The 56,937-nt window shown below is 61.7% G+C and carries 54 protein-coding genes (2 of these 54 only partly in view); 26 read left to right on the top strand and 28 right to left on the bottom strand.

Translation table 11 applies throughout. The annotated features are described in order from the left end of the window. Window positions 1–1,817 carry the 5' portion of a chromosome segregation protein SMC gene (gene smc / locus ABIE32_RS13530; protein ID WP_429016877.1) on the bottom strand. 1,711 nt of this gene lie to the left of the window's left edge, so 1,817 of the gene's 3,528 nt are visible here — the first part of the coding sequence; its start codon is at window positions 1,815–1,817; its stop codon lies off the left edge, out of view. 291 nt (window positions 1,818–2,108) lie between these two features. On the opposite strand from smc, the gene ABIE32_RS13525 reads away from it, so the two are divergent. From ABIE32_RS13525 to gloA, 6 genes are all read left to right on the top strand, one after another. Beyond that, the gene (locus ABIE32_RS13525) at window positions 2,109–3,605 is read left to right on the top strand and encodes a protein adenylyltransferase SelO (RefSeq protein WP_429016954.1); all 1,497 of its coding nucleotides are present in this window, start codon (window positions 2,109–2,111) and stop codon (window positions 3,603–3,605) included. Then, on the top strand, window positions 3,602–4,012 hold the full coding sequence (msrB, locus tag ABIE32_RS13520; protein ID WP_224152363.1) for a peptide-methionine (R)-S-oxide reductase MsrB: 411 nt from the start codon (window positions 3,602–3,604) through the stop codon (window positions 4,010–4,012). Before ABIE32_RS13525 ends, msrB begins: the two co-directional genes overlap by 4 nt. A 228-nt stretch (window positions 4,013–4,240) precedes the next feature. Then, the gene (locus ABIE32_RS13515; RefSeq protein WP_429016873.1) at window positions 4,241–4,807 is read left to right on the top strand and encodes a septation protein A; all 567 of its coding nucleotides are present in this window, start codon (window positions 4,241–4,243) and stop codon (window positions 4,805–4,807) included. 72 nt (window positions 4,808–4,879) lie between these two features. Further along, complete coding sequence (locus ABIE32_RS13510) at window positions 4,880–5,164, top strand: BolA family protein (RefSeq protein WP_429016872.1); 285 nt, start codon at window positions 4,880–4,882, stop codon at window positions 5,162–5,164. Between the two features lie 48 nt (window positions 5,165–5,212). Further along, the gene (locus ABIE32_RS13505; RefSeq protein ID WP_429016870.1) at window positions 5,213–5,998 is read left to right on the top strand and encodes a peptidylprolyl isomerase; all 786 of its coding nucleotides are present in this window, start codon (window positions 5,213–5,215) and stop codon (window positions 5,996–5,998) included. Window positions 5,999–6,241: 243 nt separating this feature from the next. After that, window positions 6,242–6,694, top strand: a complete 453-nt coding sequence (gloA, locus tag ABIE32_RS13500; RefSeq protein WP_429016869.1) for a lactoylglutathione lyase — start codon at window positions 6,242–6,244, stop codon at window positions 6,692–6,694. 868 nt (window positions 6,695–7,562) lie between these two features. On the opposite strand, the gene ABIE32_RS13495 is transcribed toward gloA, so the two are convergent. Then, a complete protein-coding gene (locus ABIE32_RS13495) occupies window positions 7,563–8,525 on the bottom strand; it encodes a midcut-by-XrtH protein (protein WP_429016866.1) in 963 nt (320 codons plus the stop codon). 883 nt (window positions 8,526–9,408) lie between these two features. Between ABIE32_RS13495 and ABIE32_RS13490 the strand changes: the two genes are divergently transcribed. Next, entirely contained in the window at window positions 9,409–9,591 is a 183-nt protein-coding gene (locus tag ABIE32_RS13490; RefSeq protein WP_429016864.1) for a hypothetical protein, read from the top strand. Between the two features lie 284 nt (window positions 9,592–9,875). Next, window positions 9,876–11,795 carry an Ig-like domain-containing protein gene (locus ABIE32_RS13485; RefSeq protein ID WP_429016862.1) on the top strand — a complete coding sequence of 640 codons (1,920 nt, stop codon included), beginning with the start codon at window positions 9,876–9,878 and terminating at the stop codon, window positions 11,793–11,795. Between the two features lie 127 nt (window positions 11,796–11,922). Here the strand turns inward: ABIE32_RS13485 and ABIE32_RS13480 are convergent, their stop codons facing one another. The 7 genes from ABIE32_RS13480 to ABIE32_RS13450 all read right to left on the bottom strand — a co-directional run bounded on the left by ABIE32_RS13480 (window position 11,923) and on the right by ABIE32_RS13450 (window position 20,110). Continuing rightward, entirely contained in the window at window positions 11,923–13,656 is a 1,734-nt protein-coding gene (locus ABIE32_RS13480; RefSeq protein ID WP_429016859.1) for a diguanylate cyclase domain-containing protein, read from the bottom strand. A 260-nt stretch (window positions 13,657–13,916) separates the two neighbouring features. Continuing rightward, the gene (gene eda, locus ABIE32_RS13475; RefSeq protein ID WP_224152355.1) at window positions 13,917–14,558 is read right to left on the bottom strand and encodes a bifunctional 4-hydroxy-2-oxoglutarate aldolase/2-dehydro-3-deoxy-phosphogluconate aldolase; all 642 of its coding nucleotides are present in this window, start codon (window positions 14,556–14,558) and stop codon (window positions 13,917–13,919) included. Then, window positions 14,543–16,393 (bottom strand): phosphogluconate dehydratase, encoded by a 1,851-nt coding sequence (gene edd / locus ABIE32_RS13470; protein WP_429016856.1) that lies wholly within the window; start codon window positions 16,391–16,393, stop codon window positions 14,543–14,545. Before edd ends, eda begins: the two co-directional genes overlap by 16 nt. A 181-nt stretch (window positions 16,394–16,574) precedes the next feature. Continuing rightward, on the bottom strand, window positions 16,575–17,603 hold the full coding sequence (locus ABIE32_RS13465) for a TRAP transporter substrate-binding protein (protein WP_429016853.1): 1,029 nt from the start codon (window positions 17,601–17,603) through the stop codon (window positions 16,575–16,577). 119 nt (window positions 17,604–17,722) lie between these two features. Next, window positions 17,723–19,003: a TRAP transporter large permease gene (locus tag ABIE32_RS13460; protein ID WP_429016851.1), complete on the bottom strand. Its 1,281-nt coding sequence runs from the start codon at window positions 19,001–19,003 to the stop codon at window positions 17,723–17,725. 11 nt (window positions 19,004–19,014) lie between these two features. After that, the gene (locus ABIE32_RS13455; protein WP_429016849.1) at window positions 19,015–19,521 is read right to left on the bottom strand and encodes a TRAP transporter small permease subunit; all 507 of its coding nucleotides are present in this window, start codon (window positions 19,519–19,521) and stop codon (window positions 19,015–19,017) included. Window positions 19,522–19,564: 43 nt separating this feature from the next. Next, window positions 19,565–20,110 (bottom strand): gluconokinase, encoded by a 546-nt coding sequence (locus tag ABIE32_RS13450; protein WP_429016846.1) that lies wholly within the window; start codon window positions 20,108–20,110, stop codon window positions 19,565–19,567. A gap of 177 nt (window positions 20,111–20,287) precedes the next feature. Here ABIE32_RS13450 and ABIE32_RS13445 point away from each other — a divergent pair, with 177 nt between their 5' ends. From ABIE32_RS13445 to ABIE32_RS13435, 3 genes are read left to right on the top strand one after another with little or no spacing between them, the layout of a single operon-like run. Further along, on the top strand, window positions 20,288–21,418 hold the full coding sequence (locus ABIE32_RS13445; RefSeq protein WP_429016844.1) for a LacI family DNA-binding transcriptional regulator: 1,131 nt from the start codon (window positions 20,288–20,290) through the stop codon (window positions 21,416–21,418). Window positions 21,419–21,428: 10 nt separating this feature from the next. Beyond that, complete coding sequence (locus ABIE32_RS13440; RefSeq protein WP_429016842.1) at window positions 21,429–22,061, top strand: chromate transporter; 633 nt, start codon at window positions 21,429–21,431, stop codon at window positions 22,059–22,061. Beyond that, window positions 22,058–22,660, top strand: coding sequence for a chromate transporter (locus ABIE32_RS13435; RefSeq protein WP_429016841.1), 603 nt, complete (start codon window positions 22,058–22,060; stop codon window positions 22,658–22,660). Before ABIE32_RS13440 ends, ABIE32_RS13435 begins: the two co-directional genes overlap by 4 nt. Before the next feature lie 99 nt (window positions 22,661–22,759). Here the strand turns inward: ABIE32_RS13435 and ABIE32_RS13430 are convergent, their stop codons facing one another. The 10 genes from ABIE32_RS13430 to scpA all read right to left on the bottom strand — a co-directional run bounded on the left by ABIE32_RS13430 (window position 22,760) and on the right by scpA (window position 33,720). Further along, a complete protein-coding gene (locus ABIE32_RS13430; protein WP_429016839.1) occupies window positions 22,760–23,539 on the bottom strand; it encodes a YdcF family protein in 780 nt (259 codons plus the stop codon). Between the two features lie 140 nt (window positions 23,540–23,679). Further along, window positions 23,680–25,728 carry an acetyl-CoA carboxylase biotin carboxylase subunit gene (locus tag ABIE32_RS13425; protein ID WP_429016836.1) on the bottom strand — a complete coding sequence of 683 codons (2,049 nt, stop codon included), beginning with the start codon at window positions 25,726–25,728 and terminating at the stop codon, window positions 23,680–23,682. 203 nt (window positions 25,729–25,931) lie between these two features. After that, window positions 25,932–26,906, bottom strand: coding sequence for a hypothetical protein (locus ABIE32_RS13420; RefSeq protein WP_429016833.1), 975 nt, complete (start codon window positions 26,904–26,906; stop codon window positions 25,932–25,934). 7 nt (window positions 26,907–26,913) lie between these two features. Beyond that, the gene (locus ABIE32_RS13415) at window positions 26,914–27,570 is read right to left on the bottom strand and encodes a hypothetical protein (protein WP_429016831.1); all 657 of its coding nucleotides are present in this window, start codon (window positions 27,568–27,570) and stop codon (window positions 26,914–26,916) included. Window positions 27,571–27,588: 18 nt separating this feature from the next. Next, on the bottom strand, window positions 27,589–29,121 hold the full coding sequence (locus ABIE32_RS13410) for an acyl-CoA carboxylase subunit beta (RefSeq protein WP_429016830.1): 1,533 nt from the start codon (window positions 29,119–29,121) through the stop codon (window positions 27,589–27,591). A 94-nt stretch (window positions 29,122–29,215) separates the two neighbouring features. Next, entirely contained in the window at window positions 29,216–30,253 is a 1,038-nt protein-coding gene (gene meaB / locus ABIE32_RS13405) for a methylmalonyl Co-A mutase-associated GTPase MeaB (protein WP_429016828.1), read from the bottom strand. Window positions 30,254–30,345: 92 nt separating this feature from the next. Then, a complete protein-coding gene (locus tag ABIE32_RS13400) occupies window positions 30,346–30,804 on the bottom strand; it encodes a GNAT family N-acetyltransferase (protein WP_429016826.1) in 459 nt (152 codons plus the stop codon). Next, window positions 30,801–31,217, bottom strand: coding sequence for a PIN domain-containing protein (locus ABIE32_RS13395; protein ID WP_429016825.1), 417 nt, complete (start codon window positions 31,215–31,217; stop codon window positions 30,801–30,803). The genes ABIE32_RS13400 and ABIE32_RS13395 overlap by 4 nt, the downstream gene beginning before the upstream one ends. 23 nt (window positions 31,218–31,240) lie before the next feature. Next, the gene (locus tag ABIE32_RS13390; protein ID WP_224152341.1) at window positions 31,241–31,498 is read right to left on the bottom strand and encodes an antitoxin; all 258 of its coding nucleotides are present in this window, start codon (window positions 31,496–31,498) and stop codon (window positions 31,241–31,243) included. Between the two features lie 47 nt (window positions 31,499–31,545). Then, the gene (gene scpA, locus ABIE32_RS13385) at window positions 31,546–33,720 is read right to left on the bottom strand and encodes a methylmalonyl-CoA mutase (protein ID WP_429016822.1); all 2,175 of its coding nucleotides are present in this window, start codon (window positions 33,718–33,720) and stop codon (window positions 31,546–31,548) included. A 204-nt stretch (window positions 33,721–33,924) separates the two neighbouring features. On the opposite strand from scpA, the gene ABIE32_RS13380 reads away from it, so the two are divergent. Further along, a complete protein-coding gene (locus ABIE32_RS13380; protein ID WP_429016820.1) occupies window positions 33,925–34,560 on the top strand; it encodes a GntR family transcriptional regulator in 636 nt (211 codons plus the stop codon). A 130-nt stretch (window positions 34,561–34,690) separates the two neighbouring features. On the opposite strand, the gene ABIE32_RS13375 is transcribed toward ABIE32_RS13380, so the two are convergent. From ABIE32_RS13375 to ABIE32_RS13360, 4 genes are all read right to left on the bottom strand, one after another. Beyond that, window positions 34,691–35,155 (bottom strand): acetyltransferase, encoded by a 465-nt coding sequence (locus ABIE32_RS13375; RefSeq protein WP_429016818.1) that lies wholly within the window; start codon window positions 35,153–35,155, stop codon window positions 34,691–34,693. Window positions 35,156–35,157: 2 nt separating this feature from the next. Continuing rightward, entirely contained in the window at window positions 35,158–36,444 is a 1,287-nt protein-coding gene (locus ABIE32_RS13370) for a TIGR03862 family flavoprotein (protein WP_429016816.1), read from the bottom strand. Between the two features lie 129 nt (window positions 36,445–36,573). Continuing rightward, on the bottom strand, window positions 36,574–36,975 hold the full coding sequence (locus tag ABIE32_RS13365; RefSeq protein WP_224152336.1) for a GlcG/HbpS family heme-binding protein: 402 nt from the start codon (window positions 36,973–36,975) through the stop codon (window positions 36,574–36,576). Continuing rightward, the gene (locus ABIE32_RS13360) at window positions 36,968–37,744 is read right to left on the bottom strand and encodes an SDR family oxidoreductase (RefSeq protein WP_429016814.1); all 777 of its coding nucleotides are present in this window, start codon (window positions 37,742–37,744) and stop codon (window positions 36,968–36,970) included. Before ABIE32_RS13360 ends, ABIE32_RS13365 begins: the two co-directional genes overlap by 8 nt. Before the next feature lie 79 nt (window positions 37,745–37,823). On the opposite strand from ABIE32_RS13360, the gene ABIE32_RS13355 reads away from it, so the two are divergent. Then, a complete protein-coding gene (locus ABIE32_RS13355) occupies window positions 37,824–38,750 on the top strand; it encodes a LysR family transcriptional regulator (RefSeq protein WP_429016813.1) in 927 nt (308 codons plus the stop codon). 421 nt (window positions 38,751–39,171) lie between these two features. On the opposite strand, the gene ABIE32_RS13350 is transcribed toward ABIE32_RS13355, so the two are convergent. Both ABIE32_RS13350 and ABIE32_RS13345 read right to left on the bottom strand, forming a co-directional pair. Then, a complete protein-coding gene (locus ABIE32_RS13350; protein ID WP_429016811.1) occupies window positions 39,172–39,468 on the bottom strand; it encodes a hypothetical protein in 297 nt (98 codons plus the stop codon). Window positions 39,469–39,731: 263 nt separating this feature from the next. Then, complete coding sequence (locus ABIE32_RS13345; RefSeq protein ID WP_224152331.1) at window positions 39,732–40,235, bottom strand: MgtC/SapB family protein; 504 nt, start codon at window positions 40,233–40,235, stop codon at window positions 39,732–39,734. 428 nt (window positions 40,236–40,663) lie between these two features. Between ABIE32_RS13345 and ABIE32_RS13340 the strand changes: the two genes are divergently transcribed. Continuing rightward, window positions 40,664–41,836 (top strand): IPTL-CTERM sorting domain-containing protein, encoded by a 1,173-nt coding sequence (locus ABIE32_RS13340; protein WP_429016809.1) that lies wholly within the window; start codon window positions 40,664–40,666, stop codon window positions 41,834–41,836. A gap of 195 nt (window positions 41,837–42,031) precedes the next feature. After that, on the top strand, window positions 42,032–42,724 hold the full coding sequence (locus tag ABIE32_RS13335) for an alpha/beta hydrolase (RefSeq protein ID WP_429016806.1): 693 nt from the start codon (window positions 42,032–42,034) through the stop codon (window positions 42,722–42,724). 33 nt (window positions 42,725–42,757) lie between these two features. Here the strand turns inward: ABIE32_RS13335 and ABIE32_RS13330 are convergent, their stop codons facing one another. Next, complete coding sequence (locus ABIE32_RS13330; RefSeq protein ID WP_429016804.1) at window positions 42,758–43,849, bottom strand: agmatine deiminase family protein; 1,092 nt, start codon at window positions 43,847–43,849, stop codon at window positions 42,758–42,760. 24 nt (window positions 43,850–43,873) lie between these two features. Next, complete coding sequence (locus tag ABIE32_RS13325; protein WP_429016801.1) at window positions 43,874–45,040, bottom strand: agmatine deiminase family protein; 1,167 nt, start codon at window positions 45,038–45,040, stop codon at window positions 43,874–43,876. A gap of 128 nt (window positions 45,041–45,168) precedes the next feature. Here ABIE32_RS13325 and ABIE32_RS13320 point away from each other — a divergent pair, with 128 nt between their 5' ends. From ABIE32_RS13320 to ABIE32_RS13300, 5 genes are all read left to right on the top strand, one after another. Further along, on the top strand, window positions 45,169–46,065 hold the full coding sequence (locus ABIE32_RS13320) for a LysR family transcriptional regulator (protein WP_429016799.1): 897 nt from the start codon (window positions 45,169–45,171) through the stop codon (window positions 46,063–46,065). A 102-nt stretch (window positions 46,066–46,167) separates the two neighbouring features. Continuing rightward, window positions 46,168–46,542: a COG4315 family predicted lipoprotein gene (locus tag ABIE32_RS13315; protein WP_224152325.1), complete on the top strand. Its 375-nt coding sequence runs from the start codon at window positions 46,168–46,170 to the stop codon at window positions 46,540–46,542. Between the two features lie 43 nt (window positions 46,543–46,585). After that, window positions 46,586–47,122 (top strand): RNA polymerase sigma factor, encoded by a 537-nt coding sequence (locus ABIE32_RS13310; RefSeq protein WP_395025321.1) that lies wholly within the window; start codon window positions 46,586–46,588, stop codon window positions 47,120–47,122. A gap of 2 nt (window positions 47,123–47,124) precedes the next feature. Beyond that, on the top strand, window positions 47,125–47,964 hold the full coding sequence (locus tag ABIE32_RS13305) for an anti-sigma factor family protein (protein ID WP_429016797.1): 840 nt from the start codon (window positions 47,125–47,127) through the stop codon (window positions 47,962–47,964). A 246-nt stretch (window positions 47,965–48,210) separates the two neighbouring features. Continuing rightward, window positions 48,211–49,005, top strand: a complete 795-nt coding sequence (locus tag ABIE32_RS13300; RefSeq protein WP_429016796.1) for a substrate-binding domain-containing protein — start codon at window positions 48,211–48,213, stop codon at window positions 49,003–49,005. Between the two features lie 420 nt (window positions 49,006–49,425). Here the strand turns inward: ABIE32_RS13300 and ABIE32_RS13295 are convergent, their stop codons facing one another. Continuing rightward, the gene (locus ABIE32_RS13295) at window positions 49,426–49,602 is read right to left on the bottom strand and encodes a hypothetical protein (protein WP_429016793.1); all 177 of its coding nucleotides are present in this window, start codon (window positions 49,600–49,602) and stop codon (window positions 49,426–49,428) included. A 488-nt stretch (window positions 49,603–50,090) separates the two neighbouring features. Here ABIE32_RS13295 and ABIE32_RS13290 point away from each other — a divergent pair, with 488 nt between their 5' ends. The 6 genes in view from ABIE32_RS13290 to cheB are tightly spaced (at most 55 nt apart) and all read left to right on the top strand, a layout consistent with a single transcriptional unit that may run on beyond the window. Continuing rightward, entirely contained in the window at window positions 50,091–51,728 is a 1,638-nt protein-coding gene (locus tag ABIE32_RS13290; protein WP_429016790.1) for a methyl-accepting chemotaxis protein, read from the top strand. A gap of 3 nt (window positions 51,729–51,731) precedes the next feature. Further along, window positions 51,732–52,214 carry a chemotaxis protein CheW gene (locus ABIE32_RS13285; RefSeq protein WP_224152320.1) on the top strand — a complete coding sequence of 161 codons (483 nt, stop codon included), beginning with the start codon at window positions 51,732–51,734 and terminating at the stop codon, window positions 52,212–52,214. Next, entirely contained in the window at window positions 52,211–53,470 is a 1,260-nt protein-coding gene (locus ABIE32_RS13280; protein WP_429016789.1) for a CheR family methyltransferase, read from the top strand. Before ABIE32_RS13285 ends, ABIE32_RS13280 begins: the two co-directional genes overlap by 4 nt. After that, the gene (locus ABIE32_RS13275; protein ID WP_429016788.1) at window positions 53,454–54,137 is read left to right on the top strand and encodes a chemotaxis protein CheW; all 684 of its coding nucleotides are present in this window, start codon (window positions 53,454–53,456) and stop codon (window positions 54,135–54,137) included. Before ABIE32_RS13280 ends, ABIE32_RS13275 begins: the two co-directional genes overlap by 17 nt. Before the next feature lie 55 nt (window positions 54,138–54,192). After that, window positions 54,193–56,430: a hybrid sensor histidine kinase/response regulator gene (locus ABIE32_RS13270; RefSeq protein ID WP_429016786.1), complete on the top strand. Its 2,238-nt coding sequence runs from the start codon at window positions 54,193–54,195 to the stop codon at window positions 56,428–56,430. Beyond that, on the top strand, window positions 56,427–56,937 hold the 5' portion of the coding sequence (gene cheB / locus ABIE32_RS13265) for a chemotaxis-specific protein-glutamate methyltransferase CheB (RefSeq protein WP_429016784.1). Its footprint extends 497 nt past the window's final position; only the first 511 of its 1,008 coding nucleotides appear in the window; it begins with the start codon at window positions 56,427–56,429; the stop codon falls past the right edge of the window. The genes ABIE32_RS13270 and cheB overlap by 4 nt, the downstream gene beginning before the upstream one ends.

Here is a 56,937-nt window from a genome sequence, read left to right as displayed (position 1 = left end):
GCGCGCAGGCCTGCATCGTGTACGCGCAGCAGGTCGGCCAATTGGGCCATCTGCCCTTGCGGCGCGGCGCCGGGAGCCTGCGGCAGGCTGTAGAACGCCAGACGCGCAGGCGGCGCATCCTGCGCACCGGCGCCCAGAAAGCCGCGCACCATGTCGAGGCGGCTCACTTCCAGGGATGACAGGCGCTCGCGCAGCGCCGCTTCCAGCGCGTTTTCCCAGCCAGGCTCGATCTGGATGCGGCTCCACAGGCCCTGCAATCCGTCCAGGCCATGCTTGGCCAACCAGGGCTGCAGCTTGCCGTCGGTCTTTACCTTTTCCTGCAGGGCCTTGAGGGCATCGAGGCGCGCGGCCAGTTCGGCCTGGCGGGCGCCTTCACTGTTGACCTGCTGCTGTTTCTCGCGGCGCGCCTCGTCGAGCTGGGGCACGCTGTCCTGCAGCTCCAGCAGCCGCGCCTCGGCAATCTCGGCGGCCTCGGCAGCTTCATCGTTCTGCTGCTTCAGGTTGGCAAGGCGCGCCTCGTCGGGCGCTGCCATGGCATTGCGGTCGGTGCGCAGGCGCTCGCTGCGCACTTCCAGACCACGGCTTTGTTCGTTCAGGCTGCGCTGCTCGGCGGCCAGCACCTGGATCTGCTGCTGCACCTGGGTGACGGCGCCACGCTGCTCATTGGCGCGCTGCTGCGCCTGGCGGTGCGCATCTTCCATGTCAGGCAATTGCTGGCTCTGCTCTTCAAGCTGGGCAGCCAGCATTTCGGCCTTTTCCTCGGCGTCCATGCCCTGGCCGGTCAGGGTTTCGAGCTCGGCCTCGGATTCCTCCTTGCGCACCATCCACATGGCGATCTGCTCGGCCAGTTGCACCAGGCGGTTTTCGACGCGCTGACGGCCTTCCACCACGTAGCGGATTTCGGCCTCCAGCCGACCCACCTCGGCTGTCGCCTCGTAGAGCTTGCCTTGGGCCTGGTTGACGGTATCGCCCGCCGCATAGTGGGCCTGGCGGATCGATTCCAGATCGGCCTCGACATGGCGCAGGTCGGCCATGCGCGACTCCAGGTCGTTGACAGCCTTGAGTCCTTCGATCCGCACCTTTTCCTGGTCTTCTGCCGCATCGCTGCGCTTGAGGAACCACAGCTGTTGCTGCTTGAGCGTGGCGCTGGCGTTCAGCGCGTTGTATTTGGCGGCCACCTCGGCCTGCTTTTCCAGCTTTTCGAGGTTGTTGTTCAGCTCGCGCAGAATGTCTTCGACGCGGGTGAGGTTCTCGCGCGTGTCGTTGAGGCGGTTCTCGGTCTCGCGGCGGCGCTCCTTGTATTTGGAGACCCCAGCGGCTTCTTCGAGGAACAGGCGCAGCTCTTCGGGGCGCGATTCGATGATGCGGCTGATCGTGCCCTGCCCGATGATGGCGTAGGCCCGCGGGCCCAGGCCGGTGCCGAGGAACACGTCCTGCACATCGCGCCGGCGCACCGGCATGTTGTTGATGAAATAGCTGCTGGTGCCGTCACGGGTGAGCACGCGCTTGACGGCAATTTCGGTGTACTGGCTCCACTGCCCGCCTGCACGGTGATCGCTGTTGTCGAACACCAGCTCCACGCTGGAGCGGCTGGCCGGCTTGCGATGGTTGGTGCCGTTGAAGATCACGTCCTGCATCGACTCACCGCGCAGCTCGCTCGCCTTGGATTCACCCAGCACCCAGCGCACCGCATCCATGATGTTGGACTTGCCGCAGCCGTTGGGCCCCACCACGCCCACCAGTTGGCCAGGGAGCATGAAATTGGTCGGCTCCGCAAACGATTTGAAGCCAGCAAGCTTGATGGAATTGAGACGCACGGTGCTTTTTTACTTTTCTCGGTCGGGATCGATGGCGTGGAACAAACAATGAATGGCAGGCCGACATAATACCGTGCAAGCCCTGCCTGCCACGGGCAAAAGCATCCATCCCAGGCCATTTGCCTGCGCAGCGGGCTGTATCGGCGTTGAAAACTTGCGACATCGCAACAAGATTGCGCGCGCAACAAAATTCCCATCAGAGCTGACAATAAACACAGTCGCACACAGGGCAAAGCCTGCGCGGACAATGGCTGCATGGATTCCACCCTGTCCAACACCTCTTCCCCACCCATGGCCGAAGCCTTGGCTGCCCTGCAGCCCGGCGCCCGCTGGATCAACGGCTTTGCCCAGTTGCCACCCGTCTTCTACACCCGCCTGCAGCCCACGCCAATGCCACAGCTGGCCTTGAACGCAGGCAATGGCGCCCTGGCCAGCGCCATGGGCTTTGACAGCGAGTGGCTGCAGACCGAAGCGGCAGCCCAGGTGCTGGGCGGCAACGCCTTGCTGCCCGGCATGGATGCCATGGCCACCGTCTACAGCGGCCACCAGTTTGGCCAGTGGGCTGGGCAGTTGGGCGATGGCCGCGCGATCCTGCTGGGTGAGTTGGCGGCGCCAGACCAGCAGGACAGCAGACAAGGGCTGGAGCTGCAGCTCAAGGGCGCAGGCATGACGCCGTACTCGCGCATGGGCGACGGCCGCGCGGTGCTGCGCTCGTCCATCCGCGAGTACCTGTGCAGCGAAGCCATGCACGCGCTGGGCATTCCCACCACGCGGGCGCTGTCGCTGGTCACCTCGCCGCAGCCGGTGTACCGCGAGACGGTGGAAACCGCTGCCGTGGTGGCCCGCGTAGCGCCCAGCTTTGTGCGCTTTGGCCATTTTGAACACTTTGCGGCGCGCAACCAGCTGGACCACCTGCGCGCGCTGGCCGACTACGTGGTGCAGCGTTACTTTGCCAGCGCTGCCCAGCACGCGAGCGGCACCCCGGCGCGCTACGCGGCCCTGCTGGCTGATATTGCCGAACGCACTGCCCGCATGGTGGCCCAATGGCAAGCTGTGGGCTTTTGCCATGGGGTGATGAACACCGACAACATGAGTATTCTGGGCCTGACCATCGACTACGGCCCCTTCCAGTTTCTGGACCACTACGATGCAGGCCACATCTGCAACCACAGCGACAGCAGTGGCCGCTATGCCTTTTCGCGCCAGCCGCAAATCGCTTACTGGAACCTCTACTGCCTGGGCCAGGCGCTGCTGCCCCTGATTGACGACGAGGACCAGACCGTTGCCGCCATTGATGCCTACAAGCCCGCGCTGGAGAGCGCCATGCTCGCCGCCATGGCCACCAAGCTGGGGTTGCCAGGCGAGGCCGCCCGCATTGCCGACCTGGCCAACCCGCTGCTCACCCTGATGCAGCAGCACCGGGTGGACTACACCCTCTTCTGGCGCGAATTGTCGCAAGCGGTAAAAAATGACCGCCTCCCTGCCCTTACCCACTGGTTTGCAGGCGATGCGGCTTTTGACACCTGGCTGCTACAGTATCAGGAGCTTCTGGCGAACGCTGATAGTACGCAAGCAGCCGATTTGATGCTCAGCACCAACCCCCAATACGTGCTGCGCAACCACCTGGGCCAGCAGGCCATCGAGGCCGCGCAGCGCGGCGACTGGGCGCCCTTTGCACGCTTGCAAAGCGTGCTGGCAGCGCCATATCAGGAACATGCGGGCTGCGAAGACCTGGCAGCCCTCCCGCCCGACTGGGCGCAACACATTGCCATCAGTTGTTCATCATGAGCTTTCCCATCCAGAAAACCGAGGCCCAATGGCAAGCCGAGCTGGCTGCCAAACACGCCGAGCCCGCGGCCTATCAGGTCACGCGCCATGCCGCCACCGAGCGCCCCTTCACCGGCAAGTACGAGCAGCACTGGGCCGACGGCAGCTACCACTGCGTGTGCTGCGGCGCCAAGCTGTTCGACAGTGACACCAAGTTCGACGCGGGCTGCGGCTGGCCCAGCTTCTCGCAGGCCATTCCTGGCTCCATTGCCGAAAATGTGGACCGCAGCCACGGCATGGTGCGGGTGGAGACCGTCTGCGCGCAGTGCGGCGCGCACCTGGGCCATGTCTTCCCCGATGGCCCCCAGCCTACGGGCCTGCGCTATTGCATGAACTCGGCCTCGCTCGATTTCGAAGACGCGAAGTGAGGGTGAGCGCGGCGCGGCAGTGCGGCGGAACTTTTCCGCATCGCCGCGTTCTCACCCATTCGCCGCATTGCGGCAGATCAAGCAACGTCTTCAGCGCAGCTTAAGTCTGGGCAAGTGGGCTCGCGTATCATTGACAGCCTTTCAGACAAAACACTGCGCCGCAGACTGCGGGACTACAAGAACGACTCCAACACGCCACGCGCTGCGCCCTTCCAGACTGCCCTGCATATGAAATTCCTGATCGATTTTTTCCCTATCCTGCTGTTCTTTGTCGCCTTCAAGGTATGGGGCGTGTTTGTGGCAACGGGCGTGGCCATCGTTGCCACCATTGCGCAAATTGCCTACCTGCGCATGAAGACCGGCAAGGTCGAACCCATGCAATGGATCAGCCTGGGGGTGATCGTCATCTTCGGCGGGGCCACCCTCATCTCGCACAACGATACCTTCATCAAGTGGAAGCCTACCGTGCTGTACTGGGTGATGGCCGCCGTGCTGCTGGGCGCCTACTGGATCATGGGCAAGAACCTGATCCAGAAACTCATGTCTGCCCAGGTACAGCTGCCTCAGAATGTCTGGAACAAGCTGAACTACAGCTGGGCGATCTTCTTTCTCGTCATGGGCGTTATCAATATCTGGGTCGCCTACCAGTTCGATCTGGATACCTGGGTCACCTTCAAGATGTTCGGCGGCCTGGGCCTGATGCTCGCCTTCGTAGTGGCGCAAGCCTTGTACCTGAGCCGCCACATCCAGGAAGCGCCACCCGCCAGCAAGGCCCCGGATTCGCTGCCCAAATAAGAAGAACCAGACAGATTGACCTCTCCGGCGCCCTTCCACAAAGCGCCACCAGCTATCGTTTCAATAGTCACCATGCAAACCCAGGACATCACTGCCGCCGCCCTTGACGCCGTGCTGCGCAATACACTCGCGCCCACCCAGCTTGAAGTCATCGACGAGAGCTGGCAGCACGCGGGCCACGCCGGTGCCAATGGCACGGGTGTGGGTACGCATTTCCGGGTTCGCATCGCTTCACCCTTGTTTACCGGCACATCGCGCATCGGCCAGCACCGGCTTGTGTATGATGCGCTGCAAGCATTCATTGACGCGGGTTTACATGCCCTTGCCATTGAAGTCCTCAGTACACCAAAACCATGAAATCACTGGTGTATATTTCATTTCATTGATAAATATTTTGGATTTCGCATGAAAAAACAGCTCTTGTCCGGCCTGGTTGCAGCTGCTCTGCTGGGTGCTGCTGCACTGCCCGCGATGGCTCAGAACATTGGTATCGTCAATGGCAAGCCCGTACCTGCATCGCTGATGCAGACCTTCAAGGAACAAATGGAGCGCAGTGGTCGCCCCGTGACGGCTGACCAGGAAGCCCAGATCAAGGAAGCCATCATCGAGCGCGAAATCTACGCGCAGGCTGCCAAGGCCCAGGGCCTGGACGCCACCGACAGCTTCAAGGGTCAGATGGAACTGGCGCGCCAAGGCATCCTGACGCAAGAGCTGTTTGCCGCTTACGAAAAGTCGCACCCCGTCACCGATGCTGCCGCCAAGGCCGAGTACGACAAGTTTGTCGCCGCAAACCAGGGCAAGGAATACCATGCCTTCCACATCCTGGTGGACAGCGAAGACAAGGCCAAGGCCCTGATCGCCCAGATCAAGAAGGGTGCCAAGTTTGAAGACGTGGCCAAGAAGGAATCGAAGGATCCTGGATCGGGCCAGCGCGGTGGCGATCTGGACTGGGGCAATGCCGCCAACTACGTGCCCGAGTTCTCGGAAGCCATGACCAAGCTGAAGAAGGGCCAGATGACTGACACCCCGGTCAAGACCCAGTTCGGCTACCACATCATCCGTGTGGACGACATGCGTGATGCACAACTGCCCAAGTTTGACGAAGTCAAGCCACAGATCGTGCAGCAACTGCGCCAACAGCAAGTGCAGAAGTACCAGCAAGAGCTGCGTGAAAAGGCCAAGGTCGAATAATCTTCCTTGCGCCTTCAGCCTGCAACCCCTGCCCCGCGCAGGGGTTGTGCTTTTTGTGGCGCACGATGGATCGCGCCACCGATAAACTAACGTTTTCAGACCCGCGCGCAGTCCTGCTGCAGGCCTGGCCTGCGAGGTGAAGGCAATGTGCAAAGCCACCGCCTGTCTCCGAGCGCCCATGCTCCTGCAAGCACCTGCCAAACCATTGGCGACTGCTGCGCCCCAACAAGAAAGAACCACCCCATGCGTCTTCTGCACACCATGCTGCGCGTCGGCAACCTGCAACGCTCCATCGATTTCTACACCCAAGTGCTGGGCATGAGTCTGCTGCGCACCTCCGAGAACCCGGAGTACAAGTATTCGCTCGCCTTTGTGGGCTACGAGGGCGGCAATCCCGGCCAGGCGGAAATCGAGCTGACCTACAACTGGGGCACGGAATCGTACGAGCTGGGCACGGCCTACGGCCACATTGCGCTGGGCGTGCCGGACGCCTACGCCGCCTGCGAGAAGATCAAGGCCAACGGCGGCAACGTGACACGCGAGGCCGGCCCGGTCAAAGGCGGCAGCACGGTGATCGCCTTCGTGACCGACCCGGATGGCTACAAAATCGAATTGATACAAGAAAACTCAAGGACTTACATGAGCGGCCGACAAGATGCCGCCAGCGGCCCTGTTGATGCGCTGCGAAATTCTTGATCTATTGTTAGTCTGCCAAGCCACCCGCAGAGGTGGCTTTTTCATGGGTGGCCCAGTATCAGCCCGCCCATCATTGGTTCGAGCAGCAGGACCCTACGAGTTTTCCAACCCCGCTGGAGGTACGGTATCCGATACACAGGTTCCTTATGCCAATCCAGCGCCGACCCTCACCGTCTCCAACACGAGCGGCGGACGCATCAAGATTACGTCAAATGGCAATGCCTCCGAGACAGGAACCTGCGCAGTAAATGCGGAGCTAGCGCCAGGAGCTTCATGTACGACGCAAGCCTATGCGTGCACTCCTCCTGATCCTGTTGTGCAACCCATAGCAGTCCTCGCACCTCCTGATGTTGGGTGCAACTACGACACAAAAATTGGAACGTATCCCAGGATTTCGACCTCCCCAGAACTAGGTTCTTGGCATGCTTATCCACCGGTGCTAAGCACTCCACCATCATTTGACATTGCAGGTGCAACTATTACGTCGAGTTATGCAAGAAATGCGACTCAAGCCATTTACGATCAAAATGGATCTATTACCAATGTGACTGAATTAACTACAGGAATATTTACGGTAGAGGCTACCGCTCCTGCAGGGTATGGTTTTGGAGCCAACCTCTCACCCAGTATGACCTGGGATCTTCCGTATGATTGCGCTACTCAGGATCCAATAGTACTCCCGTAAAATTACGACCTAGAAAGTACCTGCTGCGCTTTCTGTTGAAAATAGGCGTAAAAATCCAAAAAGCCTCCCCAGTGTATATGACACTTGGGAGGCTCGTTCAATTTCGGCAGTGGTCGCCTAACGAATTAGTCTCGATTTAATTTAATTACCAGTAAGTTCAAATCTTGAGCAAAGTGATATCTTTCAACCTGGTTCATCTGGATATACCATGCCAAACGATCGATATGTGCAGTCCAAAGCTGTTTGCCATGTCAGAGTTGACTCCAAATTTGGACCAAATCCGTACCCGCTCGGAGCCACCGCTGTTACTGTTGCCGTCCTTGGAGCCCTGGCTTCCGCAAGATTTGTTGGCTGTCCTGCACCATCAAACAATAAGGACAGGTAAGGAGGCGGCGGAGTGAAGGTGACTACCGGACTTGGGGCTGCTGGTGAAAAAGTCGGAGGCTGGGCCATCAACATTCCTTCGCCTGCTAATTCTGAATTAGTCCCTCTCTTTGGCGGCGGAGGGCCCCATGCAGCAAGAATCACTTGATTGCCATCGCACACAACCGAAGGAGGTGTTACCACATCCATTTGGAGCAACACAGGTGTGGGCGGTGGAGTACAAGCAGGCAATGTTGTGCAGGAACCTCCTGCAGGAATAGTCGATCCAACCTGACATGTCCCGGTATCCGCCGAATTGGCATTGCTCACAATCCGCACAGCAACACCTGAAGTGTTCGTGAGAGTCTGCAGCGCAGCAGGATCGGCATAAGGCAACGCTGCGTCCGCAACCGTGCCGCCAGTCGGGCTATCGAAGACGTAAGCCACAGCGGCACGCGCTTCACGAATCAGCCCATCTCCTTGATGGATGCCAAAAGAGGCTGTAGCGATCAGCCCCGCAGTCATCAACGCCTTGCAACGCGTTGACTTGAACTTGATCAGCCCCACACAGGCCACTACGGCGGACAAGGCCACAACACCCAAGGTCGTGACGCTTGGCACTGGGGTGGCGGTGCTTGCTACGGCCAGTGGTGCGTAGCCCAGCGAGATGGCACAGCTTCCCTGTACTGCCTGAGCCAGAGTCGACAGCGGAAACCCCACACCACCTGCAAACGCTAGCCCACTAAGGACATTGCGGTTCGTTGCCAGCTTTGTCTTGAACATGTCACACCTCTAAGTTAGGGCGTGAATGCAATGTATCTTTATTTTTCCAAATTGTGAATTAATGTTACATTAATAAGGAATTAAGCTTTTCACGATAGGTAGCGGAATCTGCTACCGCCCTGCGTGAATCTGGGTGAGTGTGTTGCCGTTGGACATGAGGAAGGGTCGACGGTGACACGCTTTCCTCAACAGCCGAGAACGATGTGAATGTTCGAATCCACCTCTAGGGCAAGCTTGTATGAACTCAATGACCACCAGCGAAACCCCTTTGACCGGGAAGCTGTCCACCAGGACACTCAATGCGCTTCATCGCAACGGTTTCTTCACGGTAGAACAAGTCACGGGGCTACGTCCTGGGCACCTGAAGACGCTTCAAGGTCTTGGCCCAGCCGGACTCCGGGAGTTGACAAAAGTGTTCTTGATCAATCAAGTCAGACGCCCTAGAGGGCGACCTCCAAAACGCGATAAGTCTGCTTACTCTCAGACTTGATCCGCTATCCTCCGAGTGGTTTTTATCGCTTCTACACACCTGATCGCCTGCATCTTCGTTCAAGCTGCGCTCGGTATTCATCTGGTCGCAGAGTGCGGCCACTTCGGCGTCTCGCTGTTTTAGAACGTGTTTACGATCTCCTCGCGCCACGACAGTAATTCTGCGGGTGCCCCTAGCCGGGCGCCCCAAACCCACCGTTCCTCCGGGTTGGGGTGAAATTGGGCGATTTCTGCGACCACTCCCACGCCTTCTGCAAGTTATTGGCCGAGGGCTGCGGCATTTCCATTTCGGAAGTAGTTGGGCTCAGTTGGCCAGTGCGGCGCGCGTAGCGGGGTCTCGTAGCCCTCGCGGCGGTCGATCTCTGTCTGCGCGGCACGCAGCAGCAGCTCGAACGTGTCAGCGCCAGGAGCCAAATGCTCCGTGGGCAACCTCGGGCGCTCGGGCATGGGCCCCCTGCTCTCCACGGATACGGCGATGCTGGATGTCTGGAGTTCGACCATGGGCGATGCGGCACACCCCGCCGTTGACATCAGCCTGACACGGCCATCCAACATCCATGCGGCGGCTGATCGTTGATTCGGCATACTGCGCCGCCTGAACTGCCAGGCACACGTCGCGCAGCGATTGACGATGAAGCATGCTTGGCGGCACAAGCCTACTGCGGACTCACTGCAACTCCATCGATCATTCAGGCCGTGCCCGCTGGGGCGCAGGCGTCCGCACATCACCTTCAAAGGTCAAACTTTGTAAAAAATAGATTTTTTATATAGAATTATTTGCTAGAAATTACCCTAATTTCTATTCTCATTGATCATTCAGTTACACTTACCTTTTGGTTAAATATGTAGCAAATTGTTGTAATGTTGAGATTAGATTTTCGTTTTCGCCGTGCCCTTTCCATTGCCAGCCTTGCCGGATTCAGTGCCTGTAGCGTCCAGGCCAGCCAATTGACGCTGTATCTCTCCCAACCGTCCCTCAATGCGGCCCGGAATGCCGCCGTTCCCGATGGCGCCCTGCCGTGGTCTTCGACCTACGGACAGAATTACGCGATAGAGACCTTCAACAACGAGACCCCTGGAGCAAAGGCCTCCGGCGCCTGGGCCATCGGCACCTATGCCGTCGCACCGGGCGGGAATACCGATGTCTCGCGCGCCAACCAATATGGGGGCGCGGGCACCGATACCGCACTGGGCCAAGGCGGCTCCCATTTCCTCAACGCGGGCAACGCCGGTAGCCCCGCCGGCGTCACCATCACCCTGACAAAGCCGGCGCGGTATGTCGGCTTCTGGTGGTCGGCCGGCTCCAATGGCAACAACGTGGAATTGCTGGACGAGCATGACAACGTGCTCACGAGCATGACCACCAACGATCTGATGCGCTTCCTGAACGACCCAGCCAACACGACGATGAAGGCGCTGAACGGAACGACAACCTATACACGGACCCAGTACAACGGAAACCCATTCTTCGGCACCCCGGCCAATGCCGGGGAGCCTTATGTCTACCTGAACTATGTCTTGAACGACACAACCGGATTCGGCACCACCGTCATCCGGAAAATCCGGTTCTGGGGATCGGGCTTCGAGCTCGACAACGTGGCTGTTCGCGAAGAGGCATTGCCCGGGCTGCCAGCCGAAACGGAGTTGCCCGATTCATGGGTGCCGACGGAGATCACCAAGGATTTTGTCGATCCTCCCGTCACGGCCAACGACTCAGGGGCAACGCGCATCAATACTGCCTCGGGGCCGCTCGATCTGACTGCCAATGACCCGTTTGTACCGGCAGGCAGCTCCGTTACGCCTCAGCCTTCCTCGGCCAACGGTGGCACGGTCGCGCCGCATCCGGACTACCCGGGCCAGTTCCTCTACACGCCGGCCCCAGGCTTCCACGGCGTTGATACGTTCAGCTATCAGGTCTGCCTGCCGCCGCCCAACCAGAGCAAATGCGCAACATCGACGGTCACAATGACGGTCACCGCTCCGGACCTGGTGGTGGATTTGACGGATATCAAGCCAACCGCCACCGTGGGGGTCCCCTATGAAGGCTCCTTCACCTGCACGAACCAGGGCACTGCCGACGCATTGACAGGCACCCGTTGCACGACGGGGCCCCTGCCCGGCGGGCTGGCCGTTGGCATCTGCACGATGAGCCCTGCCGGTACGGTATGGCATGCAGGCGATGCCATACCCAAGGATGCAGTGGTCACCTGCGCGGTCACCGGCACGCCAACCAATGACAAGGGCGTGACGACCACCATTGGCACCACGGATACCGATGGGGATTCCAACCCAGGCAACAACAGCGCATCCAAACAGATCACCGTCGAGGGAGCGCCCGATCTGGTGATCGATCTGGAAGGTCTGCCGCCCACCGGCGTCATTGATCGGCCTTACCAAGGCAGCTACACCTGCAGGAACCAGGGCAGCGCCGACATCGCAGGGGCAGAATGCACCGCCACCGGCCTTCCGCCCGGAGTGAGCCAGGGGCCGCAGGCCTGCACCATGGTCACCCCATCCGGTCGCGGTGCTGTCGGTTGGGCGTCGCCCGCCGACATTCCCGAAGGGGCCGTGGTGACATGCATTGTGGAAGGAACACCCACGCAACAGGGCCCGTCCACTACCAATGGCACGGCTGGCAACAGCACGGCCACCAAAGACATCACCATCAGCGCAACGCCCGTGCCAACCGAGGTGCCCTCGCTGACCGGGTGGATCACGCTTGTGCTCTCTGTCATGATGGCTGTGCTCGGCCTGCGCAGCATCCGCAGGCACCAGCGCTGATCGGAAAGCCACCCTCGGGTGGCTTTTTCATGGGGCGGTGGCCGATTCCCGCTTGCCACGCTTCAACGGAGGGAACTCCGCACTCGGGAGCCGCTATGCGATTGAACCAGGGGCCGCGCCCGCTGCGCTACAGGGCGTCACCATGGGCCCTGGCCTTCTGGCGATACATGTCCCGGTCCGCGTGCTTGAGCAGGGTCTGCGCATCGGAGCCATCGGCGGGATAGATCGCCTGACCGATGGATGCCCCCAGGTGAACCGATTCGTGCGCAGGCACGCCTTTGAGGCTGGTGAATGCCTTGCTCAACACTTCCATGATCTTGTCACGCACCATGCTGGCCTGCTCCTGGGTTTCCACCCCCTGCAGCACCACGACGAATTCGTCGCCCCCCAGGCGCGCCAGCATGTCGTTGCCGCGCAGAATGCTGCGGATGCGCTGCACCACCTCGATGAGCGCGAGGTCGCCGTTTTCATGGCCCCAGCGGTCATTGAGCGGCTTGAACTTGTCCAGATCCATGAAAAGGACCGCAAAAGGCACCGGCAGGGCTCCGTTGGCCGGTTTTCTGGTGAGCGTGTCCAGAATATGCGTGAGCGCACTGCGGTTGGAGGCACCTGTCAGCGGATCGGTAAACAGCCGGTGGCGCATGTGGTGCACATTGCTGGCCAGCTCCCCGATCTCGTCATTGCGGGCAACCCCGATGGGTGCATCGATCTCGCCCTGCCCCACGCGGCGCACCGCGTGCGTGAGCGAACGCATGTCATGGGCAAGGCCCCCGAAGATGCGCAGGCCCAGGCCCAGGGCAGTCCCCAAGGCCAGCAGGCCCAGCGCAACCACCAGGATGACGTGCGAGCGAATGCCGGCCAGCATCTCCTGGTGCGGCACGGCCACCACGGCGAGCCAGTTCAGACCGGCATCATCGGTGATCCGGCGGTAGGCCACTTCGATGGCCTTTCCATCCGTATCGAAAATCAGCGAGGTCTCCGCCACTTCGATCGAGCCCTCAAACCGGGAACGCAGCTTTTCGTAGGCCACTTCGATCAAACGATCGCCTGACGCACCGGCATTCACACGGCTGGGCCGCGCACCGGCCGTATAGCGGATGTTCTCCAGCCCGGTGGCGGCAATCAGATCCCCATTGGGCTCCATGATGAAGGCACTGGCCCCCTTGGCCAGCGGCATGGCATCGACAAACCGGCGCAGATTGTTCAGAAGCACATCGGTGGCCACCACGCCGATGACCGCACCACCCTCGGCATGAACGCTGCGTGCGCGCGTCATCACCAGATCCCGGGCATTGAAGTCGATATACACCGGCGTCCACACATGGCCTTTTGCCGCCTGGGCCAGGGTGTACCAGGGGCGTGTGCGCGGGTCGAACAACTGCTTCTCGGTAGATAGCAGAACAGGAGCTGCCTTGATTCCCGGCACCATATAGATGTTGCGGAAATCCTCGGCGCGCAGTTTCAGCCGCAGCTCTGCCACCGTCTCGCTCTTGCGCAGCAGGCCAATGCCCTGCCCGCTCTGGTTGCCGTAGTACACGTAGTCGCCATCATTGCCGGTCAGCGAGGTTGCGGCCCACAGGCGGGTGCGCAGTGCGGGCATCTCGTCCTGCAGCCTGCCGGAGGCGTACATGCCCTCGGGAAACGAGGCCTCGATGATGGAGCGCGAGCTGAAGATATGCCGGTCGACCGCCTGGCTGATGCGCTCGGCCATCTCCACCATCAGCTGCTGCGACAGGGTCGAGACGGTCTTGCTGCCCGTCCAGTACCACAGCACGCCGAGCACGCCTGTCAGCAGCGCAATCAGCATCACGAAAGGCAGAATCAGGGAGATCGTCAGCGATGAGGCTTTACGGGTGAGCATGGCAGATCAGGCAAGGCATTCTTTGCATTACATAGGCATCCGGACATCCCGCGCATTGCGGCACGCCAAAGCCTCGCAGGATAAGTTGATAGGAATAACATATGAAACTGCGGTACTTTGATTTAACAAAACTTTGTTTGGATTCATCACAAATCCACGAAAAAAGCCCGCTGATCCTGCACGGATCCGCGGGCTTTTTGCTATTCAATCAGGAGTAATCGGCTGGCCTCAATGCACGCCAGCGCCGGATTGGCTTCCTCTCAGGCCTTGCGGGGCAAGGCTGCGGCTTCGCGCGCCAGCAGTGTGATGCGCTCCCAGTCGCCACGCTCGAGCGTGTCGGTCGGCACCAGCCAGGAGCCGCCCACGCAGACCACGTTCTTCAGCGCCAGAAACTCGGTCGCATTGGCCTGCGTGATGCCTCCGGTGGGGCAGAAGCGCACCTCGCCGAACGGGCCCTGCCAGGCCTTGAGCATGTTGATGCCACCGGCCTGCATGGCGGGGAAGAATTTCAGCTCGTTGAAGCCATCTTCCTGCGCCTGCATGATTTCGCTGCTGGTAGCCACACCGGGCAGCAGCGGGAGCTTGAGATCGCGGCAGGCCTGGCCCACGGCGTGCGTGTAACCGGGGCTCACGGCAAAGCGCGCGCCCGCAGCTGCGGCGGCCTTGGCGTCGGCACTGCTGCGCACGGTGCCAGCCCCCACGATGGCTTCGGGCACCGCCTTGGCAATGGCCTCGATGCTGGGCAGGCCTTGCGGCGTGCGCAAGGTCACCTCCAGCACGCGGATGCCGCCACCCACCAGGGCCTTGGCCATCGATACGGCGTGGTCCACATCGTGCAGCACGATCACCGGAATGACCGGTGCGTTCTGCATGATCGATAAAGCTGTCAGTTGCTCAGCCATGTGCAAGCCCCTTCTTCTGCGCTCGTCGCGTTGCGCCGGAATCCGGCAAACAGTTCACGGCCCAGCCCGCGCCCATTGGCGCGCAACTGCTCGGCCGATATTGTGGCGTTCTCGCGTGCATTCCACACGGCCGCCTCCACTTCGGCCTGCATGATACCGGTTTCAGCATTCAGCAGCACCACATCACCATCCTGAATCTTGGCCAACGGCCCCCCGGCCAGCGCCTCGGGCGATACATGGATCGCCGCCGGCACCTTGCCGGATGCACCGCTCATGCGTCCGTCCGTCACCAGCGCCACCATGTAGCCCTTGCCCTGCAGCACCGCCAGCGGCGGCGTGAGCTTGTGCAGCTCGGGCATGCCGTTGGCCTGCGGGCCCTGCCAGCGCACCACGCACACCACGCCATTGTGGCCGTTGGTCTGGCAGATACGCTCCAGTTCACCCGATTTGAAAGCGGCCTGCAAGGCGTCCTGCGAATCGAACACCTTGGCAGGCGCACGCAGCACATGGCGGTCTTGCGGCACGGCGCTGACCTTGATCACACTGCGGCCCAGGTTACCGGTGAGCAGTTTGAGGCCCCCGGTCGGGCTGAATGGAGCATCCACGGGGCGCAGCACATCGGTGTCGCCCGACACGCCCGCGTCCTTCCACGCCAGTTGGCCCGCTTCCACATGCGGAATGCGGGCAAAGGCCAACAGCCCCTCGTCACGCACGGTCAGCACATCGCCGTGCATCAGTCCGGCGGCCAGCAGCTGGCCGATCACGTAGCCCGGACCGCCTGCGGCCTGGAATTGGTTCACATCGGCTGCGCCATTGGGGTACACGCGCGCCAGCAGCGGCACCACCGACGACAGCTGTTCAAAATCGTTCCAGTCAATGACGATGCCCGCCGCGCGCGCCACCGCCACCCAGTGGATGAGGTGGTTGGTGGAGCCGCCTGTTGCCAACAGCGCCACCATGGCGTTGACGATGCAGCGCTCATCCACCACGCGGCCGATGGGCGCAAAACGCTTGCCATGGGTGATGCCCAGCACGGTACGCATGGCTTCGCGCGTGAGGAGTTCGCGTTCGCCATCCTCCGGGTTGACGAAGGCGGTACCGGGCACGTGCAGGCCCATGGCTTCGAGCAGCATCTGGTTGCTGTTGGCGGTGCCGTAGAAGGTGCAGGTGCCCGCGTCGTGGTAGGCGGCCATTTCGGCCTCCAGCAATTTTTCACGGCCCACCAGGCCCTGGGCCGCCAGTTCGCGCACCTTGGCCTTGTCGCCGTTGGACAGGCCCGATTTCATCGGCCCCGCAGGCACGAACACCATTGGCAGGTGCCCGAAATGCAGCGCGCCAATGAGCAGGCCGGGCACGATCTTGTCGCACACGCCCAGCATCAGCGCGGCATCAAAGGTGTCGTGCGTCAGCGCCACGGCGGTACCCATGGCAATGGTGTCGCGGCTGAAGAGGGACAGCTCCATGCCCGGCATGCCTTGCGTCACGCCGTCGCACATGGCTGGCACGCCACCAGCCACCTGGGCGGTAGCCCCGTGGCGGCGCGCTTCGTCCTTCAGAATGTCGGGGTAGCCGGCAAACGGCGCGTGGGCCGAGAGCACATCGTTGTATGCCGTAACGATGCCGACATTGGGCCCCTTTTCCTCGACGATGCGGATCTTGTCCTTGCCCGGCAGGCCCGCCACCGCGTGCGCCACGTTGGCGCAGCCCATGGAGCGCATCTGCGGCGGGCGCGCCGCCATCGCATCCACCTGGGCCAGATAGTCGCCGCGCGTGGCTGCGCTCTTGCTGCGAATGCGGTCGGTGACCGCTTGGAGAATCGGGTGGAGTGGCGTCATGGGGATTTCCTTTGTATGGGCGTGTCTGCGGTCTCCTCACGGGCCCTGGTGGCCTGTGCCTTGCGCGCAGACCGCCAACACACCCTCCGCGTTCAAGGCGCAGTCTGCGCTGCGCTTGGTTTTGTCTATTTTTATAGCATACGCGCCTTACACAATGTGCGCAGGCGCATATTTTTGCTACTTATTTTGCTTCGCGCGCCTGCTTGACGGCGCCTTGCACGGCGTCCCAGGTGCCCTGCCCCACGGTCTTGGCAATGCCTGCATTGACCGACGTCAATTTGTCACGCATGCGGTTGGCCTCGGCGGCAGGCAGCTCATTCACCTGCATGCCCTTGGTCTTGATGTCGGCCAGGGCCTTGGCGGCTTCTTCGCGGGTGTCCTTGCGCTCGAAATCACGGCTCTTGATGGCAGCATCCTGCAGCACCTTCTTCTCGGCGGCACTCAGGCCATCCCACCATTTCTTGCTCACCGTCACGATCCAGGGGCTGTAGACGTGGTTGGAAACGGTCAGGTACTTCTGCACTTCGTAGAACTTGCTAGACAGCACGGTGTTATACGGATTTTCCTGGCCATCCACCGCCTTGGTTTCCAGCGCGGTGAAGAGTTCGGAGAACGGCAGCGGCACGGCGTTGGCGCCCAGGGCCTTGAAGCTGTCGAGGAACACGTTGTTCTGCATCACGCGCAGCTTCACATCCTGCAGGTCTTCCAGCTTGGCGATTGGCCGCTTGTTGTTGGTCAGGTTGCGAAAGCCGTTTTCCCAGTACACGAGGCCGACCATGCCCTTGGGCTCCAGCGTCGCCTTGACCTTTTCACCCACCGGGCCGTCCAGCACGGCGTCCGCCTCCTTCACGTTGCTGAAGAGAAACGGCGTGTCCCACACCGCCATCTCGGGCGCAAGACCGACCAGGGTGGCGGTCGAGCCCACCATCATCTCCTGCGCACCGCCAATCAGCGCCTGCTGCATCTGCGTGTCCGACCCCAGCGATGCATTGCCGATGGCGCGCACCTTCATCTTGCCGCCCGATGCCTTCTCGACCTCCTGTGCAAAGAAGCGCGCCGCGCGCCCCTGGTTGGAATCCTCCACCAGGCCATAGCCAAAGCGCACGATGCGAGGCTTGAAATCCTGGGCGAGCGCCTGCGTGGCCGCGCCTGCAGCCATCAGGCCCACGAGCGCGCCCACCACGGTCAGCTTGGAAAATTGGATACGCATACCTGTCTCCTTTTGTTGGGCACGCGGCCCGGGGTTGAATCAATATCGAAACAAAACTGGTTTTCAGCGCCCAATCATCAAGCGCAACCAGCTATCAAATAGATAGTAAAAAACCGTTGTCAATGCATCCACTTGAGCGGCACGGTCACGATCTGCGGAAACACCACCAGGAGCGCCGCCAGAAACACATAGGCCAAGAGGAACGGCGTCGTGCCCTTGATGACCACCTCCATGCGCAGCCTGCCCACGCCCGCCACCACGTTCTGCACCGTGCCCACGGGCGGGGTGATGAGGCCGATGCAGCCCACATAGATGAACATGAAGCCGAAGTACACCGGATCGATACCGGCCTTGGCAGCCAGCGGCGCGCACACAGGGCCGAAGATCAGGATCGTTGGCGTCAGATCCATCGCCGTTCCCACCACCAGCAGGAAAATCATCATCACCGCCATGAACAGCATCGGCTGCCCCAGAAGGCCCGAGAAGCTGTCGGCCAGCATGTTGGGCAGATCGGCCAGCGTGATCATGTAGGCGGTGACGGTGGCTGCGCCGCACAGGAACATCACCACCGCCGTCGTCTTGGCAGCGGCCAGAAACACCTCGTACAGCTTGCACCAGCTCATCTCGCGGTACACCACCATCGATACGAACAGCGCATACACGGCGGCCACCACGGCCGCCTCGGTCGGGGTGAACACACCCCCCTTGAGCCCGCCCAGAATGATGACGGGCATCATCATGGCCCAGAAGCTCTTGGCCAGTGCCTTCATGCGCGCGCCCCACGCCACGCGCTCGCCGGAACGCAGGTCGTACTTGGCGGCAATCTTCCACCACGCGCCGATCAGGAACACGCCCATGATGAGGCCCGGCACCACGCCCGAGAGGAACAGTTTGCTGATCGAGGTGTTGGTGGTCACCCCATAGATCACGAAAGGCATGGATGGCGGAATGATGGGCGCAATGATGCCGCCCGAGGCCAGCAGGCCCGAGCTGTAGCTGTCGGGGTACTTCTGATCGCGCATCATCGGCAGCAAAATGGTGGCAAGCGCCGCAGTATCGGCAATGGCCGAGCCGCTCATCGACGCCAGGAGCACCGCCGCGCCAATGGCCACATAGCCCAGCCCGCCACGGATATGGCCCACAAAGGCCTGCGCCAGCGCAATGATGCGGCGCGACAGGCCGCCTGCATTCATCAGCTCACCGGCCAGAATGAAGAACGGCACGGCCAGCAATGGAAAGTTGTCAAACCCGGCCTGCAGGTTCTGCGCGAGCAACTGGGTATCGAAGAAATCCAGATGCCACATCAGTGCCACGCCGGTCAGCACCAGGGCGTGCGCAATCGGCATGCCGATCACCATACCGCCAATCAGCACCGAGAGAAAAATCAGGGTCACGACCATGGCTGCGCTCCTTATTCCACCATGGCGTCAGCCGATTGCGCCGGGCCGCCGCGCAGCGCATCGCGCGCCACGACCACCAGCATGCCCACGGACAGCACCAGGGTCGCCGCCGCGCCCAGGGCAAGCGGGTAGCCCAGCACGGTGCTGTAGCTGCTCCAGCCTGCCACCACCTGCTCCCACGATCCCCACAGCAGCATCAGCATGCAAGCGGCGATGAGGAACTGCGACACCCAGAACAGAGCCTTGCGCGTGGCGGGGCCGACGCGCGAAGTCACCAGATCGAAACCCAGGTGCGCGCCTTCAAATGCCGCAACAATCGCGCCGATGGCCACCAGCCAGACAAACAGCAGGCGCGATACCTCTTCGTACGACACGATGCTGGTATGAAAGAGATAGCGCAGAACGACGTTGACGAACACGGCGATCACCATGCCCGCCAACGCCAGCACCATCAGGGCTTCTGCCATCCGCTGGATGCGCGGTTTGGGCTTTTTCGCTTCCTGGTCAGGGGTTGTCATCGTCAGTCTCCTGTGATTGATTCTTGGGGTGGGTTCACTGCTTTCACTGCCGGGCCAACGGCATGGCCTTGACCCATTGCTGCGTGGCCAGCGCGATCTCTGCCAGCGGCTCGGTCGCCTTCAAGGTCAGGACATCGGGCTCGGCTCGCGGGTCCTGCAAGGTGGCGAACTGGTTGGCCACCAGCTCCGGCGAGAAAAAATGCCCGCCCCGCGTCTGCACACGAGCCAGGGCCGTTTCGTAATCCAGATCCAGAAACACAAAGCCCAGGCCAGGCTGGGCGGCACGCAATTGATCGCGGTACTTGCGCTTGAGGGCCGAGCAGGTCAGCACCACGCCGTGCTGTGCATCGGCCGCGGCCAGCAGGGCCGCCAGGCGCGCCAGCCAGCCTTCGCGGTCGGCATCGGTCAGTGCAATGCCTGCGGCCATCTTGGCAACGCTCTCGGGCGCATGGTAGGTATCGCCCTCCACCAGTTGCCAGCCCAGTTGCCGCGCAATGGCCTCCCCCGCGCTGGATTTGCCGCAGCCCGACACCCCCATGACAACCAGGGCAATCGGGGGAAAGGGAGCAGGAATGGTGTTCTCGGTCATCTGGATAGCGCTATCCAATAGAGTCAAAAATAAATGCAATGCCTTGATATTCTGGAAAAATCGGCACTTCTATCAGCACACGAAAATTCGCTTCAAGCCACTGCAAACCCTGTATCGAAAAGATTGGGATAGCGCTATCATAGCCGCATAACTACGCGCCAGACCTAGGAGAATCCCTTGCCCGCCAAGCCGGCCCCTGCGGCCCCCCAGCCCCTATCTGCCACCGACAAAGAGGCCCGGCGCTCCCGTGCCAGCGGCCGCATCACCTTGAGCGATGTCGCCGCCGAAGCCGGCGTGAGCCCGATCACCGTCTCACGCGCCCTGCGTGGCGAGCGGCGCGTGGATGCAGCGCTGGTCGACAAGGTGCGCGCCGTGGCCGAGCGCATGGGCTATGTGCCAGACCCGGCGGCGCGCGCCCTCGCCTCGCAAAAGAGCACGCAGGTGCTGGTGCTGATTCCGCTGCTGTCGAACACCTTGTTCGTGGACCTGCTGGAAGCCGCCCACAAGGTGCTGTTTGCCGCAGGCCACCATATGCTGATCGGCGTGACGCACTACGACAGCGCCGAAGAAGAGCAACTGCTGCGCGCCTACCTGCCCATGCGCCCCGCCGGCCTGCTGCTGACAGGCTTTGACCGCAGCCCGGGCGCGGCGCAGCTGCTGGCTGCCAGCACCATTCCGCGTGTGCATGTGATGGAATTGCACGATCCAGCCGCTAAAGACATCGACACCGGCACCGGCTCCGGAACCGAGCCCGCAGCCACCGTCCCCAGCCCCGTCTACAGCGTCGGTTTCTCGCAGACCGATGCGGGCGCTGCCATCACCCGGCACCTGCTGGAGAGAGGCTGCCGGCGCATCGCGTTCTGCGGTGCGCAGCTCGATGCCCGCGTGCTCCAGCGCCTGGCAGGCTACCGCCTGGCGCTGCAGACAGCGGGCCTCTACGATCCGTCGCTGGAAATCCTGAACCCCGAGCGCTCCTCCCTTGCTCTGGGTTCGCAGCTTTTTGAACAGGTACTGCGCACCCACCCAGCGGTAGATGCCATCTTTTTCTGCAACGACGACATTGCCCAGGGCGCCCTGCTCGCCGCGACCCGTTTAGGGCTGCAGGTGCCGGGGCAGATTGCCATTGCCGGCTTCAACGACCTGCCCGGCAGCGACCAGATGGTGCCGCCGCTCACCACCATCCGCACGCCACGCGGCACCGTGGGAGAACAGGCTGCCACCATGCTGCTGCAGCTGATACGCGGGCAGTCCGTACCCCAGCCCCGGCTGGACCTGGGCTACACCCTGGTGCAGCGGCAAAGCAGCTGATCACATCGCCATGTCAACCACGCCATCGACACCACCACCCACCACGCTGCAGCGCCATGCACCACGCAGCCTGTGGCATTTGTTCACCACCTTCACAGTGATTGCACTTCAGGGCTTTGGTGGTGTATTGGCCATCGTGCAGCGCGAACTGGTCGAAAAGCGTGGCTGGCTCACCAACCAGGAATTCATCGAAGACTGGTCCGTCGCGCAGATCATGCCCGGCCCCAATGTCGTTAACCTCTCCATCACACTGGGTGACCGCTACTTTGGCTGGCGCGGCGCGCTGGCGGCATCGCTGGGCATGCTGCTCGTACCCATGCTTCTTGTGATAACGCTGGCAGTGCTCTACAACCACTGGTCGGCATCACCCGCCGTGGCCGGTGCCGTGCGTGGCATGGCAGCGGTGGCAGCCGGGCTCGTGGCGGGCACGGCCTGCAAGCTGGCCGCGTCACTGCGCAGCAACCCCCTGGGGTTATGGGCGGGCCTCGCCTTTGCCGCTGCCGCCATGCTGGCCCTGGCTTGGCTGCACTGGCCGCTGGCCTGGGTGCTGCTGGTCTTGGGAGGCGCCAGCTACGCACTGGTGTATGCGCGCCTGGCGCCCGCCCGCAAAACGGTTACCACAGGCAGCAAGGACGAAACATGAACCCAGCCTTGGCTGCCATGCATGCCGCCGACTGGTTGCACCTGTTTGGCTATTTCCTGTCGGTGTCGCTGTTGACGGTAGGCGGCGCGATTGCCTCGTCGCCCGATATGTACCGCGTGCTAGTGGGCCAGCAGGCCTGGCTGACACCCGCACAGTTCAACAACTCGGTTGCCATTGCGCAGGCAGCACCCGGCCCCAATGTACTGTTCATTGCGCTGCTGGGCCTGCAGATCGGTATCAACGCCAGTGCTGGCCAGCCCACATGGGTGGTGTGGGCGCATTGCGCACTGGCCGTGGCCTGCACCATGTTGGGCGTGCTGCTGCCCAGCTCGCTGCTGATGCTGGGTACCGCGCGCTGGATCTTCAAGCGCCGGGAGCACCGCGCTCTCAGGGCGTTCAAACAAGGCCTCGCACCTATCGTGATCGGCATGATGCTGGCCACAGCCCTGGTACTTGCCAGCAACCATGGCAGCCTGGCGCAGGCCCCCGGCCTGTGGCTGCTGAGCGCGACGACGATGCTGCTCGTATGGCGCACCCGTTGGCATCTGCTGTGGTGGCTGGGGTTGGGCGCTGTGCTCGGGGCTCTGGGCTGGGTGTAAACCATATTTTGGTTTTTTAGCCTGTAGCGTTCATGCAGCAAGCGCCAATAGCTATGTTTTTTATAACACCAATGGCGGCGTCCAGCCGTTGCAACTACCCTACCACTCCGCAAGCGCCCAACTGCTGGCCATGGCAAAGTACTCCCGAAGCCATACGTTGAAGCGGGTGAGCGGCGGCGTCGGCGCTGCCACGCCCACCGGCTGCGCAAAACCCTGGCGGTGGGCGATCCGCAGCGCGCGCCGCAGGTGGAAATCGCTGCTGACGATGGCTATCGGCTGGCTCAGATCCACACCGCGCGCCTGCAGCAAGGGCTTGGTCAGCGCCAGGTTCAGCTCGGTGCTGGTGCTGACCTCTTCTATCACCAGGGGTGTCATGGACATGCCGTGCTGAGCAGCCAGATAACGCGCCATGACGATGCCTTCGCTCTCGGTCTCACCAAAATCCACCCCACCAGTGACCGCCACCACGGCCTGCGGTTGCAGCCTTGCCAGTTCGGCAGCAGTGTCGAGACGCATCGCCAGTGCCGGGCGCGGCTGCCCGTCCTGCGTACCACTGCCCAGCACCACGATGGCCGCCACGGGCGGCACCGCCTGGGGCGCGAGCCCCACACCGGCCAGCAGGCTCCAGAGCCAGCCCACGCTCACCACCCAGACTGTCAGCCCGATCCAGCCCAGCCGCCACACCGTGGCATGCCAGGGCCGGGCCGCACGCCAGCGCTGCACCGCCTGCCACTGCCAGGCCAGCAACAGGCCGGCTGCGCCCAGCAGCACCAGCACCACCACCCCCAGGTGAAAATGCCCCGACACGAGCGGCACCACGCCCAGTGCCAGCAGCACTGCGGCCACGACGGCAACCGCCGCCCTTGGTAAGAAAGTCATCGCATCCTTCATTAAAAACCGGCCAACAGCGCTCATCCATTAAGCGCCATAACATCAAAAATAATAGCATTCAGGCACAGGCGCGTGGCAAAAAAACACCCGCCGGCATGCAGCGGGTGTTGCCTGGGAGCAGAAGGGAATTATTCGAATTCCAGAATGATGTCGTCCACCGCCAGCGAATCGCCCTTGCCCGCGCTGATCTTGCTGACCACGCCATCCTGCGTGGCAAACAGGATGTTCTCCATCTTCATGGCTTCGATGACGGCCAGCTTTTCGCCCGCCTGCACCTTCTGGCCCGGCTGCACCGCCACATCGACCAGGAGGCCCGGCATGGGCGAGAGCAGGAACTTGGACAGATCGGGCGGCGCCTTGTAAGGCATGAGCTTGTACAGATCAGCGCCCAGCTCGGACAGCACCAGAATGTCGAGCTGGGTGCCGTTGTGGACCACCCGCAGCGCCAGCGGGTTCTTGGGCGTGCCGCGCTCGATCTGGCAGGTGAAGGGCTGGCCGTTGCAGCTGCCGCACACCACCAGATCACGGATTTCGGCATTGCTGCGCATTTCGTAGGTCTTGCCGTCGATGACGACCTTGCACACGCGGGCCTCGGCGTCAAAATCGGTCACCTCGCCACTCACATAACGGTGCTGCCCCTCCGTGCCCAGCACCACGGCCGTGTAGCGGTGGCCCACCTGCACGTTGTGGCCCTGCATCTGGCCCGAGATGGTGGAGGCACGCGCACGGTAGCGGCGGTTGCGGAACATGGCCAGCGCCACCAGGAAATTGGGGTCGTCATGTGGCACGTCTTCGGCATGGAAGCCGTGGCTGTAGTGCTCGGCAATGAAGCCGGTGTTGAACTGGCCTGAAACGAATTTGGGATGCGCCAGCAGTGCGGCCTGGAAAGGAATATTGCTGCTGATGCCGCGGATGGCGAAGCCATTGAGCGCCTCGCGCATCTTGGCGATGGCGTCATTGCGGTCCTTGCCGTGCACGATGAGCTTGGCGATCATCGAGTCATAGAACATCGGGATCTCGCCGCCTTCGTACACCCCCGTATCCACGCGCACGCCGTGCAGGTGCTCGGTATCGGCCTGCCACATGGATTGCTCGGGCGGCGCAAAGCGCACAAGGCGCCCGGTAGACGGCAGGAAGTTGCGAAACGGGTCTTCGGCGTTGATGCGGCATTCAATGGCCCAGCCGTCGCGCTTCACATCGGCCTGGGTGATGGCGAGTTTCTCGCCTGCAGCCACGCGGATCATCTGCTCGACCAGATCGAGGCCGGTGATGCACTCGGTCACCGGGTGCTCCACCTGCAGGCGGGTGTTCATCTCCAGAAAATAGAAATCCTGGTCCTTGCCAACCACGAACTCCACCGTGCCGGCCGACTGGTACTTGACGGCCTTGGCCAGCGCCACGGCCTGCTCGCCCATGGCCTTGCGGGTGGCTTCGCTGATGAAAGGCGATGGTGCCTCTTCGATCACCTTCTGGTGGCGGCGCTGGATGGAGCACTCGCGCTCGTTCAGGTAGAGCACATTGCCGTGGCTGTCACCCAGAATCTGGATTTCGATATGGCGCGGCTCCTGCACGAACTTCTCGATGAAGATGCGGTCATCGCCAAAGCTGTTGCGCGCCTCGTTCTGGCAGGCGGTAAAGCCTTCGAGAGCCTCCTTGTCGTTGTAGGCCACGCGCAGGCCCTTGCCGCCGCCGCCGGCAGAGGCCTTGATCATCACCGGGTAACCAATGCCCTTGGCAATTTCCACCGCGTGCTCGGCGGTGTCGATGGCATCGTTGTAGCCGGGAATGGTGTTGACCTGGGCCTCGCCCGCCAGCTTCTTGGAGGCAATCTTGTCGCCCATGGCGGCAATCGAATGCGCCTTGGGGCCGATGAAGGCAATGCCCTCGTCCTCGCAGCGCTTGGCAAAGGCCTCGTTCTCGCTCAAAAAGCCGTAGCCCGGGTGCACGGCCTGCGCGCCGGTCTGCTTGCAGGCTGCGATGATGCGGTCTGCCACCAGGTACGACTCGCGGCTGGGCGCGGCGCCAATGTGCACTGCCTCGTCAGCGAGCTTCACATGGCGGGCGTCCTTGTCGGCATCGGAGCAGACGGCGACCGTCTTGATGCCCATCTTGCGGGCCGTCGCGATGACTCTGCACGCAATCTCTCCACGATTCGCGATCAGGATTTTGGTAAACATGCTTGTATTCCTTTAAACCTTTAAACGATAGGGCGTGCAGAAGCAGAAGCCAGCCTCGCTGGCTCCATCCAGCAACTGACAGAAACGTCTTGGACAGAAATGCCTGCCGGGCAGCCGTTTTCACTGCGGTTGGCAATGCAGATTTGGGTAAACATGGTGCTTCGTCTCTCTGATGAATTTGGAATCAATGTCTTCTGCCCGTCTCAGGGCAGCGCCTTGTTGTGTGCCCATTGCCCGCCGGGCATGAGCAGGTAGTCTTCACAATCCAGATCGCTGCAGACCTGGCTGCCCAGCACCTGCAGGATCATGCGGTCCTGCGTGCGCACATCGGTCGAGCGGCCCTTGACCTTGACGGCCAGCATGCGGCTGTCCTTGCCCCACTTGGCAATTTCGGCGCCTTCGGCCAGTGCTTCGGTCACATCCCAGCCTTCGCGGTGCGCCGAGCGCACGGTGGCAGCCCTGCGTGAGAGCACGCGCTCGGGCCGCACCCCCACCAGCAGCACCTGGCCCTGCCAGCGCGCGCCGCTCTTGTCGATGGCCTGCAGATCCGCCACACGCCGGGCGTCATACTTGCGCACCATGGCCTGCAGCCGGTCTGCATTGGCGCTGTATTCCTTGCGCTGGTCGGGCTGGCCTGCGTTCTGTCGCTGCAGGCTGGTGGCATTGTTGCTGTATTGCTGGAACAGCAACTCCCTGCCCTGGAGCGATGCCGTGGCACGCACTATGGGCGTGGGCAGATTGCCATCCGCATCCGGCACCAGTTCAAAGCCCTGGTACACCATCAGGCGCACCAGGCCCACGCTCTGCGCCGCCGGGCACAGCTTTTGCCAATGGTGGTGCGCAGCCTGGAGCCATTGGCGGGCGACGGCCTCCGACGCCAGCGGCGCATGCACATCCACCAGCACATGCAAGGCCTTGGGGTGGCATGCGTCGGCAGCGTGGCTGCCCTGCGCGGCGGCTTCCGCCCACAGCCGCCCGCCCTTGCCTTCGCTGTTGGCAAGCGGCCCCAGATCCAGCAGCACACCCTCGGCCAATGGCTGGCTGCCCAGGGCTCCTGGCCGTGGCTGTGCGTGGGCGAGCAAACCGCCAAAGGCCAGCGCGCACACCAGCAGCACAGGTGCAAAACTGTGCCTGAAGCGGCATTTGTGCGCTGGACGGGGGCGTTGGAGGTACGGCATGGCGGTGTCAGTGCTGCGCGGCTGGTGGCCGCGCGTCCGTTGATGGCCAGGCGCCGCTCAGGCACTGCTCCTTGGCACCACCGCTGATGCGCGTGGCGCCTTGGGGCAGCGTATAGGCATCTGCAGGAAACTGGTAGAAGTAATCCACCAGTTGCCTCGCCAGCGCCTCTCCCACAGGCGCCACCTTCTGTGCGGTCTGCACGGCCTGTGCGGGCGCGATGTCACGCCGCCGGCTGCTGGCAACCGCAGCACCCGAGAGGTTGGCCTTGGCACAGGCATCCACCCGCTGCGCACCGGCATCGGCAAACCAGGCCTGTGCGCAGGCGCGCAGGGCTCGGTCCACGTACAGGCCCACGGCCGCTGTGTAAGCCTCGGCCCCGTTGTCGTAGGCATCGCTGCCTCGGTAGCCCTTGGCCAGCGATTCGTACAGGCGCAGGGTTTCAGGCTGCATGGCAGCGCGCAGCCGCTGCGCGCTCTGCACAGAAAGCGATTCGGGCCCATCCCGTGAGCCGATCTGCGCCAGCGCAAACAAGGCATCTTCCACCAACTGGCACTGCACGCCGCGCTCGGCCATGTCCGGCAAGGCAGGCGCTTGCGCATGGCTGAGCCTCTGGCCCAAAGCCAGAACGGCAACCACAGCGACAGGGACCCAGGAAATACGCATGCTCGCCCGCCGGGTGCCTTACAGTGGGATATTGCCGTGCTTGCGCCACGGATTTTCGAGCTGCTTGTTCTTGAGCATCTCCAGGCTGCGACAGATACGCTTGCGCGTCTCGTGCGGCTGGATCACATCGTCGATAAAGCCACGCGCGCCCGCCACGAACGGGTTGGCAAAACGGGCCTTGTACTCGGCTTCGCGGGCCGCCAGCTTTGCCGGGTCGTTCTTGTCTTCGCGGAAGATGATTTCCACCGCGCCCTTGGCGCCCATCACGGCAATCTCGGCGTGCGGCCAGGCCAGGTTCACGTCGCCGCGCAGGTGCTTGGAGGCCATCACGTCGTAGGCGCCGCCATAGGCCTTGCGGGTGATCACGGTGATCTTGGGCACCGTGCACTCGGCATAGGCGTACAGCAGCTTGGCACCGTGTTTGATGATGCCGCCGTATTCCTGCGAGGTACCGGGCATGAAGCCGGGCACGTCCACAAAGGTGACGACCGGAATGTTGAAGGCATCGCAGAAACGCACAAAGCGCGCCGCCTTGATGGAGCTCTTGATATCCAGGCAACCGGCCAGCACCAGCGGCTGGTTGGCGACGATGCCCACGGTCTGCCCCGCCATGCGGGCAAAGCCGATCAGAATGTTCTTGGCGTATTCGGGCTGCAGCTCGAAGAAGTCGCCATCGTCCACGGTCTTGAGGATCAGCTCCTTCATGTCGTAGGGCTTGTTCGGGTTCTCGGGCACCAGGGTGTCGAGCGACATCTCGGCGCGGCCCACCGGGTCGGTGCTGGCGCGCACCGGCGCCTTTTCGCGGTTGTTGAGCGGCAGGTAGTTGTAGAGGCGCCGCAGCATCATCAGCGCTTCCACGTCGTTGTCGCACGCCATGTCGGCCACGCCGCTCTTGGTGGTGTGGGTGATGGCGCCACCCAGCTCCTCGGCGGTCACCTCTTCGTGCGTCACGGTCTTGACCACCTCGGGGCCGGTCACGAACATGTAGGAGCTGTCCTTGACCATGAAGATGAAGTCCGTCATCGCGGGCGAGTACACCGCGCCACCTGCGCTGGGGCCCATGATCATGCTGATTTGCGGCACCACGCCCGAGGCCAGCACATTCTTCTGGAACACATCCGCATAGCCGCCCAGCGATGCAACGCCTTCCTGGATGCGGGCGCCGCCCGAATCGTTGAGGCCGATCACCGGTGCGCCCACCTTCATGGCCTGGTCCATCACCTTGCAGATCTTCTCGGCATGGGTTTCGGACAGCGCGCCGCCGAACACGGTGAAATCCTGGCTGAAAACGAAGACCAGACGGCCGTTGATCATGCCGTAGCCGGTAACGACGCCGTCGCCGGGGATCTTCTGCTCGGCCATGCCGAAGTCCGTGCAGCGGTGCTCCACAAACATGTCCCATTCTTCGAAGGTGCCGTCGTCCAGCAGCAGCTCGATGCGCTCGCGCGCCGTGAGCTTGCCTTTCTTGTGCTGTGCGTCGATGCGCTTCTGGCCCCCGCCCAGGCGGGCGAGTTCGCGCTTTTTCTCCAGTTGTACCAAGATGTCTTGCATGTTCAATCCTCTGAAGCTTGCTGGGTTGTCTCTGTGTCTTGATGGAGGCCAGGGCCTCGTTCAATCGGGTTCAATCGGTCTCAATCCGGTTAACTCATGTTTTGATAGCAACCTGCGCAACACCACTCTGCGCAGACAGCAGATTTCTTGCCGCAGTGGAAGCAGCCAGCCGCCCCTGCGCCACCTCTTGCTGCACCTGGGGCAGCATATCGCGCACGGCAGGGTGTTCACGGAAGGCGAGCTTGAGCCCGTGGTCAATGCGCTCCCACATCCAGGCCAGGGCCTGCTTTTCGCGGCGCAACTGCAGACGGCCATTGCCGGTCTGCAGGCTGCGGTAGGTCTCGACGGCCTCCCAGAAGCCTTCCACGCCCTGGCCCAGCAAGGCGCTGATCTGCACCACGCGCGGTTGCCACAGCGCGCCGCTGGTGGCATGGTCTGGATTGCCGTGCATCCCCAGAAGGCGCAGGCTGGAGGTGATCTGCGCCTGCGCACGCGTTGCGGCGTTGGGGTCGATATCGGCCTTGTTGATGACCACCAGATCGGCCAGCTCCATCACGCCCTTCTTGATCGCCTGCAGGTCGTCGCCCGCATTGGGCAGCTGCAGCACGCAGAACATGTCCGTCATGCCGTGCACGGCAATCTCGCTCTGGCCGACGCCCACGGTCTCGACAATCACCACGTCATAGCCCGCTGCCTCGCACACCAGCATGGCCTCGCGCGTCTTCTCGGCCACACCGCCCAGGGTGCCGCTCGACGGGCTGGGCCGAATATAGGCTTCGGGCCGCATCGACAGTTGCTCCATGCGCGTCTTGTCGCCCAGAATGGAGCCGCCCGATACCGTGGATGACGGATCGATGGCCAGCACGGCTACGCGCAGCCCTTTGCCGATCAGGTACAGGCCCAGGGTTTCGATGAAGGTGGATTTGCCCACGCCCGGCACGCCGCTGATGCCCAGGCGGAACGACCTACCCGTAAAGGGCAGCATGGCCGTCAGCAGCTCATCGCCCTGCGCGCGGTGATCGGCGCGGGTCGATTCCAGCAAGGTGATCGCCTTGGCCATGGCGCGGCGCTGCAGCGCGGGGTTGGCGCCTTGCGTGATGGCGGCAACGCGCTCGGTCACCTCTGTACCCATGCCGCCACCTTTGTACCAATTTGGCTATCAGCGCTTACCTGCAGGGCGCAATCAGCAATCATTTTTATAGCAAACACCATGTTCAACTGTCCCTACACCGGGCTCCACTGGTACAGCAGATCGATTGGATCGCCGCCCGTCTGCACAAAGCCGTGGCGTTCGTAGAACCGGATGGCATCGCTTTGGTTCAGCACTTCCAGCCATACAGCCCGTCCATCGCGCCGCGCCTGGCTCTGCACCTGCTGCATCGCCCAATCGCCAATCCGGCGGTTCTGATAAGCGGGTAACAGATACAGATGCTGCAGTTTGAGACGGCCATCGTGGTAGGGCACCACCGTCAGCAAACCAGCACGCTGCGGGCCTTGACCATCCTCAAGGTCTGCGCAGATATGCTGCATGTGCTGCGGATCGAACTGGCCAGCAAAGCGCTTGCGGGCATTGTCCAGATTGAAGATACCCAACCGCTCCAGGCTCTCGCGCATGGCGGCAATGCGCAGGTCAAACAGCGCTTCGAAATCGTCCTGGCCCACAGGCGCAAAGAAAAGTCTCACTCGGCAGCCTCCATCCAGTCCTCGATCCGCAGGCCTTCGATCCGCTCGAATTCGCGCACGTTGTGCGTGACCAGCACGCCGTCAGGGTCGGCCAGGGCCTGGCATCCAATCATGAGATCGATGGCGCCGATGGGGGTGCCCGCCTTGCGCAGGCGAGCGGATTGCTCGCCGTAATGCCAGATTGCATCGCCGCCCCAGGGCGCAATCGAAAATAGTGACAAGGCTTCTTCCATCAACACGCGATTACGCTCTGCATGCGTGCTGCGCATGACACCACTGGCCAACTCCGCCGCCACCAGCGCGGATATCACCATACGGGTGTGATCGACGGCACGCATGCGAGCCAGCACGGCAGCGTGTTGCCGATGCCAGGCATAGATGCAGATATTGGTGTCGAGGTAATAACGGGGCATGAGACAAGGTGCGGCGAAAGCAATCAATCAAAACCGACATCGCGTGGCGGCGTCTTGTCGCGCTCGATCTCGTCGGGCATGCCTTCAAAGCGGCCCAGCACCTTGTCCAGCCGAGCCAGCCACGCGGCATGCGCATCCGCTGGCACCGGACGCAGAACTACAGCGCCATCGGCCTGGCGCTCCACCGTCACCTCCTCGGTATCGAAGCGGAACTCCTTGGGCAGGCGAACCGCCTGGCTGCGGCCGTTCATGAAGACTTTGGCGATGGCGAGATCGGACATGGTGGGCTCCTCCAGTAGAGATATATATCAATGGTATATATCAAAACTCAAGCCGTCAAGCTCGCCTTGATCTGCTCCAACACATCCTTGGCGCTGGCCGGGATGGGGGTGCCGGGGCCATAGACGCCCTTGACGCCTGCGTTGTACAGGTAGTCGTAATCCTGCGCAGGAATCACGCCGCCGACGAAGACGATGATGTCGTCTGCGCCCTGCTTTCTCAATTCCTCGATGATGGCGGGCACCAGCGTCTTGTGGCCAGCGGCCAGGGTCGAGACGCCCACGGCGTGCACATCGTTCTCGATGGCCTGGCGCGCGCATTCCTCGGGGGTCTGGAACAGCGGGCCCATGTCGACGTCGTAGCCCAGGTCAGCAAAGGCGGTGGCCACCACCTTGGCGCCGCGGTCGTGGCCGTCCTGGCCGAGCTTGGCGATCATCACGCGCGGGCGGCGGCCTTCGGCCTCGGCAAAGGCGGCGATTTCGCCTTTGAGCTTGTCCCAGCCTTCTGCGGAGTCGTAGGCGGCTGCGTACACCCCCGTCACCTTTTGCGTGTCGGCGCGGTGGCGGCCAAAGGATTTTTCCATCGCGTCGGAGACTTCTCCCACCGTGGCACGCAGGCGCACGGCCTCAATGGCCAGGCCCAGCAGGTTGCCTTCGCCGGATTCCGCAGCAGCGCTCAGCGCATCCAGCGCCTGCTGCACGGCGGCTGCATCGCGCTTTTGCTTGATGCTTTGGAGACGCGCGATCTGGCTGTCACGCACTTTGACGTTGTCCACCTCCAGGATGTCAACCGGGTCTTCCTTGGCCAGCTTGTACTTGTTGACACCGACGATGACCTCTTTGCCCGAGTCGATGCGCGCCTGCTTTTCGGCGGCAGCGGCCTCGATCTTGAGCTTGGCCCAGCCGCTGTCCACGGCCTGGGTCATGCCGCCCATGGCGTCCACCTCCTCGATGATCTTCCAGGCGGCGTCGGCCATGTCCTGGGTCAGCTTTTCCATCATGTAGCTGCCAGCCCAGGGGTCGATCACATTGGTGATGTGGGTCTCTTCCTGAATGATGAGCTGGGTGTTGCGCGCAATGCGGGCGCTGAACTCGGTGGGCAGCGCGATGGCTTCGTCCAGCGCATTGGTGTGCAGCGACTGCGTGCCGCCAAACACGGCAGCCATGGCCTCGATGGTGGTGCGCACCACGTTGTTGTACGGGTCTTGCTCAGTCAGGCTCCAGCCGCTGGTCTGGCTGTGCGTGCGCAGCATCAGGCTCTTGGGGTTCTTGGCGTCAAAGCCTTTCATGATGCGGCACCACAGAAGGCGCGCGGCGCGCATCTTGGCGATTTCCAGGTAGAAGTTCATGCCCACCGCCCAGAAGAACGAGAGGCGGCCCGCAAAAGCGTCCACATCCATGCCTTTGGCAATGGCGGTCTTCACATACTCCTTGCCGTCTGCCAGGGTGAATGCGAGCTCAAGCGCCTGGTTGGCGCCTGCTTCCTGCATGTGGTAGCCGCTGATCGAGATGGAGTTGAACTTGGGCATGTTCTGGCTCGTGTACTCGATGATGTCGCCAATGATGCGCATGCTCGGCTTGGGCGGGTAGATGTAGGTGTTGCGCACCATGAACTCTTTCAGAATGTCGTTCTGAATCGTTCCGGAGAGCTGGTTCTGCGGCACGCCCTGTTCCTCGGCAGCCACCACGTAGCCCGCCAGTACGGGCAGCACGGCACCGTTCATGGTCATCGAGACGGAGACCTTGTCGAGCGGAATGCCGTTGAACAGGATCTTCATGTCTTCGACGCTGTCGATCGCAACGCCTGCCTTGCCCACGTCGCCGGTCACGCGCGGATGGTCGCTGTCGTAGCCACGGTGTGTGGCCAGATCAAACGCCACCGATACGCCCTGCCCGCCAGCGGCCAGCGCCTTGCGGTAGAAGGCGTTGGATTCCTCGGCGGTGGAAAAACCCGCGTACTGGCGAATCGTCCAGGGGCGCACAGCGTACATCGTGGCCTGCGGGCCCCGCATGTAGGGCGCAAAACCAGGCAAGGTATCGGCAAACGGCAGGTCGGCGGTATCGGCTGCCGTGTAGAGCGGCTTGACAGTGATTCCATCCGGCGTCACCCAGTTCAGCGCCCCGACGTCGCCCCCGGGGGCCGATTTGGCGGCAGCTTTTTCCCAGGCGGCAAGGTCGGCCTGGGCAAACTCGGATGCGGTGTTTTGCTTTGCGGAATCAGTCATGTCTCAAGCTTTGTATCCGTTGATCAGTCTATTCAGACCTGCGCGCACGGCCCCATGAAGGGATTCGCTGCTGCGGCATTCTTGTCTGCGCAGGTCTCGCCCGAAATGGTGGCCCATCCCGTGCCATCCTGCAAGTGTACATTATTCATAATTATGAATGCAGAATTTTGAATTTCGGGCAGCTTCTGTACAATCCACCTACCGATGAACACCCCCACCTTTGCGCCCCGCGCCCTGTACCAAGACGTTGCCGAGCTCCTGCGGCAGCGCATTTTCGCCAACCAGCTCCCTCCGGGCAGCTGGATTGACGAGCTGAAGATTGCTGAAGAAATAGGCATCAGCCGCACGCCTTTGCGTGAGGCTTTGAAGGTATTGGCGACGGAAGGCCTGGTCACGATGAAGCTGCGCCGTGGCGCCTATGTGACTGAGGTCTCGCAAAAGGACCTGCTGCAGGTCTACCACCTGCTGGCCCTGCTGGAGAGCGACGCCTCCGCCGAACTGGCCCGGGGCGCGAGCGATGCCCAGATTGCAGAGCTGCAGGCCCTGCATGACGCGCTGGAAGCGGCGGTGAATGACCGCGACGAATTCTTCAATGCCAACGAGCGCTTTCACATGCGCGTGCTGGAGATGCTGGACAACAAGTGGCTCAGCCAGATGGTGGCCGACCTGCGCAAGGTGATGAAGCTCAACCGCCACAACTCGCTGTTCAAATCGGGGCGCATCGAGGAATCATTGCAGGAGCACCGCGAACTGATGCAGGCACTGGCCACACGCGACCCCGGCGCCGCCCAGGCCTGCGTGAAGCTGCATTTCAGGAACGGGCTGGCGGCAGCGGTATAGCGCGGATGCCGTTTGCACGCCAGGCAGTGGCATCCATTGCTATCATTAAGAGAGCTATCAGCGCTTATCCATTGGGCGCAAAAGGCCAGTTTTTCTGAAACTGCCTTCGTAGCGGTCGCAGAACCGCTGGCTAGCCTTGGTGGCGCAGATGCACCAGCGGATAGGCTCGGCCCTGGCCGTCCAGCGGAGATCGGCCTGTCTCCACAAAACCGAGCGCGCGGTAAAAGGCCATGGCCTGGGGGTTTTGCGCGTTCACATCGGTCGTCAATTGCGGATGCATACCGAGCGCCCAACGCACCAGGAGCGTACCCACGCCCTGCCCTTTGCTGGCTGGGTCGATGAACAATGCTTCCATATGACCTCCGAGAGGGCCACTGGACAGCAGCATGAAGCCAAGGGGCCGGTCTGCAGCATCCACGGCCAGCACAAGCGGTGCCTGCGGCAGAAAACCCGCCACCTCCTGCGCAATCGCATGGCGGTCCGCCTCCGCCAGAAAATCGTGGCTGTCATCCACCGCGCGCTGCCAGATCTGCAGCACGCGGACGCCGTCGTCGATGGTAGATGCGCGTATCTTCAGTGCAGGTGTGCCAATCACTTTCAGCGGCCTTCCAGGAACCGCTCCACGCCCTGCGCCGCGCGCACGCCGCTGGCAAGCGCGGCCGTCAGCAGATAGCCTCCCGTGGGAGCTTCCCAATCCAGCATCTCGCCCGCGCAGAACAGGCCCGGCTTGGCCTGGCACATGAGACCGGGCGTCAAACCCGCAAACGCCACACCACCTGCGGTACTGATGGCCTCGTCCAAGGGTCGCGTGGCCGTCACGGTGATGGGGGCGGCCTTGATGGCTGCAGCCAGACGGTCGGCATCCTGCATGCCGTCCTTGCCCAGCACCTCGAACAAGAGCGCGGCCTTGATGCCGTCCAGGCCCAGGCGTCCCTTCAAGTGGCTGGCGAGGCTGCGCGAGCCGCGTGGATGACGCACTTCAGCCAGCACGCGCTCCGCACTGTGGTCCGGCAGCAGATCGACAGTGAAAGTGGCGCTGCCCTCGGCATGGATGGCTTCGCGCAGCGCGCTGGAGACCGCATACACCAGGCTCCCTTCAATCCCCTGCTCCGTGGCCACAAACTCGCCCTTGCGTACAAACGGGCTACCGCTCCTGCTATCAAAAGTGATAGCTACCGACTTGAAAGGCTGGCCCGCGAACTTGGTGCTGAAAAACGGCGACCATCCGGCCTGCGCAGTGCCATCGGCGCCGCGCTGCATACGCACCTCAAAGCCACAATTGGCCGCCTGCAGTGGCGCCACTTCGATACCCGCCTGCTGCAGCACAGGCACCCAGGCGCCGTCCGAGCCCAGCCGGGCCCAGCTGCCCCCGCCCAGGGCCAACACCGTGGCGCGGGCCTGCACCGCCGCCTCGCCTTCCGGCGTTGCAAAGCGCAGCGCATTGTTCTCGCCAAAACCCAGCCAGCGATGGCGCATCGCAAAGCGCACACCGGCTGCGCGCATCGCCACCAGCCAGTTGCGCAGCAATGGCGCCGCTTTCATATCAGTGGGAAAGACGCGTCCCGATGTGCCCACAAAGGTCTCGATACCCAGGCCATGCGCCCAGTCCTGCACATGCTGCGGGCCAAAATCGCTCAGCCAATCGCCCACCACACCCTGTTGCGCACCGTAGCGGCCGACAAAGGGCTCGGCGGGCTCCGAATGGGTCAGGTTGAGGCCACCGCGCCCGGCCAGCAGGAATTTGCGGCCCACCGATGCACTGCCGTCAAACACCGCCACACTCAAGCCTTGCAGCGCGAGGCGGTGTGCCGCCATCAGGCCGGCAGGGCCGCCCCCGACAACAGCAACATCGAGAGCAGGGAAGGAAGTAACAGACACCGTCATGGCAAGGCGCAATCGAAAACAGCAAGGGGGCGAACCTTACACCAACTGCAATGCCCTGTGGGCGGAATTCGGTACCCTTTAGAGCGTGTTTACGATCTCTACGCATCCGAGGAAATCGTAAACACGTTCTTATGCCATCGATGCCGCGCGCGCCAAGGCCGCGTCCTGTTCGGGCGTTCCTCCGGAGACCCCGATCGAGCCGATCAGGAGTCCCGCGTCGTTCATCAGCGGCAGGCCGCCTCCCATAAGCAGCAAGCCACCCGAATGGATGTGGTCGAAGTGCGGCAACGGCATCCCCACCTGAAGCGGTGCATTCAGTGCTTCCGTAGGAGCCTGGAACATCACGGCGGTACGCGCCTTTGCAATCGCCAATTCGTTGGAGGCGAGCCAGGCGCCATCCATTCTCGAAAAGGTGACCAGGTTCGCACCGGTGTCCATGACAGCGAAAACAGCGTTCAGACCCGCCTCCTTCGCTGCTGCGCGCCCGAACGCCACGATCCGGCTGGCGTGGTCCAGGCTCAACTCAGGCATTTTGGGACCATTCGGTTTGCTGCCACTGCTTGGCCGCCTCGATGGTGGCCAATGGACGCATGGTGCGATAGAGATGGGTTTGCGCAGGAATAATCTCCACCATCGCGTCGATCATTTCCTGAGGATCGGCCTGACCAGCGAGGCTGTCGCCAAAGTCGGGCATGGGAACCACGGCGGTCTGCGGGTCGTACCACTGCACATAGCTCTCGGCGCCCGTCTCGTTGAAGCCAGTGCCGAAGACACCGGGATTGACGGTCGCCACCTTGACGCCGTGGGGCTCCAGCTCCGCTTTCATTGAACCTGCAATGGCCTCGATGGCATGCTTGGTTGCGCAGTAGATCCCCAGAAAGGGGACCACCAGAATGCCGCCCATGGAAGAGGTCCAGACCACTTTGCCCGATTTTCGAGCCACCATCTTCGGAACGATGGCCTGTACGAGCTGAAGGTGCCCGAATACGTTGATGTCGAAGGACTCGCGCACGCGCTGCATCGGAATGTCCACGACCGACCCGCCTTCCATCACCCCTGCGTTCAGCACCAATACATCCGGATCGAAGGACCCCGCATGGGCAATATCGATGGGGTCGAGAAGATTGAGCTTGATCACTTCGAGATGGACGCCCGCCTTTGCCGCGTCTTCGCGCAAGGTGCGTACCTGGGGCCAGGTTTCAGCGGCCGCAATCACCGTGTGACCCAGGCGAGCCAACGCAATGGCCGCCCCCCGCCCAAAACCGGAACTGGCACCGGTGATCAAGATTTTCTGAGACATCTATGCACTCCTTGAAGTTGTCTCGGAAAGTGTAAAAATCCCATTGTTGATTAACAATAGGCCAATGCTTTACACCTAGATGAACAGCACTCATCAATCAAGAAACAGCGACTTTTTCGCGTTTACGGTTTTCTTGGCGGTTGCCGCGCGAGCCAGCTTTCGCGGTGCCGCCACGGATCTGGGCATCACACCATCTGCGGTAAGCCATTCGATCAAGGGACTGGAGCAGCGACTGGGCGTTCGGCTCGTCAATCGCACCACCCGCAGCGTCTCGCTGACGGATGCGGGCCAGGGTCTTGCTGCCAGGCTGCGTCCGGCAATGGCGGCGATTGATGAGGCGCTTGCAGAAGTCGACCAGTTGCGCCAGACCCCCTCAGGCACCGTGCGCATCAATGCCAGTGAAGGCGCCATTCGCATGGTGCTTCGCCCTGTTCTGGCGCAGTTCCTGCAGCGGTATCCGCAGGTTCATCTGGATATCGTGAGTGACGGGCGACTCAGCGATATCGTCGGGGAAGGATTCGATGCCGGCATCCGTCTGGCCGAAGCGGTGCCCAAGGACATGATTTCCGTTCCCATACTTGGCAATGTGCGCTTTGCAGCAGTAGCCTCCCCTCAGTACATTGCAAGATTCGGTCGCCCGGAAGTACCCCAGGACCTGCATCGACACGCCTGCATAAGATTTCGCTTTGAAAGCGGAAAAATCTATCAGTGGGAATTTGAGAAGCACGGCCTCAACGAAACCATTGATGTCCGAGGGCCGCTCACGCTCACCGACCAGCCGTTGATGGTGGAGGCTGCCATTGACGGTATCGGCATTGCATTCGTTCCCGACCACCTGGTCCAGAACGCGCTGCGCGACGGTGGGCTCATCCGTCTTCTGGAGGATTGGTGCCCTTCGTTTCCAGGCCTTTGCCTTTGCTACCCGGGCCACCGCCATGTCTCGACAGGCTTGCGAGCGCTGATCGATCTCATCAAAGAAAATGACCCATTCGTACATCACCGGTGAAGGCCTGCACTCCCCCTGTCCCCATGCCGTATCTCATGCGCCAGGCGCCTGACGCCCAGCAACTGCGCAATCGCCGGAAACATGGCAGCCCCCATGGCCACCAGCATATATGTGTGCAAACCTGCTACCTTCCGCAGGCCTCACTCTCGAAGCCGAGCAAACCACCCAACAGCGCAGCAAACACCAGCTTGAAAACAATGCGCATGGCCTGATCCAGATCGGGCAGATCCTAGGCAATGGTGATTCCGATAATGGCTACAGCCGAATCAGACGGGTTCATGGCGCAGCACACTGCTATGTGGAATCGCCTCCGATCCTAGCGTTCAGCCCCCGACGCCCACATTGGTCACCCATGCACTTTCGCCCTATGCCTACAGCCACAACGTACTGGGCATTACTCCGGCCGCGATCACCTCAATCGCTATTCCTGCCGGATCAGCTGGTAGTACTTTCGGCATCCCCAGACAGCAGCCACGACCAAGCCGATACCGATGCCCCAGACTACCGGCACATCGAAAGCAAAAATCAGAAGGAACATCAACCCGACACTGACCAATGCCACCCATACCAGCGTCACATAGTCGAAGTACGCGACTGTGATGGCATCATCAGCCACACTGCGAGGGGCATGGCCTGCCTTGCCACGCAAATGCCTGAACAGCAGGACATCCACGACAAAATCGAAAATACCGAGAATCAGATCTATCACGAAGCCCATAGCGAAATATCCTCCTCACTCGGCAAGCACACAATCCGCCATATTGAAGGAGCTAGCTGGTGCACCTAGCCCTGCATCAGAATGTACTGCAGCGAAAAATACCGGCTGCCGCAGGAAGGCCAATTTTGCCTTGACTGCACGGAAAACCTATGCATGGCCAAGGAGGCTTGAGAAACACGACCTCAGCGAAACCATTGTCCCGGCTGCCATCAGACATCCATAATTGCTATATATTTAATAGCTTAATGAATTGAACCAGCGCTCTATTTTTTGGACCAACGATCCTTGGTGAGCCAGGGCACCACCATCAGCACGATAAGCGCAATCACCGTACAGAAGATGGCGGCAGACTCCTCGCCCACACCGACGGCGACGCCAATGGCGGCGGTGAACCAGATGCCGGCCGCTGTCGTGAGCCCCTTGACATCTTCCTCGCCGCCTTTGGACGATTTCAGGATCGCGCCTGCGCCCAAGAAGCCCACGCCCGCAATCACGCCCTGCATCACCCGGCTGGACTCCTGCGCGTTCACGCCCAGCAACTGCGCAATCGCCAGAAACATGGCAGCCCCCATGGCCACCAGCATATGCGTGCGCAAACCCGCCGCCTTGCCACTGGCTTCACGCTCAAACCCCAGCAGACCGCCCAACAGCGCCGCCAGTACCAGCTTGAAGACAATGCGTGTCGCCTGCTCCAGGTCGGGCAGGTCGGACAGCTCCTTGGCAATCGTGTTCCAGATCACGGAGACAGCAGAATCGGTGGGGTTCATGGCGCAGTGTCCTCCAGTTGCAAGCAGACACCAGATCCTAGTGCGCCTTCGCTTTTGCCCGCGTAGGACACGAATGGGCTTTTGCCCCTCACAACTGCGCCGGCAGGTGTGCCGTGAAGCCCATCTGGCTGGCAACAGCCAATGGCATCCGCTTTTTCGATGCAAGCGTGTTTCGCACTCCAGTGCACAAACGATCTGTGCCTTACGCTATGTAAAGAGAAGCACTCACAGGCTCCACCCCGGGTAACGGTGCCCCATCGCAGGCGAGGCATTCAACGGCAACGCTGCAGCCCCCCACTTCGTCCGCTCCAGTGCAGGCTGCGTTGGCAATTCCAGCTTAGTCGTTAAGAATTGATTTGATTTCATTGATAAATTCTTTAAATTTATTATTAGAATGATTTTTTGTTTTTAATAGAAAAAGGCTATAAATGTCGCAAATCAAAAAATTGACTAGCGCCAGATGGGCCGCCTCATCTCTGCTGGCGGGCCTCTGGTTTGCCGGGCAGGTTCAAGCCCAGGTTCTGCCGACGATCGACTGCAAGCCCAATTCGGTTGCGCAACTCAACACGGGACAGACCAGTGCAGGCGACCCTGCGACAGACCTGAACTGGAAGTTTCAATACCTACGCACGTACTCTGGCAGCGATCCCGCCAACTGGGGTGCATTTGGTGATGCGAAGCTGGTGACCACCCCTACAGCAAGCTGGAGCAGTACGCCTGCCAACAGCAGCACCGCCAAATGGATCGGCATGGATGCCTTTGGCAGCCAACCCTACACCGATGGCTCGAACTTCGGCAACATCGATGGGCTCTTTCAGGTGCAGTTCAATCTTGCATCCACCGTCTCTCTGGGCAGCTTTCAGCCCTCAATGACCTACAGCGCAGACAACTCCGTCGTCGATATCTTCATCAACGGCAAATCACAGCTCGCGCGTGGGGCCGGTACCTGGGGTCTGCCACAAGCCGGCGGAACCAACCAGTTCAACTACAACGGATTTGGCACCGGCCGCTGGCTGACGATTGCCAGCATGGCCTCGCCCGACTGGCAGCCCGGCGCCAACACCCTCACCGTCTATGTCAAGAGCAGCCCGTACTTCATGGGATTTGCCGCAGCCATCTCCGGCACCAATGCATGTGCCCCGAATGTTGCACCCACTGCAGTGCCCGCCATCTCGGGAGCCACCCAGGTCGGATCCACCATGACGGGAACCTACACCTATGCGGACACCGAGTCGGATGTGGAAGATCCTGCAGGAACCACCTACAAGTTCGTCACCAGCCCCAATGCATCGATTGCCAGCTCCGGCGACGGCACCACCGTCGCCAGTGGCTCTACGGGCGGCGCAGCTGCAAGCACGTCGTACACGCTGCAGGCCGCTGATGCGGATATGTACCTCTACTACTGCGTGACCCCGGCCGCAAAGACCGGCACATCACCAGGTACGGAAACCTGCAGTGCGGCATCCGGCAAGATCATCGCCCCTCCCAAGCCGCCTGCACAACCCGCCAATGTTCCAACGCTGGGCGAGTGGGCTTTGGTGGGAATGGCTGCCTTGCTTGCCCTGCTGGGCATCGCCGCAATCCGCAGGCAATCCGTCTGAAACGACAACCACCTTCGGGTGGTTTTCTTTTGCCCCAATACTTGCCTGGGTCCCCGCGCTGAGTTGACCTGGTGCCACTGTCCATCCATCATGGGGCCTGACATTCGCGGCTGTTCTGACGCGCATGCTGGGTACGCGTCAGTGCCAGAGCCTCCACCAACCCAGGTCACCCGAGTGAAATGGAGAGATAGCGCCATGAGCAAACCAACGGTCATACTAGTGCACGGTTTCTGGGGCGGTGCCGCCCATTGGGCCAAGGTGATACTCGAACTGAGCAGGCGTGGTTACACGGACATCCGCGCAGTGGAAAACCCATTGACCTCCCTTGCCGATGATGCGGAAAGAACACGCAAGATGATTGCGCAGGTCAATGGCCCGGTGGTGCTCGTGGGCCACTCGTATGGGGGCGCAGTCATCAGCGAGGCAGGCAATCATCCCGATGTGAAGGCGCTGGTCTACATTGCGGCATTTGCCCCCGATGCCGGAGAGAGCCCGGGCGGCATCACGCAGCAGCACCTGCCCGTGGCAGCGCCGAATCTGGCGCCTGACAGCGATGGCTATCTGTGGCTGAAGGCTGACAAGTTCCATGAGAGCTTCTGCCAGGATCTTTCCGCGGAAGAAGGCCTGGTGATGGCCGTGACCCAGAAGGCGCCGCTGGCAAAGACCTTTGGCGACCCCGTGACCGACCCCGCCTGGAAGCACAAACCCTCCTGGTACCAGGTCTCCAGCCAGGATCACATGATTGCCCCCGAAAACCAGAAATGGATGTCAGCCCGCATGAATGCCCGCAAGGTGGTGACGCTCAATGCAAGCCACGCATCCCTTGCCTCCTTGCCCGTGGATGTCGCCGCGCTGATCGACGAAGCGGCAGTGGCTACGGCTGCCTGAGCACGGACGAATCCTGAGAACGTGTTTACGTTCTCAGGCTGGCTGCTGCTGCGTGGTGCAGTGAATCCCTCCACCACCGGCGGCAATGGCGTCGATATTGAGTTGCACGATCTCGCGCCCGGGAAACTGCTCGCGCAGGATGGCTTTGGTGTTGCGGTCGGCCTGCGCGTGGCCGAATTCGGGGCTGATCACCGCTCCATTGCACACGTAGAAATTGATGTACCCGGCAGCGAAGTCCTTGTTTTCATATTGCGGTCGCACGTAATCGGGCCCTGGCATGCGCACCACCTTCAACTGGCGGCCACGCACGTCCGTGGCCTTGCGCAGGATATCGAGATGGCGCTGGGTGATCGCATGTTCCGGCGATGAGGTGTCGCTCTCAAAACCCGCAACCACTATCCCGGGCGCACAGAATCGGGCATAGAAATCCGTGTGGCCATCGGTGATGTCTCGGCCGGCAATGCCGGGCAGCCAGATGACCTTCTCGATACCCAGTACCCGTTGCAGCTCCTGCTCGCACTGCGCCTTGCTGACGCCGGGGTTGCGGTTGGGGTTCAACACACAGCTTTCCGTGATGATGGCCGTTCCCTGGCCGTCGACTTCGATACCGCCGCCTTCCAGCACCAGGGTGCTTTTCAGAATGGGGACACCAGCTCTGCCGGCGACGAAGGCTGCGACCCGCGCGTCATCCCTGTGTTCCTGCTTTCTGCCCCAGCCATTGAAATTGAAGTTCACGCCAGAGAACGCGCCGCCTGCATTTTTCACGAAGACCGGTCCGGTATCGCGCATCCACAGGTCATCAATGGGTTGCACCACCAGGTTGACCTTGTTGCCGCACAGCCGCGCGGCCAGGTCGTAATCCTGCTCGTTGACCAGCATGTGCACGGGCTCGACGCTGGCGATGGCTTGTGCGATGCGCGCCAGATTGGCCTGTGCCCCTGATTTCAGCCGCCTGCCCCACACCTCATCATTGGCACCAAAAGCCATCCAGGTCGCCGTGTGGCGTTCCCCTTCGTCCGGCATGCGCCATCCGGGATTGGCAGCAGGGGCAGAAAGAGCTGGCAGGCCCACCGTGGTACCTGCCACCAGCCCCATGGTTGCCGAAAGAAGTTGTCGTCTTTGCATGTTGTTCTCTCTTTGAACAGGTTCTTAGATGACTTCTTGCTGGGTGGTGCAATGAATGCCACCTCCGCCAGCGGCGATGGGGTCGATATTGATCTGGATCACCTCACGCCCTGGATACAACTGCATGTATATCGCCTTGGCACCAGCATCCGCATTTACATCCCCGAACTCCGGCAGAAAAATGGCGCTGCTGGTCGCATAGTAGTTGATGTAGCCTGCAGCGAAGGTATTCGGATTGTTTCCAGGCCGGATCTGCTCAGGACCGTCGATGACCACGATCTGCAGCGGCTGGTTGTCCGCATCGGTGGCACTGCGCAAGATATCCAGATGCCGCCGGGTCAACGCATAGTCGTAGGAGTCCGGATGCATCTCCCGGTGCGCCACGACCACGCCAGGGCGCACAAAGCGGGCATAGAAATCCGTGTGCGCATCGGTAATGTCCCGATTCTTGATGCCCGGCAACCAGATCACCTTGCGAATACCCAGCAAACGGCCCAGCTCCGCTTCGCAGTCGGCCTTGCTCCAGCCTGGGTTGCGGTTGTCATTGAGCACACAGCTCTCGGTGATGATGGCCATGCCCTTGCCATCGACCTCCAGCGCCCCACCTTCCAGCACCAGACGCGTGGCAAGCAGCGGCAGTTGCGCCTTGGCACTGACCTCATCGGCCACCTTGCCGTCAAAGCCGGATTGCTGCTTTTTGCCCCAGCCGTTGAAATTGAACTTGACGCAGGCCCGCTCGCCGTTTTGCTTGCGTACAAAGACGGGGCCGGTATCGCGCATCCACAGGTCGTCCATCTGGGCGGGAATGAGCACGACACGCGCATCGAGCATTTGACGTGCGCTGTCCATTTCCGCCTGTCGCACCAGCATGTTGACAGGTTCATGGGCAGCAATGGCATTGGCAATGCGCGCCAACGCCAGTTGCACCTGTGGCACTTGCGCACGTGACCAGATGGCATCCGAGGCGCCGAAAGCCATCCACGTCGCCTTGTGGGCTTCTGCCTCATCGGGCATGCGCCAGCCGTTGGCTGGGTCCTGCTCGCCCTGACCGTGGGCATTGCTGCTGTCCGCAGGGGGCCGAGCTTCGGCCTCTCCCACGTCACCGCCACCACAGGCGGTCAGCAAGCTGCCTACCGCAATCGCGCTGCCGCCCGCTGCGCAATGGCGCATGAAATATCGACGTGTCCTCATCATCCATCCTTTGTCCGCTTACAGAATCGATACGGAAACCCCTTCCGCATCAGGCTGGTCGCATTGTGGATGGATCAAGATATGAGATCAAATGATAATATTTGCCTCAATAAATTAATTTTTCTCATATGTCAGAACATCGTATTCCTTCGCTGAAACTGTTGATGGGCTTTGAGGCGGCGGCCCGGCATGGCAGTTTTTCGCGAGCGGCAGACGAGCTGCATGTGACACAGTCGGCCATCAGTCACCAGGTGCAGCAGTTGGAAGAGCAGATCATGCAACCGCTGTTTCGCCGCGCAGGCCGTGGTGTGGAGCTGACCGTTGCCGGCGAGGTGCTGCTGCGCAGTGTTCAACGCACGCTCACCGTCCTGCGCAGCGGCCTGGGCCGGATCAGCACCTACCTGGATCCGGGTCTGGTGGTGCTGGTTTGCCCCGCACCATTGCTGCACGGCTGGCTGCAGCCGAGATTGCGCGCCCTGGAAGCCCGGCACCCGCAGTTGTGCCTGCTGCTGTCCGTGGACGAAAGCGCCCGGTTTGTCGATGAAATCGATGTCGATATCGCCATCAGTGACAGGCCGCTTCAGCAGGCGGGTCTGGACGAAAGACCATTCCTGCAGGACGAATGGGTACTGGTGGCGAATACCGACCTGGCTGGGAAACTTGCCCCTCTTGCGCAGGCCCAACACCATCTGCACGCCGATCTGATCTGCCTGGAAGAGAGCCTGACCGGCGAGGCAACGGCCGCGGTCTTTCTGGGGCCGCTCGCGCACTTTCGCAAGCGTGCCATCTATGACGACCCGCGCCTCGTGCTGGACGCCATTCTGGAGGGTCGGGGAATCGCCTGTCTGCCGCGCCTGCTCGTCGATGCCAGCCTCGTGCGCGGCCAGTTGAAGATTCTTGAGCAGTACCCTCGTCTGCCCGGGGCAACCTGGTGGCTGTCAGGGGTTGCGGGGCAGACGCGTTCTCCCATCGTCTCGCAGGTATTCCAATGGCTTATCTCCGAAGGCCTGGGGTCGAAACCCTGACTGTGGCGAAGCATCGAAAAAAATTTACGGCCACCGTGGAATATCGAAAGCCCGGCGTACGTCTACCTGGATACCTACACCTCATCTTGAAAGATATACGCCATGAAAATTCGCAATCTCCCCGTGCTGGCCCTGGCCCTTGCAGCCGCTTTTGCTTCCGTGGCCCAGGCCGAGCCTGTCGCCACCATGGCTGGCGGCGTGCTCGTCAATGCCAGCGGCATGACGCTCTACACTTTCGACAAGGACGTGGCCGGCAGCAACAAGAGCATGTGCAATGGCCCCTGCATTGAGTTGTGGCCGGCAGTCTCTGCCTCGGCCGATGCAAAACCCGAAGGCGACTTCAGCGTGATCACCCGCGACGACGGCAGCAAGCAATGGGCCCACAAGGGCAAGCCGCTGTATACCTATGCAGCAGACAAGAAGGCGGGCGACGCAACGGGCGATAATTTCAAGGGCGTGTGGCACGTCATCAAGTAAGCCGCAGCCACTGCTGATCTGGATTGAACCTGCCTGGACTTCTATGCGCGCACAGGACGAAGCGGAGATCGTGGCCTGCATTCCCAGCCTGCGGCGGTATGCGCGCGGGCTGATGTCAGACCCTGACCGGGCTGACGACCTGGTGCAGGATACGCTGGAGCGCGCCTGGTCGCGCTTTTCCATGTGGCAAAAGCACAGTGAACTGCGGGCCTGGATGTTCGGCATCATGCACAACCAGTTCATTGATCGCATCCGTGCGCAGCGCAGCCGGCCCGAGGACAGCGTGGGTGACGACCTTCCTGAAATGCCCCAGCGGCCGCAGCAGGCCGACGCGCTGGAAGTCCGTGATCTCGATCGCCTGTTGCAACGGCTCCCTCCCGAGCAGCGGGAGGTGCTGCTGCTTGTCAGTGTCGAAGAGCTCAGCTACCAGGAGGTGGCCACTGTCGTCGGCGTGCCGATAGGCACCGTGATGTCCCGCCTCTCCCGCGCCCGTGCCCGCTTGCGCGACGAGATTGCTGCAAGCGGCAGCAGCCCGGACAAGGTCACGGTCGCCTCCCACAGAATTCAACGCGTGAAGTGATCATGGACACCCCACAGATCAAGGCCCTCGACTCCAGCACGGTGCCACCCGTCACAGAAGCCGATCTGCACGCCTATGCAGACCAGCAACTGACCCATGCGCGGCGCATCCAGGTGGAACAATACCTCGCGGAACACCCGCAAGAGCTTGCCCGTGTGCAGGATTGGCAACAGCAGAATGCGCGCCTGCGCGAAATGCTGGCCCCGGTGCTCGACGAGCCGTTGCCTCTTGGCCTGCCACTCCGACCAGCAGCATCAAGGTTTCCATGGCGCAGCCTGGCAGCCGGTGTGGTGATTGCGGTTGTCAGCGCAGGGTCGGCATGGTCCATCCGGGGTGCGGTCGATGCTGAGACGACACGGCTTGCCCTGGCGCGCCACACCCAGACGGTGGCCGCCAGCAATGGCGCTTTGAGTGGGTTTGCGCAACGTGCAGCCATTGCCCACGTCGTGTACAGCCCGGATGTCCGTCGGCCCGTGGAAATTGGCGCCGACCAGGAGCAGGCACTGGTCACCTGGCTCACCAAACGCATGGGGACGGAAGTACGCCCGCCTCAATTGGCCGGGCTGGGCTATGAATTGATGGGTGGGCGCCTTCTGCCCGGCGGCAATGGCCCGGTCGCCCAGTTCATGTACGGCACCCCTGCCGGGCAGCGCCTGACGCTCTATGTGACACGCGAGGTTCTCGGCCAAGGCGATGCGCAATTCAAGTTCGGCCAGGATGGCCCCGTCAACGTGTTCTATTGGGTGGAGGACAACCTGGGTTACGCCATCTCTGCGGGTGCCGACAAGGCAGAGCTGATGCGGGTCTCGCAAGAGGTCTACCGGCAACTCAAGCACGGATGACCCTGCGCAACACGCAGCAGCCAGCCAGTTGGCGGCTTGCTTCTGGCGGAACGCCGAAGGTGGTTGCCACCGTATTACAGCCCCCTGTGCGCGGGACTGGAATATTCCGCACCTCTCAAACGTCCACCGAAGGTATCTCCTTGCCTCCATTTATCTTTTCCATCCATTGCCAGCTCGGTCTGCATGCCCAGGGTTGAAAGACCCATGGCCGTGCCTTGTCTCCTTGAATCCGATTGAACAAGCACCATGAAAAAACCCAGACACTTTCGCCTTTCCCTCCAGTCACTGCTGGTCTCGCTGGCAGCATGCATTGGCTTCGCCGTATCCCATGTTGCCCACGCCGATCCAGTGATCAACGTATACGGGCCCGGCGGCCCCGCCCCAGCCATGAAGCAGGCGGCCAAGGAATTTGGCGAAGCCAGGAAGGTCACGGTCAACATCGTCGCCGGGCCTACGCCGCAGTGGGTGGACAAGGCCAGAAACGATGCCCACGTGGTATTCAGCGGCGCCGAAAACATGATGAGCGATTTCGCCAAGGCCATGCCCGGCATCTTCGATCTGCGGGACGCAGAGCCCCTGTACCTGCGGCCTGTCGCCATCCTGGTGAGGCCCGGCAATCCCAAGGGCATCAAAGGCTTCCGTGATGTGCTCGCCCCCGGCATCAAGGTTCTTGCCGTTGCGGGCGCCGGTCAGAACGGCCTGTGGGAAGACGTTGCCGGCCGTACCGGCGATATCGATACGCTGAGGGCCTTCCGCAAGAACCTCCTTCTGCCCGAAGCTGCCAACAGCGCCGAGGCACGTAAGCGCTGGATCGAGCAGACAGACATCGATGTGTGGCTGATCTGGAACATCTGGCAGGTGGCAAACCCGGAACTAGCGCAACTTGTCGAGATGGACGAGCCCTTCCGCATCTACCGGGATACCGGTGTTGTGCTGACCCATCGGGGAGCAGAACTTCCCGAGGCAAAGGAATTCGTGAAATTTCTGCAATCGCCTGGCGGACAAGCCATTTTTGCCAAGTGGGGCTGGAAAACCCCCTGAAATGCAACCGTTGTCCTTGCACAGAACACCAACCGCGCCCCTTTTCCATGGCTGCCGCAAGTTGGCACCAGGTGATGCAGGACGGGCTTCTTACACCAAACTTACATTTGTTAAAACAATCAAAATCAATTTTTGATTCATTTGATCTATTATTATATTACTCCGGAGAGGGAGTGAAGAAGAAGCACATCAGAGCTAGCCCAAGCTTGAGCCCGCAGAACGCGGGCTCTTTTTTTACCAATTGGTAGTAAATAAGACACAAACAAAACTATCAATTTGATAGATTTAGGCTAATATTTCCATAGAGATTTGTGCCGAGTTCGTGCCTCTCCCTCTCCCAAACGTTTATGCACGACATCCTGAACCTCCAGGATCGGCCTTTTTACAGTGAACTTTGCCACCTCCGGGTGGCATTTTTTTTCAGCCTCCAGCTTGGAACGTGTTGACGATCTCCTCGCGCTGGCCCTGCTTGCTCGCCTGATGCACGATGTCGAAGGCTATCTGCCAGAGCCCGACATGCGCGCCCTTGCAGAAATTGGCGGATACATGTACCGGGAAGCCAGGCGCAATAAAGCTCTGCGAGGTGATTGAATGCATGTATCCTAAGGGCCGCTCTGCAAAACCCCCTGGCGCGTGCCTGACGAGAGGCTGATGCCTTTCGATGCATGGGTGTGGCTGCAGAGCAGAAAACGAATTCAGACCCGCCAAGGACAAACGCCCATGCGGCAGCCGCTTGGCTGCAGTTGCCGTGTTGGCTGTCGTTCCTCTAGATCATCTCCATGTCAAGGCCTTAACTGCATGTGCGATAGCGCTCATTCCCGCATCCCTACTGGCAATGTCTGCGGGATTGGTATTAGGAAAACAACAAACATAGTGCCATGCATCAAACCCCAAGCATTTTGGACATTCTCTGTTGCCACAGTTGCAGGTGCTGCGGCGATATATAACTACGTCCGCAGCCTGGAGCTTTGGGGGAATTTCATTCACAATCCGGCTTATGTAACATAGGCCGCGTTTCGTAATTAAATGTGAATCGAAACCCACAGCCCATTACAATTTGAGCACGCTCTACAGAAAGACATACGATGAGAGGTCTAACAGTCAGCCAGCGGATTTCCGCCAGTTTTGCACTCATTATTGCGGTGATGTTCGGCATGTCCACCACCTTTTATTTACGTGCAGCGTCCAACCATGAGCGGGCAGCCGAAGTTCTCTCCTCGGATCTGGCGGGCATGGGCTTCGCAGGCCAGATGCGCCAGGATCTGGCCTTCCATTTCTACCAGACGCTCAATCTGCTGCGGGAGGCCGAGACGAATGCATCGCGCGCTGGCGATGTGCTCGCCGAAAGAAAGGCGAGGCTGAACACCATTGAAGCCAGTCTGGACAAGGCCTATTCCAGCTACCTCGCCACCATCACCCGCCAGGTAGACCGAGATGCGACTGCGGAATTCGCGCGCACGCGTGATGAATACCAGAAGAACGCGCATCAGCTGGTGGACTTTCTGGATCGCGGCCAGATTGCGCAGGCTGCGCAATTGCGCAATGAGCAGATGCTGCCCCAGTGGCGCAAGGCCCAGGAACAGGTGAGCGGCATTGTCGACATGAACCAGCATGAAGTGATCGAGGCCATGGAGATAATGCAGGAGATCGCGGGCTCCAACCAACGCCTGGCCGTCGGCGCCCTGGTGCTGGCTCTGGTGCTGGCCATCGTTTGCGGCCTGCTGCTGCACCGCTCGATCATGCGCCCTATTGAAGCGACGCTGGCCGCCATGAAGACCCTGGGCACCGGCGACCTCTCCAGCAAGCTCAACCTCAGCCGCCGCGATGAATTCGCCGCCATTGAAGAAGGCTTCAACGGCATGGTGACGTCGTTGCGTGAATTGGTGGTGCAAGCGCAGCGCTCTTCTGTGCAGCTGACCACATCCATCACCGAGGTCGCCGCCACCACCAAGCAGCAACAGGCCACGGTGACGGAAACTGCCGCCACCACCAGTGAAATTGGGGCCACCTCGCGCCAGATCGCCGCGACCTCTCGCGAGCTGGTGCGCACCATGGGCGATGTCTCGGCCCGCTCCGAACAGACCGCGACACTGGCCGGCTCTGGCCACCGGGGCGTGGTGCGCATGGCAGAGGTGATGCAGGAGCTGACCAGCGCTTCCGAACTGGTCAACGCCAAGCTCGCCCTGCTCAACGAAAAGGCCGGCGGCATCAACCAGGTCGTCACCACCATCGTCAAGGTAGCCGACCAGACCAACCTGCTTTCCCTGAATGCCGCCATCGAGGCCGAGAAGGCGGGCGAATATGGCCGCGGGTTCGGCGTGGTGGCCACCGAAGTGCGCCGACTGGCGGACCAGACCGCCGTCGCCACCTACGACATTGAACAGATGGTGCGCGAAATTCAGTCTGCGGTATCCGCAGGCGTCATGGGCATGGAAAAGTTCTCCGAGGAAATGCGCCGTGGCAATACCGAAATGACCCAGGTCGGCGACCAGCTGTCCCAGATCATCCACGAGGTTCAGGTTCTGGCCCCGCAGATGCAGCAGGTCAGCGAAGGCATGCAGACCCAGTCCAGCGGTGCTGAGCAGATCGAACAGGCACTGAGTCAGCTGACCGAGGCGAGCGGCCAAACCGTCGAATCATTGCACCAGGCTGGCATGGCCATTGAAAACATGAGCGATGTCGCCAACAACCTGCGCAGCGGAGTCAGCCGCTTCAAGGTCTGAATTGTGGCATTGACTTCCGCACCGGAACCTGCGCCGCTGCACCTGCTGTTCAGCCTGGGCGCCGACCGCTACGCTCTGCCTGCCAGCGTGGTGCGCAAAGTCATGCCCCTGCAACGGCTCAAGCATGTGCCAGAGGCTCCGGCCTGGGTGGCGGGGCTGCTGTCCTACCGTGGTGAGATCATTCCAGTGCTGGATCTGTGCCAGCGCATCTTTGGCCACATGGCCCGGCACAGCATCAACACCCGCCTGGTGCTGCTGCACTATTCGCCCACCCAGTCCCTGGGCCTGATCCTCGAAAAGGCCAACCAGGTGGTACGCCTGCCCAGCCTCGCGCAGCAACCCATGGGCCTGGATGCAGGAGTGCCCTATCTCGGCTCGGTGCAGGCCCAGGGCCCGGGCGATGTGATTCAACGCATCTCCATTGAAGGACTATTGCCTCCGGACGTCGCCCAAATGCTGTTTCCGCCGGAAGACAGGCACGCATGATTGAAAGACTGGAACAACTTCTGCGGTCGCTCATCGGGCTCGATGCGAGCACGCTGGGCCGGGGTGCGGTCGAGCGCGCGCTGCGGCAGCGGCTGAAGGCCAGCGCCATGGACGAAGAGGCCTACTGGAGCCATGTCCGCCAATCACCCACGGAACAACGTGCCCTGATCGAGAGCATTGTGGTTCCGGAGACCTGGTTCTTTCGCTACCCGGAGTCATTCGCCCTGCTGGCCACGCAAGCGCGAGCGCTGCAGCGCAGGCTCGCCATCGGACGGCCCCTGCGCCTGCTCAGCCTGCCCTGCTCCAGTGGTGAAGAGCCCTATTCCATGGCAATTGCCATGCTTGATGCCGATTTTTCCGCAGAGCAGTTTCAGATCGATGCACTGGATATCAGCCAGCGCGGCATAGAACAGGCGGCTCTCGGTAGATACGGCGTGAATGCCTTTCGCGGCGATGACCCGGACATCCGCGAGCGCTACTTTCAACGGGAAGAGGACGGCACCCACCGTATTCACGAGAGGCTGCGCGCCATGGTGAACTTTCAGTGCGGCAACATCCTCGACAGCATCGTGTCGCCTTCGCTGCTTACCTACGACATCGTGTTCTGTCGCAATCTGCTGATCTACTTTGACCAGCCCACACAATTGCGCGCCTTGACCAATCTCAAGCGCTGGTTGCACACCGATGGGCTTCTGTTTGCCGGGCCTGCCGAAGCAGGCATGCTGAGCCAGCAAGGCTTCGAATCGCTCGACGCAGCGCATAGTTTCGCGTTCCGCCGGCGCAGCCCGTCCAGCCCCCAGATGGCACCGCGCCCCGTGTTGCCTGCCGCGGCCAGGCCGAGAATCCCATTGCCGGTGCCGCCCCGTGCCATGGCTGCAGCGCGCCATCCGGCGCCATCGCCCGTCACCAGAGGGGATGCACCAGCAGGAGCGGATGCCGCCGCCGGCCTGAGCAAAATTGCCGCGCTCGCCAATGCGGGACGCAGCGCAGAAGCGCTTGGTGCCTGTGCGCGGCAGTTGGCCCAGCATGGGCCGTCTGCCGAGTTGTTCTTCTGGTGGGGACTGATCTGTGACGGCGCAGGCCAGACCGATACCGCACTGCGTCACTACCGCAAGGCCCTCTACCTGGATCCCTACCACGCCCGTGCGCTGGCACACCTGGCAGCCCTCCTGGTGACGCACGGAGACCACAGCGGCGCGGCGCGATTGCAGCAGCGGCTGAAGCAACGAGAAACCCACGATGCCGGCAAGTCCTGATTCCATTTTCACGCCAGAGTCCCAGGCGATTGATGCCTGCTGGCAGCGCATCGGTGTTCGCGGCGACCGGTCCTGCGAGCGGCTGCTCCAGCATGTGCACTGCCATAACTGCGAGCGCCATGCCGAGGCTGCCTCCCAGCTGCTCGATCGGCATGAACTGCACCTGGAGGCGATGGATGAGCCATCTACCGAAGACCAGCAGCCTGCCTCCCAGACGGAGGGCGGCACCCTGTCGGCCCTGATCTTTCGCATGGGGCAAAACTGGCTGGCCGTTCCCTCCACGCTGTTGCTGGAGGTTTCCGTGCCGGTGCCCGTTCACGGACTGCCATACCCCCGCAACCGATCGCTGCGAGGCCTGTGCAATGTACGGGGCACGCTGGTTCCCTGCCTGGCGCTGGAGGTGGTGCTGGGGCTGGCTACCGAAACCACGCCGCAGGACCGCCCCCGTATGCTGATACTGGACGCACCCGGCGGCGCGCTGGTCACCGAGGTCCAGGCGGTGGAAGGCATATACACGCTGGCGAACGCCATGCTGCAGAAAACCAGCCATGCCAGCGGCCTGGCAGCAAGCCAGCTGGCCTCTGCCGTGACGCAGTGGCAGCAGCGCAGTGTCACCGTGCTCGATGCCGATCTCCTGTCGCAGGCCTTGTTGAGGAGCCTCCGATGAGCCAGCAAGCCATGCCAGCGTTCCACCGCGCCCTCTGGGCTCCAAAGGTGAAGCCATGAGCCTTGATGCATATCAAGACAGCTCCATGCTGGAGTTATTCCGGCAGGAAGCGCAAGCACAGACCCAGGTCATGAATACCGGCCTGCTGGTTCTTGAGCGGGAGCCTGCCGACCCCACCCAGTTGGAAGCCTGCATGCGCGCAGCGCATTCGCTCAAGGGCGCAGCGCGAATTGTCGGGCTCGACGCCGCCGTATCCCTGGCCCATGTGATGGAGGACTTGCTGGTCGCCGCCCAGAGCGGCAAGCTCCGCCTGAACACGACACGCATCGATGCGCTGCTACGCGCCTCAGATGCCTTGCGACAACTGAGCGAAGGCGCCAATGTCGAAGGTCTGGCTGCACTGCAAGCCATTCTGGCGGCAGATGCGCAGCAGGATGAAGCACCAGAAACATCAGAAATACCAGATGCCTGGCCTGCCCCCACGCCAGCGCCTGCAGAGAAAGCCGCCGTCATTGAAACCACCGAGCCCGAGCCTCCTGGCGAGCTGCACGACCGCATACTGCGCGTGTCGGCCGAACGCCTCGACCACATGCTCGATCTGGCGGGGCGCTCACTGGTGGCGGCGCAGCGCACCAAATCCCTGAGCCAGGATCTGGCACGCCTCAAGCGCCTGCAAGACCATCTGGATCGCTCCCTGCATGGCCTGCGTGATGCCCTGCTGGGGCAGGATCTGCCGCCCCGCGCCAAGGCCCTGCTGTCCGATGCGAGTCACTGGACGCTGGAGGCAAAAAGCCACCTGCAGCAACACACGGAAGCTTTCGACAGCTTTGGCTGGTCCTTCGAGCAGCGCAGCCAACGCATGTATGACACCGTGTTGGCCTCGCGCATGCGCCCCTGCGCCGATCTGATGGCCGGCAAGGCACGCATGGTGCGCGACCTCGGTCGCAGCCTGGGCAAAGAGGTGTGGCTGAACCTGGAAGGCGAAGACATACAGGGCGACCGCGATGTGCTGGAGGTACTGGAGGCGCCGCTGATCCAGCTGCTGCGCAATGCGGTGGACCACGGCATTGAGAGCCCCGCGCAGCGCCTGGCCAGCGGCAAGCCCGTGCAGGGAAACCTGGTGCTGCGCGCACGGCATGCCGCCGGGCTTCTGGTATTGGAAGTCGAGGACGACGGGGGCGGCGTGGATCTTGATCGCGTACGCGCCACCGTCATCGCACGCAAGCTGGCCACCGAAGCCATGGCCCTACGCATGCACGAGGAGGAATTACTGGCTTTTCTGTTCCTGCCGGGCTTCAGCGTCAACGAAAAAGTCAGCGAGATTTCCGGCCGGGGCGTGGGGCTTGATGTGGTCCAGCATACGCTGCGCCAGCTGCGCGGCACCATCCGCGTTCGCCAGCAGCAAGGGCGTGGAACCGTGTTCCAGCTGCAACTGCCGCTGACCCTGTCGATGCTGCGCTGCCTGGTGGTGGAGGTCGGGGGCGAAGCCCTTGCGCTGCCCCTCGCGCAGGTGGAACAGACTCTGCGCATTCCTGCAGACGCCGTCAGCATGGTCGAAGGCCAGCAGCATGTCTGGGTGCGCGACCTCGCTGTCGGCCTGGTCGCCGCCCACCAGCTTTTGCAACTGCCACAGGGAAAATCCGATCCACTGGGGCTGTCGGTGGTTCTGGTGCCGCACCACGATCGCAGCCTCGCCATTGCGGTGGACCGCGTCATCAGCGAACAGAACCTGGCCGTGGTGCCCATCGATCCCCGTCTGGGCCTGCTGCGCGGCGTGGAGGCAGGTGCACTGCTCGACGACGGCAGCCCGGTGCTCATCATCGATATGGATGACCTGCTCAACTCCGCTGACAAGCTGTTGGGTGCAGGCCAGGTCGAACGGGTTGCACGGCTGTCCGGAGGACCGTCGCTGCGGCGCAAGCGCGTCCTGGTCGTGGACGACTCGCTGACCGTGCGTGAGCTGGAGCGCAAGCTCCTGGTCGGGCGCGGCTACGAGGTCTCCGTGGCAGTCGATGGCATGGATGGCTGGAACATCCTTCGGTCCGAAAAATACGACCTCCTGGTGACCGATATCGACATGCCTCGCATGGACGGCATCGAGCTGGTAGGTCTGGTGAGACGTGATGCACAACTGCAGTCCATGCCCGTGGTGGTTGTGTCCTACAAAGACCGGGAAGAAGACCGCCGACGCGGTCTGGATGCGGGAGCCGACTACTACCTTGCCAAGTCGAGCTTTCACGATGAAACATTACTAGAAGCAGTACAAATGCTGATCGGCGAGGCCGTTGAATGAAACTTGGATTGATGGTCAACACCCCTGAGTTGGCACAGCGCCTCGAACGGGCTCTGGCGCCTCCGCACGACATCCACTGGGTCGCGCAGGACGAGGCCCAGGCACTGCGCCTGTGCCGTGACACCCCTCCCGAGTTGCTGCTGCTGCAACTGGGCACCGCCGACCGGGTTGCGTTCTCGCGGCGGATCATGGACGAAGCCCCCTGCCCTTTGCTGCTGCTCGATCTGGCGACCGAGCTCAATACCGAATGGGCGTTCAATGCCCTGGGCCATGGCGCGCTCGATGTGGTTCACCTGCCCGAATTGGCTGGCAGCAGCACATTCAATCCCGCGCTGCTGCTGCGAAAGATCCAGAACATCGCCTGGCTGACCACCTCCCAGCAGCCCCCCGCCCACCGCGCCCCGCGCACCAGTTCGCAGCGCCCCTGCCTGATTGCAATCGGCGCTTCCGCCGGAGGGCCTGCGACGCTCAACCAGTTGCTGCACGAATTGCCGGCGGATCTTGATG

This window comes from Comamonas sp. 4034 (assembly GCF_050434545.1).
Taxonomy (GTDB): Bacteria; Pseudomonadota; Gammaproteobacteria; order Burkholderiales; family Burkholderiaceae_C; genus Comamonas; species Comamonas odontotermitis.
Note: the sequence above shows the minus strand (reverse complement) of the source record. Positions and strands in the feature narration are given on the sequence as shown.

Coding starts and splice junctions, on each gene's coding strand:
- ABIE32_RS13515 (WP_429016873.1), top strand. CDS start 4,241: ATGAAATTCCTGATCGATTTTTTCCCTATCCTGCTGTTCTTTGTCGCC.
- ABIE32_RS13510 (WP_429016872.1), top strand. CDS start 4,880: ATGCAAACCCAGGACATCACTGCCGCCGCCCTTGACGCCGTGCTGCGC.
- ABIE32_RS13335 (WP_429016806.1), top strand. CDS start 42,032: ATGAGCAAACCAACGGTCATACTAGTGCACGGTTTCTGGGGCGGTGCC.
- ABIE32_RS13300 (WP_429016796.1), top strand. CDS start 48,211: ATGAAAAAACCCAGACACTTTCGCCTTTCCCTCCAGTCACTGCTGGTC.
- ABIE32_RS13310 (WP_395025321.1), top strand. CDS start 46,586: ATGCGCGCACAGGACGAAGCGGAGATCGTGGCCTGCATTCCCAGCCTG.
- ABIE32_RS13370 (WP_429016816.1), bottom strand. CDS start 36,444: ATGACGGTGTCTGTTACTTCCTTCCCTGCTCTCGATGTTGCTGTTGTC.
- ABIE32_RS13415 (WP_429016831.1), bottom strand. CDS start 27,570: ATGCGTATTTCCTGGGTCCCTGTCGCTGTGGTTGCCGTTCTGGCTTTG.
- ABIE32_RS13365 (WP_224152336.1), bottom strand. CDS start 36,975: ATGCCTGAGTTGAGCCTGGACCACGCCAGCCGGATCGTGGCGTTCGGG.
- edd (WP_429016856.1), bottom strand. CDS start 16,393: ATGACGCCACTCCACCCGATTCTCCAAGCGGTCACCGACCGCATTCGC.
- ABIE32_RS13330 (WP_429016804.1), bottom strand. CDS start 43,849: ATGCAAAGACGACAACTTCTTTCGGCAACCATGGGGCTGGTGGCAGGT.
- ABIE32_RS13395 (WP_429016825.1), bottom strand. CDS start 31,217: ATGCCCCGTTATTACCTCGACACCAATATCTGCATCTATGCCTGGCAT.
- ABIE32_RS13320 (WP_429016799.1), top strand. CDS start 45,169: ATGTCAGAACATCGTATTCCTTCGCTGAAACTGTTGATGGGCTTTGAG.
- ABIE32_RS13315 (WP_224152325.1), top strand. CDS start 46,168: ATGAAAATTCGCAATCTCCCCGTGCTGGCCCTGGCCCTTGCAGCCGCT.
- ABIE32_RS13440 (WP_429016842.1), top strand. CDS start 21,429: ATGTCAACCACGCCATCGACACCACCACCCACCACGCTGCAGCGCCAT.
- ABIE32_RS13425 (WP_429016836.1), bottom strand. CDS start 25,728: ATGTTTACCAAAATCCTGATCGCGAATCGTGGAGAGATTGCGTGCAGA.
- ABIE32_RS13455 (WP_429016849.1), bottom strand. CDS start 19,521: ATGACAACCCCTGACCAGGAAGCGAAAAAGCCCAAACCGCGCATCCAG.
- ABIE32_RS13450 (WP_429016846.1), bottom strand. CDS start 20,110: ATGACCGAGAACACCATTCCTGCTCCCTTTCCCCCGATTGCCCTGGTT.
- ABIE32_RS13480 (WP_429016859.1), bottom strand. CDS start 13,656: ATGCTCACCCGTAAAGCCTCATCGCTGACGATCTCCCTGATTCTGCCT.
- gloA (WP_429016869.1), top strand. CDS start 6,242: ATGCGTCTTCTGCACACCATGCTGCGCGTCGGCAACCTGCAACGCTCC.
- eda (WP_224152355.1), bottom strand. CDS start 14,558: ATGGCTGAGCAACTGACAGCTTTATCGATCATGCAGAACGCACCGGTC.
- ABIE32_RS13325 (WP_429016801.1), bottom strand. CDS start 45,040: ATGAGGACACGTCGATATTTCATGCGCCATTGCGCAGCGGGCGGCAGC.
- ABIE32_RS13435 (WP_429016841.1), top strand. CDS start 22,058: ATGAACCCAGCCTTGGCTGCCATGCATGCCGCCGACTGGTTGCACCTG.
- ABIE32_RS13275 (WP_429016788.1), top strand. CDS start 53,454: ATGCCGGCAAGTCCTGATTCCATTTTCACGCCAGAGTCCCAGGCGATT.
- msrB (WP_224152363.1), top strand. CDS start 3,602: ATGAGCTTTCCCATCCAGAAAACCGAGGCCCAATGGCAAGCCGAGCTG.
- ABIE32_RS13505 (WP_429016870.1), top strand. CDS start 5,213: ATGAAAAAACAGCTCTTGTCCGGCCTGGTTGCAGCTGCTCTGCTGGGT.
- ABIE32_RS13355 (WP_429016813.1), top strand. CDS start 37,824: ATGAACAGCACTCATCAATCAAGAAACAGCGACTTTTTCGCGTTTACG.
- ABIE32_RS13460 (WP_429016851.1), bottom strand. CDS start 19,003: ATGGTCGTGACCCTGATTTTTCTCTCGGTGCTGATTGGCGGTATGGTG.
- ABIE32_RS13345 (WP_224152331.1), bottom strand. CDS start 40,235: ATGAACCCCACCGATTCTGCTGTCTCCGTGATCTGGAACACGATTGCC.
- ABIE32_RS13340 (WP_429016809.1), top strand. CDS start 40,664: ATGTCGCAAATCAAAAAATTGACTAGCGCCAGATGGGCCGCCTCATCT.
- ABIE32_RS13290 (WP_429016790.1), top strand. CDS start 50,091: ATGAGAGGTCTAACAGTCAGCCAGCGGATTTCCGCCAGTTTTGCACTC.
- ABIE32_RS13465 (WP_429016853.1), bottom strand. CDS start 17,603: ATGCGTATCCAATTTTCCAAGCTGACCGTGGTGGGCGCGCTCGTGGGC.
- ABIE32_RS13430 (WP_429016839.1), bottom strand. CDS start 23,539: ATGACTTTCTTACCAAGGGCGGCGGTTGCCGTCGTGGCCGCAGTGCTG.
- ABIE32_RS13270 (WP_429016786.1), top strand. CDS start 54,193: ATGAGCCTTGATGCATATCAAGACAGCTCCATGCTGGAGTTATTCCGG.
- ABIE32_RS13380 (WP_429016820.1), top strand. CDS start 33,925: ATGAACACCCCCACCTTTGCGCCCCGCGCCCTGTACCAAGACGTTGCC.
- scpA (WP_429016822.1), bottom strand. CDS start 33,720: ATGACTGATTCCGCAAAGCAAAACACCGCATCCGAGTTTGCCCAGGCC.
- ABIE32_RS13295 (WP_429016793.1), bottom strand. CDS start 49,602: ATGCATTCAATCACCTCGCAGAGCTTTATTGCGCCTGGCTTCCCGGTA.
- ABIE32_RS13410 (WP_429016830.1), bottom strand. CDS start 29,121: ATGCAAGACATCTTGGTACAACTGGAGAAAAAGCGCGAACTCGCCCGC.
- ABIE32_RS13350 (WP_429016811.1), bottom strand. CDS start 39,468: ATGGGCTTCGTGATAGATCTGATTCTCGGTATTTTCGATTTTGTCGTG.
- ABIE32_RS13390 (WP_224152341.1), bottom strand. CDS start 31,498: ATGTCCGATCTCGCCATCGCCAAAGTCTTCATGAACGGCCGCAGCCAG.
- ABIE32_RS13360 (WP_429016814.1), bottom strand. CDS start 37,744: ATGTCTCAGAAAATCTTGATCACCGGTGCCAGTTCCGGTTTTGGGCGG.
- ABIE32_RS13495 (WP_429016866.1), bottom strand. CDS start 8,525: ATGTTCAAGACAAAGCTGGCAACGAACCGCAATGTCCTTAGTGGGCTA.
- meaB (WP_429016828.1), bottom strand. CDS start 30,253: ATGGGTACAGAGGTGACCGAGCGCGTTGCCGCCATCACGCAAGGCGCC.
- ABIE32_RS13305 (WP_429016797.1), top strand. CDS start 47,125: ATGGACACCCCACAGATCAAGGCCCTCGACTCCAGCACGGTGCCACCC.
- ABIE32_RS13525 (WP_429016954.1), top strand. CDS start 2,109: ATGGCCGAAGCCTTGGCTGCCCTGCAGCCCGGCGCCCGCTGGATCAAC.
- ABIE32_RS13485 (WP_429016862.1), top strand. CDS start 9,876: ATGTTGAGATTAGATTTTCGTTTTCGCCGTGCCCTTTCCATTGCCAGC.
- ABIE32_RS13280 (WP_429016789.1), top strand. CDS start 52,211: ATGATTGAAAGACTGGAACAACTTCTGCGGTCGCTCATCGGGCTCGAT.
- ABIE32_RS13420 (WP_429016833.1), bottom strand. CDS start 26,906: ATGCCGTACCTCCAACGCCCCCGTCCAGCGCACAAATGCCGCTTCAGG.